The sequence below is a fragment of the Ectothiorhodospira shaposhnikovii genome (assembly GCF_047222355.1).
In the GTDB taxonomy this organism is placed as follows: domain Bacteria; phylum Pseudomonadota; class Gammaproteobacteria; order Ectothiorhodospirales; family Ectothiorhodospiraceae; genus Ectothiorhodospira.
On record NZ_CP178333.1, the window covers coordinates 1,667,155 to 1,723,825 of the forward strand.

Here is a 56,671-nt window from a genome sequence, read left to right on the forward strand (position 1 = left end):
CCTACTGGGTGTTCCGCGGCAAGGTCCGGATCGGAGAGGGTTACCACTGAACGACGCAAGCACCCCCACCCACGACACCCCCGCCATCCCCAATGCCGAGGCGAAACGCTGGCTCAACGCCCGTGTCGCCCCGGCCCGGGGTCTGCTCAGCCTGGCCAGCGGTGCCGGCGTCCTGTCCGGACTGCTGGTGATCGCCCAGGCGGGCCTGCTGGCCTTCATCCTGGATCGCGCCATCACCCATGGCGACGGCCTGTCGGCACTGACGGGGGCCTTTGCCTGGCTGGCCCTGGTCATGGGGCTGCGGGCGGCCCTGAACTGGTCCCGGGAAACCCTGGGCCAGGCGGCGGCCCTGAGCATCCAGAGCCGGCTGCGGGACGAACTCTTTGCCCACATGGCCGCCCTGGGCCCGGTCCGCCTGGCAAATCGCCACAGCGGCAGCCTTTCCTCGGCCATCGTCGAGCAGGTGGAGGGCATGAACGGCTATTACGCCCGCTACCTGCCGCAGATGGCGGTGAGCCTGCTGGTGCCTCTGGGGATCTTCATCGCCGCCCTCACCCAGGACTGGCTCGCCGCCCTGATCCTGCTGTTCACCGCCCCGCTGATTCCCTTCTTCATGGCCCTGTTGGGCATGGGCGCCGAACAGGTCAGTCGGCGTCAGCAGGAAACCGTGTCCCGCCTGGGCGGGCACTTTCTCGACCGGCTCCAGGGCCTGACCACGCTACGCCTGTTCAACGCTCAGGAACGGGCGGCACGGGAAGTGGCCGAGGCCGCCGACGGCTATCGGGTCACCACCATGAAGGTCCTGCGGGTGGCCTTTCTCTCCTCCGCCGTGCTCGAATTCTTCAGTGCCGTCGCCATCGCCCTGGTAGCCATGTACGTGGGTTTCGCCCTGATCGGCTATCTGCAATGGGGGCCGGCCACCCAGCTCACCCTGTTCTCGGGGCTGTTCATCCTGCTGATGGCACCGGATTTCTTCCAGCCCCTGCGGCAGCTGGCCCTGCACTACCATGACCGGGCGGCGGCCCTGGGCGCGGCCCAGACCCTCCTGCCCCTGTTGCGGCAACAGGCCCCACCGACATCCACCCCGCCGACGCCCACGCCGTCTCGTCCCGGCGGGGTGTCGATCCGGTTCAGGGACGTGCATGTCGGCTTCGATGAAGGTCGGCGCACCGCCCTTAGCGGGATCAACCTGGATATCCGCCCCGGTGAACGGGTGGCCCTGGCCGGACCCAGCGGCGCGGGCAAGTCCACGCTTCTGCACCTGCTGGCCGGTTTCATCGAGCCCGACCAGGGGCAGGTGAGCGTGGACGGCGCCGCCCCCGATCCCCTGCGCCAAGCTGCCTGGGTGGGACAGCGCCCCCATCTCTTCACCGGCACCCTGGCCGACAACATCCGTCTGAGCCGCCCCGACGCGGATCAGGCCACGGTGATCCGGGCCGCCACCGACGCCGGGGTGATGGCCTTTGCCGACCGGCTGCCCCGGGGACTGGAGACCGTGCTGGGAGAACGGGGACGCGGTCTCTCCGGTGGGCAGGCCCAGCGGGTTGCCCTGGCCCGGGCCGCCCTCAAACAGGCACCCCTGTGGTTGCTGGACGAACCCACCGCCGGGCTGGACCCGGAGGCCGAAGCCCTGGTGCTCGAAGCCCTGGAACGCTCCGCCACCGCCGGCGCCACCGTGCTCATCGCCAGCCACCACCCTCGGGTACTGGCCTGGGCGGATCGAGTCATCACCATCCAGGACGGTCGCGTGGTCCATGATGCCGGCGATATCGGCGAATCTGCATGAAAGATCTGATCCCCTTCCTTCGCCTCTCCCTGCCGCGCCTGCCCTGGTTCCTGGGCGGACTGCTGCTGGCGGTCCTCACCGTAGTGGCCGCCACCGGCCTGCTGGCCCTGTCCGGCTGGTTCATCACCGCCTCGGCCCTGGCGGGTGCTGGATTGATCATCGCCCTGGATGTCTACCGACCCGCCGGCGGCATCCGCGCCCTGGCCGTGGGACGTACCGTGGCCCGCTATGCCGAGCGCATCGTCAACCATGAAGCGGTGCTGCGCCATCTGGCGGATCTGCGTAGCTGGCTGTTCCGTGCCCTGTCGCCCCTGGATCCGGGCACCCTGGCCCGCTTTCGCGCCGCCGACCTGCTGCAGCGGCTGGTGGGTGACATCGATACCCTGGACGGCCTGTTCCTGCGGGTCATCACGCCCACCCTTACCGCCGTCCTCACCCTGCTCGGGGGCGCCCTGTTCTTCGGTCTGCTGGCGCCCCTCACGGTGCTGTGGGTGGTGGCGGTGCTGGCCCTGGCCGGCCTGATCCTGCCCGCCATCGCCGTGGCCCTGGGCGGACGCAGCGGCGAGGCGCGCATCCAGGCCGCCGCCCAAGTGCGGGAACGGACGGTGGAAGGCGTGCAGGGACTGGCGGAGCTTCGGGTATTCGGCGCCCTGCCCCGGCAACGGGCCGCCCTGGCCGCCGCCGAACGGGACCGGGCCGAGGCCGAGATCCGGCTGGTGCGCTGGGGCGCCCTGGGGGACACGGCCGCCATGCTGGCGGGTCTGGGGGCGGTCTGGCTGGCCCTGTGGCTGGGCGTGGGCTGGCTGTCGCAAGACTTGGTGACGGCCCCCATCGTGGTACTGCTGGTTCTGGCCACCCTGGGCCTGTCCGAGGCCGTGGCCATGCTGCCGGGGGCCTATCAGCGTCTGGGGCAGATCCGTACCGCCGCCGCCCGACTGCTGGAGGTGGCCCATACCCGTCCCAGCCTGCCGGAACCGGCCCACCCCCAACGGCCCGACGGTGAAGGCAGCCTCACCCTGGAGGGCATCCGGTTGCGCTACGGCAACGATGCCCCCTGGATTCTGGACGGGGTGGATCTGAATCTCCAACCGGGTCGGAGCGTGCTCGTTACCGGCGCCAGCGGCGCGGGCAAGACCAGTCTCACCGCCGTGGCCCTGCGTCTGGTAGCGCCCCAGGCGGGCGAGGCCCGGGTGTGCGGCATCCCGGTCCAGTCCATGGGCTACACCGACCTGTACGACACCGTGGGGGTACTCGGGCAGGAGACAGTGCTGTTTGCCGACACCGTCGCCGCCAACCTGCGCCTGGCACGACCGGAGGCCGACGAAGAGGCCCTGCGCGAGGCCCTGTTCCTGGCCGGTCTGGACGACTTCATCGCCGCCCTGCCCCAGGGTCTGGACACCGCGGTGGGCGAAGGCGGTGCCCTGGTCTCCGGTGGTCAGGCCCGACGTCTGGCCCTGGCCAGACTGATCCTCAAAGATGCCCCCGTGGTGATCCTGGATGAGCCTTTCCGGGGGCTGGATCCGGCCACCATCGAGCGGCTCAGGCAGCGTCTGACGCCCTGGCTGTCCCGACGGGCAACCCTGGTGATCGCCCATGAGCCGGCCATGGCTCCGCCCTGCACCGCCCACTACAGGCTGCAGGAGGGTCGCTTGCAGGAAATGGCGTCATCGTAGATTTTGCAGGAATCGCGTCATTCCCGCGCAGGCGGGAATCCAGTCACTGACCGGAGCCTCTGGACTCCCGCTTTCGCGGGAGTGACGGAAGACAGCGGGAGTGATGACGGGGAAGATGCCGAAAACGACAAAAGACAGGAGACCATGATGGGAGGTTGGGGTTGTCCCCATGAAAGCAAGGGGCTCTGCCAAAAGGTGGAAAACCGCCCCTGTGAGCCGGGCATGAAGGGCTGCGTGCTGGCCGGCCGCTTCGTCTTCAGCGACGCCGACAAGAACACCCGGCGGGTACTGAGGGACAAACTCGGCCGACGACAGCAAAAACCCGCCACCTGACCCGGATCAGCGATCCCCGGCCCGGGATTGGCATCTCCCGCGGGATCGGGTGTAGGCTGAACTCAGACAGCCCATACGCCAGGAGTCAGCCATGCCGGACGATACACAGTCCCCGCCGCCCGTGAGTTTCCAGCAGAGCGTGGCCCGGATGGTGGATCGCGCCCTGGCCTTCGTCAAACTGGAACCGGGCGCCGACCGGGCCATCAAGACCTGCAGCGCCATCCTGCAGGTCACCTTTCCCCTCAAGATTCGCGGTGAGGTGCGTACCTTCACCGGCTGGCGGGCGGTACACAGCACCCACCGCCTGCCCGCCAAGGGCGGCCTGCGCTTCTCCCCCAGCATCGACCAGGACACCACCGAGGCCCTGGCGGCCCTGATGACCTACAAATGCGCCATCGTCGACATTCCCTTCGGCGGCTCCAAGGGCGGCCTGTGCATCGATCCGGAACAGTATTCCCGCGACGAGATGGAACTCATCACCCGACGCTTTGCCCGGGAACTGGCCCGCCGGGGATTTCTCAGCCCGGCCACCAACGTCCCCGCCCCGGACGTGGGCACGGGCCAGCGGGAGATGGCCTGGATCCTGGACACCTACAAGAACCTGTACCCGGAAGACATCAACTACGTGGGCTGCGTTACCGGCAAGCCGGTGGAATTGGGCGGCATGCCGGGCCGGCTGGATGCCACCGGCCGGGGCATCCACTATGCCCTGCGGGAGTTCTTCCGCCACCCGGAAGCCATGGCCGAAGCCGGACTGGAAGGCGGTCTCAAGGACAAGCGCATCATCATCCAGGGCCTGGGCAACGTGGGCTACCATGCCGCCAAGCTGCTCCAGGAAGAGGACGGCGCCCACATCATCGCCATCATCGAACGGGACGGCGCCCTGGTCCACGAAGCGGGCCTGAACGTGGAGGAAGTCCGCCAGTACATGAACCGGACCGGCGGCGTACAGGGGTTTCCCGGGGTGGAATGGGTGGAACCGGGTGCTGCGGCGCTGGAACGGGACTGCGACATCCTGATTCCCGCCGCCCTGGAAGGGGTCATCCACGCCGGCAACGCCGAGCGCATCCGTGCCCCCCTGGTCATTGAGGCGGCCAACGGCCCGATCACCTTCGAGGCGGACGAGATCCTTCGCGCAAGGGGTACGGTGATCCTGCCGGATATCTACGCCAACGCCGGCGGCGTGGTGGTGTCCTACTTCGAATGGATCCGCAACCTTTCCCACATGCGCTTCGGCCGCCTGGAACGCCGCCTGGACGAAGTGCGGGGACAGCACATCGTCTCCGCCCTGGAACTCATGAGCGGCGAGCAGTCCCCGGACTGGCTGCGAGAATCCCTGCTGCGCGGTGCCGACGAACTGGACCTGGTGCGCTCCGGACTGGATGACGCCATGCGGGTGGCTTTCCAGGAGATCGACCGCATGCGCCGGGCCCATGACCGGGTCATGGACTACCGGACGGCGGCCTATGCGGTGGCCATCAGCCGCATCAGCGGGGCCAGCCTGGACCTGGGGGCCTACTGAGAGGCAATACACCCAAGGCCAAGGTCAGCGTTTGCCGTAGCGATCCTCCAGCCAGGCAAAGGCGGCACGTACCCCCAGTGCCTCGCCGCCCTTGGGGCGGCCGGGACGGTTACGGTTGTTCCAGGCCATGATGTCGAAATGTCCCCAGACCTGCCCGTCGGGCACGAAGGCCTGCAGGAACAGGGCGGCGGTGATGGCACCGGCGTAGGGTCCGCTGCCGGTATTGGTCAGGTCCGCGATCCGGCTGTCCAGTTGGGAACGATAGGGGGCATGCAGCGGCAGGCGCCAACAGGGATCCTCCTCCGCCTCCCCATACCGGCCGATGCCCTCGGCCAGGGTCTCGTCATTGGTGAAGAAGGCACCGATCTCGGTGCCCACCGCCACCCGGGCCGCCCCCGTCAGGGTGGCGAAATCCAGCAGCACCTCGGGGGATTCCTCGGCGGCGTCGGCCAGCATGTCGCAGAGCACCAGCCGGCCTTCCGCGTCCGTATTGTCGATCTCGATGGTCAGTCCCTTGCGGGAACGCAGCACGTCGCCGGGGCGAAAGGCGTCGCCGGAGATGGCATTCTCCACCGCGCCCACCATCACCCGCAGGCACACGGGCAACCCGGCCCCCATGATGAGGTCGGCCAGCCCCAGCACATGGGCGGCACCGCCCATGTCCTTCTTCATCAGGCGCATGCCGCTGGCGGGCTTGATGTCCAGGCCGCCGCTGTCGAAGCAGACCCCCTTGCCCACCAGGGTGACCCGGGGATGGGCCGGATCTCCCCAGCGCAGTTCGATCAGGCGCGGCGGGTGGGTGCTGGCACGGCCCACGGCATGAATGCAGGGGTAGTTCTGCGTCAGCAGGTCCTCGCCGACGATCTCGCTGAAGACGGCCCCATGCCGATGGGCCAGTTCCCGGGCCGCCTCGGCCAGGTGCTGGGGCATCATGTCCTGGGCGGGGGTATTGATCAGATCCCGGACCCGTCCGATGGCGGTCACCATCCGCATCACCGCATCGGCATCGGCGGCCGGCAATTGCGCCAGGCTCAGCCTCGGCCGTGGCCGCTCGGAGGTCTTGTAACGCTCGAAGCGATACGACCCCAGACCCCAGCCGATGGCCGCCCGGGTCAGCCGTTCCAGCGGCCAGTCGCACGCCAGGTGATAGGTCCCCTCTCCCAGGCGACTGGAGACATTGCCGATGGCCCAGGTGGAGGATTGGCTGTCCACGCCCACCAGCACCCGCCGCACCTTGCCGTCCTCGTCCGGCAGGGGCAGGACACTGCCGGTACGCCCCTCGAAACGGGAGGCCCGCACCCAGTTGCCGATACGTGCCGGCTGATCCGCCAGCCACGGCTCAAGGGTATCCCCTTCCACCGGGACGAGGGCGATGAGATCGGCGTCGGAACGGGTATCGAAGCAGTCGAGCATGGGTGTGTCCTGAGAAGGCGTGAGTGACCATTTTACGCGGTTTTACGGTGCGCAGAAGCCCGGCTTCGAAGTTATGTTAGAATTTGCTGTTTTACTCGCCCTCTCCTGCGGGAATGCCACAGACAGACCATGCCCAAAGCCCTCTGCATCCGTCAGCTCACCAAGACCTACAAGAACGGCCTTGAGGCCCTCAAAGGCATCGACCTGGACGTGGAGCCCGGGGACTTCTTTGCCCTGCTCGGCCCCAACGGGGCCGGCAAGTCCACCACCATCAGCATCATCGCCTCCCTGGTGAACAAGAGCGGCGGCAGCGTGTCCATCTTCGGTCATGACCTTGACCGGGATCTGTATGCCGCCAAGCGCTGCCTGGGGCTGGTGCCCCAGGAATTCAACTTCAACACCTTCGAACCGGTACAGGAAATCCTGGTCAACCAGGCAGGCTACTACGGCATCCCCCGCAAGGAGGCCTGGAAACGGGCGGAAAAATACCTGGTGGAACTGGGTCTCTGGGAGAAGCGCAAGGACATGGCCCGCATGCTTTCCGGCGGCATGAAACGGCGTCTGATGATTGCCCGTGCCCTGGTCCACGAGCCCCGACTGCTGATCCTGGACGAACCCACCGCCGGAGTGGACATCGAGATACGGCGCTCCATGTGGCAGTTCCTCAAGGACATCAACCAACAGGGGTGCACCATCATCCTCACCACCCACTATCTGGAAGAGGCCGAGACCCTCTGCCGCAACATCGCCATCATCGATCACGGCCGGATCATCGAAAACACCACCATGAAGGGCCTGCTGAGTCAGCTCAACACGGAGACCTTCGTCCTGGATCTGACCCGCCCCCTGGTGCATCTGCCCGATCTGACCGGCCATCGCCTGCGCTGGGTGGATGAACTCACCCTGGAGGCGGACGTGGATCGGGACGTGAGCCTCAACCGCCTGTTCGTGGACCTGAACCGGGAAGGTATCCAGGTGCGCAGCATGCGCAACAAGACCAATCGACTGGAACAACTCTTCATGCACATGGTGGACAGGGGGCGCGCAAAATGACGAATGCCCACAGCAACTGGATCGCCTTCAAGACCATCATCATCAAGGAAGTCCTGCGCTTCTCGCGCATCTGGATCCAGACCATCCTGCCCCCGGTGATCACCATGGGGCTGTACTTCGTCATCTTCGGTGGCCTGATCGGCGCCCGGATCGGGGAGATGGACGGCATCCGTTACATGGACTTCATCATCCCGGGTCTGATCATGATGGCGGTGATCACCAACGCCTATGCCAACGTGGTGTCCTCGTTCTACAGCTCCAAGTTCCAGCGCCATCTGGAGGAGATGCTGGTCTCCCCCGTCCCCAATTATCTGATCATCCTGGGCTTCATGGGCGGCGGCATCTGCCGGGGCCTGGCGGTGGGAGTGGCGGTCACCCTGGTGTCCCTGTTCTTCAGCCCCCTGAGCATCCACAACCCGGCAGTGGCCCTGTCCGTGGTGGTCCTCACCGCGGCCCTGTTCTCCCTGGCCGGGCTGATCAACGGGGTGTTTGCCCGCAGCTTCGATGACATCTCCATCATCCCCACCTTCATTCTCACCCCCCTCACCTACCTGGGCGGGGTGTTCTATTCCATCAGCCTGCTGCCGGAGTTCTGGCAGGGCGTCTCCATGTTCAACCCGATCCTGTACATGGTGAATGCCTTCCGCTACGGCTTTCTGGGGGTAACGGATTTCAGCCTGTGGCTGTCCTACGGCATCATCATCGGCTTCATCCTGGCGCTCTACGGTATCGCCCTCTACCTGCTCAACAAGGGCATCGGGATCAGGCAGTGAAAACCTGATAGCGGTTCTTGCCCCGCGCCTTGGCCTGATACAGAGCCTGGTCCGCATGGCGCATCAAGGCGTCATGATCCTCCCCATGGAGGGGGAAGATGCTGATGCCGATGCTGCCGCTGATGGTGCACTCGCTGTCCTGCACCGGGATGGGCGCGTTCAGCACCGCAAGCAGTTTCTCGGCCACCACGCAGGGCAACTCGACCCCGGGAAAATCCTCCAACAGAATCACGAACTCATCCCCCCCGAGCCGGGCCACCATGTCCATGGCCCGCACCGAACCTTCCAGGCGTCTGGCCACCTCGCACAACAGCCTGTCGCCCGCCTCGTGACCAAAACGGTCATTGACCGGCTTGAACTCATCCAGATCCAGAAGCAGTACCGCGCTATAGGTGCCATGGCGCCGTGACTGCTCCAGGGCGTGCAGGACGCGATCCTGCAGCAGAGCGCGGTTGGCCAGGCCGGTCAGCGGGTCATGCAAGGCCATGTATCGGATACGATCCTGGGCCTGCTTGCGCTGGGTGATGTTCACCGCTATGCAGATCACCGCCGGGCACTCCATGACATGGGCCCCCAGGGGCATGATCCTGGCCTCGAACCACAGATGTTCCCCCGGCCCCGACCCTGGATCCAGACCGTCGACCTCGGACGCCTTCAAGTCGTATTCCATGAACTGCAAATGCCCGCTGTCCAGCGCCGCCCGGATCATCCGTAGGAAGGCATCCGCCTTGTCCGCGGGCAATACCTCGTGCAGGCGCCTGCCCAGCAAGGCCTGATGGCCGCGGTGGTAATAACGCGCATCCTGACCGCCGAAGATATCCAGATAACGCCCCTCGTGATCCAGCACGAAGCAGATATCGGGCATGGCGGTAATGATGGCCTCCAGGCGCTCGCTCAGGGCGCGATATCGCAACTCGGAAGTCCTGACCCGAAGGGCCTGATCGGAGAGCTTCCTGACCGTCAAGGCACAGACAAGCACCAGCAAAACACCCGCAAGGTACCAGGCCGGAGGCCTTCCCGCCGCCGCCCGCCAGCCTTCCCGGGGCACGGCCGCCAATTCCCAGCTACCGCCCCGCATCGTCACTTCCTGCTGCACGGCACTGTCATCGAACAGCGCGGGATTGCCGAAAAAGACTTCCCCCCGCGCCCCCATGCCGTCACGACCGCGGATGGCAATGTCCAGTGCTTGCTGAAACTCACGCAGCCCCGTCAGCGCGTAGATCGCCTCCATGTCGACGGGCACGCTGGTCAGTCCCCAGTAACGTTCGGGCGCACCCGCCTCCTGCACATGAATCGGCACACGGATGATCAGGGCCTCGCCGCCCTGCACCAACGGCCAGGGACCGGCCAGTACCGGTTCACCCGACGCGATCATGCGTCGGACCGACTCTCCCTGCAGGGGGTGATGGAGCAGATCGAGCCCCAGTACCGCTTGATTACTCTCCAGGGGATGAACAAAACGGACGACATTATCCGGTGCCAGCGTGATGTTGCGAATGACCTGCCGGGCTTCATCCATCAATTGGCCAGCCACGCGGCTGAAATCACCCTCGCTCAGGGATGGATTCAGGGCAGTGTAGGTCGCCAGTGTCCGGGTGAGAAAGATGGTGGTATTGAGTTCTCCTTCCAGCCGCGCCCTAAGGGTCGACAGCTGGCTGGTGACCTCGGCCCGAGCCCGATCCGTCAGCTGACGCTCCCAGGCCGTGTCGGCCGCCAGGAACAGCAACAGGGCCAATCCTCCCGCCATCATCCCATGCAGCAAGGGCCATCTCTCATCGGGCCGCCCCATCAAAGCGTTCCTTGATCCGGCAGGATGGATGAGATCATGACAGTCAGGTCCGGGACGTTGCATGCCAGGCTGAGGGGGATTCAGCATTGCAGACCCTCCGTCGCCGCGCAAGCCGTTTTCCGATCAGCGAACCATGCCGGGGCATCAGCGGCAAGGCCTTATGTCACTGGAAAGTCCACGACCGATTCCACATAATAAGGAGTTACGTTTCACTCACAGGTTGAATCCATGGCCCAGTACATCTACACCATGAATGGTGTGGGCAAGGTTGTCCCGCCCAAGAAGGAAATCCTCAAGGACATCTATCTGAACTTCTTCCCCGGCGCCAAGATCGGCGTGCTGGGGTACAACGGGGCCGGCAAATCCACCCTGCTTCGCATCATGGCCGGCGTGGACAAGGATATTGTCGGCGAGGCCCGTCCCCAGCCGGGCATCAAGATCGGCTACCTGCCCCAGGAACCCCAGTTGGACCCAGCCAAGGACGTGCGCGGCAACGTGGAGGACGGTGTCGGCGAGATCAAGGGCCTGGTGGACAGGTTCAACGCCATTGCAGAAGCATTTGCCGATCCGGACGCCGACTTCGACACATTGCTGGCGGAACAGGCGGAACTGCAGGACAAGATCGACGCCGCCGGCGCCTGGGATCTGGATCGCAAGCTGGAAGTGGCCGCCGACGCCCTGCGCCTGCCCCCCTGGGACGCCGATGTCACCAAGCTCTCCGGCGGCGAGCGCCGCCGCGTGGCCCTGTGCCGTCTGCTGCTCTCCTCCCCGGACATGCTCATCCTGGACGAACCCACCAACCACCTGGATGCCGAATCCGTGGCCTGGCTGGAGCGCTTCCTGCAGGAATTTCCCGGCACCGTGGTGGCCGTCACCCATGACCGCTACTTCCTGGACAACGTGGCGGGCTGGATCCTGGAACTGGACCGGGGCCACGGTATCCCCTGGGAAGGCAACTACTCCTCCTGGCTGGAACAGAAGGAAAAGCGCCTGGCCATCGAGGAAAAGCAGGAAAGCGCCCGGCGCAAGAACATGGAAGCGGAACTGGAATGGGTACGCAGCAACCCCAAGGGCCGTACTTCCAAGAGCAAGGCCCGCCTCAAGCGCTTCGAGGAACTCTCCTCCCAGGAATTCCAGAAACGCAGCGAGACCCAGGAAATCTACATCCCGCCGGGTCCCCGCCTGGGTGACGTGGTGGTGGAACTGGACGGGGTCGGCAAGGCCTATGGCGACCGGATCCTGTACGAGAACCTGAGCTTCAGCCTGCCGCGCGGGGGTATTGTCGGCGTCATCGGACCCAACGGCGTGGGCAAGTCCACCCTGTTCCGCATGATCGTGGGCCAGGAACAGCCCGACAGCGGCACCATCCGCATCGGCGAGACGGTCCAGGTGGCCTATGTGGATCAGAGCCGTGACGCCCTGGCGGATGAAAAGACCGTCTGGGAAGAGATCTCCAACGGCCAGGACATCATCCAGGTGGGGCAGTACCAGATGCCCTCGCGGGCCTACGTGGGCCGCTTCAACTTCAAGGGCGGCGATCAGCAAAAGCAGATGAAGCAGCTCTCCGGGGGGGAACGCAACCGAGTGCATCTGGCCAAGCTGCTCAAGAGCGGCGGCAACCTGCTGCTGCTGGACGAACCCACCAACGACCTGGACGTGGAAACCCTGCGGGCGCTGGAAGAAGGCCTGCTGGCCTTCCCCGGCAGCGCAGTGGTGATCTCCCACGACCGCTGGTTCCTGGACCGCATCGCCACCCACATCCTGGCATTCGAGGAGGACGGCAACGTGGTGTTCTTCGAGGGGAACTACCAGGAGTACGAGGAAGACCGCAAGAAGCGCCTGGGTGCCCAGGCGGACCAGCCCCACCGGGTGAAGTACCGGCGCCTGGAGGGCTGACCCGAGGATGGACCGTAGAGGTACGGCATGCCGTGCCTCTACGGTTCACCGCCCTCCTTTCGAGCCACGAACCGGGCGGTGGCCTTGTCCATGGTGGCGCAATGCCGCCGATACCAAGGCACGAAATCCTCCACCAGCAACGGCTTCAGGTCCGCCGGCTCCATGACACCGGCATCCAGATCATCCACATAGGCCACCAGCGCCTCCAGGCGGGCATCATGCTCCTGCTTGTGGAGCTGGAACGGCGGGAATTCCACTGCCTTCATCAGCGCCTCCTCACGCCGGAAGTGAGCGCGACTGTGCTCGATGAAATCCCGCAGATCATCACGCAGCCGACCGCTCTCCGCCTTTGATGTCGGCATCTCCTCAAGACACCGGACCACCCGCGCCAGCAAAGCCAAGGCCTCGTCATGGTCCTTGTCCATAAAATTTGCCGCCACCTGGGGTATATCTGCAGACTCGGTGTGCTCGGTCATCATGCGGCACCTCTGGATCAGTCTGTTCATCTCGCCTATGACCATAGCACAGCGGAGCCGGATAAATTGCGAAGGCAGCCCTGAAAAATGCCCCATGCCGCCACTCCTCGGGGCTTTTCTTCACTGCCTCGGCTCTTTTCGTCACTCTGTTTTTTCGTCACTCCCGCGAAGGCGGGAGTCCAGTCACCTCGGTCCGCCACTGGATTCCCGCTTCCGCGGGAATGACGGTAGTCACCTGTGACGGACGATCCCTACTTCCACTGGACACTCGTTTATGAGGGAATGAAGCGGGTCCGCGCGGGCCATTACAACACCACGGGAAACCCCATCGGGAAAAACCATGTCGTCGACACAGACCCTTTACGATATCTCCACCGTGATCCAGCTTTCGGTTGCCCCCGTGTTCCTGCTGGTGGGCATCGCGGGCTTCATCAACGCCTTCGTCTCCAGACTGTCCCGGGTGGTGGATCGGCGGCGTTACCTGCAGGCACGCCTCCGTCACGAAGACCACGAGTTCCACAAGACCGCCATCCGGGAACTGGAGCTACTGGAGGCCAGGGTGCGAATGGTGCACCTGGGCATCACCCTGGGCATCACCACCGCCCTGCTGATCTGCCTGACCATCGTCTCCGCCTTCATCGAATACTTTCTCGGCATCGATAATCCCCTGCTCATCGGCGCCCTGTTCGTACTGGCCATGTTCTCCCTCATCGGTGCCCTGCTGGCCTTCCTGAGGGAGGTCTTCCTGGCCATCCGCAGCCTCAACCTCAGCCAGATCGGCAAATCATGAGCGAAAAACGGTCACTTCACTTCCCGGCAAGGGCCGGGGACTTTCGGCCCGGACTCACTGATCCAGGCTGCGCGGTCTGCGGTAAGATACACAATCAGGCAAGCCTTCCCCTCAAACCCGTTGACGTCCCATGCAAGACACCCATCCGCTGAATCACCTGCTGGACCAGGCCGAATCCCTGCTGAACCGCCTGGACGCCCTGCTGCCCGGGGCCGCCCCGGCGCCCGACTGGAAGGCCCCCGCCTTTCGCTGGCGAGATCACCATCTGCAGGGGATTCCCAGTGTACCGCCCCTGGATCTGGATGACCTGCTGCACATCGACCGTCCCAAGTCGCTCCTGGATCGCAATACCCGCCAGTTCGTGCAGGGACTGCCCGCCAACAACGCCCTGCTCTGGGGCGCCCGGGGCACGGGCAAGTCATCCCTGATGCGCGCCCTGTTGACCCGTTACGCGGATCGGGGGCTGCGCATGGTGCAGGTGGACGCCCAGGCCCTGGTCAATCTACCGGAGATCGTCGCCCCCCTGCGGGAGCGCCCCGAGCGGTTCATCCTGTTTGCCGATGACCTTTCCTTCGAGGCGGACGAACCTGCCTACAAGGCACTCAAGGCGGCCCTGGACGGCGCCCTGGAAGGCACGCCGGAGAATGTGCTGATCTATGCCACATCCAACCGGCGCCACCTGATGCCCGAGCGACTGACGGACAACCTGGAAGTCCGACGGGAGGGGGACGAGATCCACCCGGGAGAAGCGGTGGAGGAGAAGGTGTCCCTGTCCGAGCGGTTCGGACTCTGGGTATCGTTTCATCCCTTCAACCAGGGACAATATCTGGCGGTGGTGGAACATTGGCTGGGAAGGCTGGGCGGCGTGACCATGGATGATCACTGCCGGACCCAGGCACTGCGGTTCGCCCTGCTGCGGGGATCGCGCAGCGGCCGGGTGGCGTGGCAGTTTGCCCGTGACTGGGTGGGGGGGTTGCATGTGAAGTAAGGGGGACGCCGGGGAAAGGAAATGCTGCCTACCCCCTGTTCCTGGCCTGGACTCCCGCTTTCGCGGGAGTGACGAAAAGCCCCGTCGGAGTGATGGAAAGCCCCATCAGAGTGACGATAAAACCTACGCCTTTGCAGCTTGTCATCGTCATTCCCGCGTAAGCGGGAATCCAGTGGTGGACTGAAAATACCGGACTCCCGCCTTCGCGGGAGTGACGGATGCGGGGAGAGAGGGCCGGGGTAAGGGGACAGGAGACCTTACATGTTCTCCAGGATCGCCCGCTTCACCGAGTCAAGGGTGGCATCCACCGTCAGAGGCGCCCGGCTGGACTGGCGGATGGCGGTATCGGGGTCCTTCAGGCCATGCCCGGTCAGGGTACAGACGATGCTGGAGCCCTCGGGGATCTTGCCCTGCTGCACGTCCCGCAACGCCCCCGCCAGGGAGGTGGCCGAAGCCGGCTCACAGAACACGCCTTCCTTCTCCGCCAAAAGCTTCTGCGCCGCCAGGATCTCCTCGTCGCTGCACTCGTCAAACCAGCCGCCGGACTCTTCCTTGACCTTCCAGGCATAGTCCCAGGACTGAGGATGGCCGATGCGGATGGCGGTGGCCACGGTTTCCGGGTTATCCACCATGTGACCGCGCATGAAGGGTGCGCTGCCCGCGGCCTGATAACCCACCATCCTGGGCCGGTTGCCCACCACCGCGCCACCGGCATACATGCAGCGCCCCTTGCAGAAGCCGCAGGATTCGGTGACATGATCGCCGGAAGCGGAGGAATACTCGCAGTAACCGATCCAGTGGGCGGTGATGTTGCCCGCATTGCCCACCGGCAGGCAGTGGTAATCCGGCGCCCGACCCAGTTCCTCCACGATCTCGAAGGCCGCCGTCTTCTGACCCTGCAGACGATAGGGATTGACGGAATTGACGATGGTCACGGGCGCACTGTCGGCCACCTCCTTCACCAGGCGCATGCCGTCATCGAAATTGCCCTTGATCTGGATCACCACCGAGCCGTGCATCATGGCCTGGGCCAGCTTGCCCTGGGCGATCTTGCCGTCGGGGATCAGCACGAAAGCGGTGATGCCGGCCCGGGCCGCATAAGCCGCCGCAGCCGCGGAGGTGTTGCCGGTGGAGGCGCAGATGATGGCCCTGGAGCCATCCTCCACCGCCTTGGTCACAGCCATGGTCATGCCCCGGTCCTTGAAGGAGCCGGTGGGATTCAGACCTTCGTACTTGACGTAGATGTCCACTTCCTTGCCGATCAGGCGGGGAATGTTGTTCAGGCGGATGAGGGGCGTGTTGCCCTCCCCCAGACCGATGATGCGGGTGTCATCGTGGATCGGCAGACGGTCGCGATAACGCTCGATGATACCGGTGTAGCGGGGTCGAAAAGGCATGATGGTCTCTCGGGTACGGATGGCTTACTTCAGATTCTCAAGGCGAATGCGGATCACCGGCGTCTTCACGGTTTCCAGGGCCTCGATCTCCCGAATGGCCTGGATCATGTTGCCTTCGCGCACCTCGTGGGTGAGCAGGATCACGTCCGCTTCCGTGGTGTCGTCATCCTGTTCCTTCTGCAGGATGGCTTCAATGCTGATGTCCAGGCTGGCCAGGATGCGGGTGATGTCGGCCATTACGCCGGGACGATCCAGCACCCGCAACCGCAGGTAGAAGGAGGTCTTCACGTCTTCCATGGGGAGGATGGTGGTATCCGACAAGGTATCCGCCTGGAAGGCCAGATGGGGCACGCGATTCTCCGGGTCCGTGGTCATGGCCCGCACCACGTCCACGATATCCGCCACCACGGCGGAACCGGTGGGCTCGGAACCGGCACCGGCACCGTAATAGAGGGTCGGACCCACGGCGTCGGCGGATACCAGGACCGCATTCATGACCCCGTCCACGTTGGCGATCAGGCGTCGCTCCGGAATGAGAGTGGGATGCACCCGCAGTTCGATGCCCTGCTCGGTGCGGCGGGCAATCCCCAGGTGCTTGATGCGATAACCCAGCTCATTGGCATAGGCCACATCCTCCCGGGTGATGCCGGTGATCCCTTCGGTATAGACCCGATCGAACTGCAGCGGGATGCCGAAGGCAATGGAGGCCAGGATGGTCAGCTTGTGGGCGGCGTCGATACCTTCCACGTCGAAGGTGGGGTCGGCCTCCGCATAACCCAGTCGCTGCGCCTCGGCCAGCACATCCTGAAAATCGCGGCCCTTGTCGCGCATCTCGGTGAGGATGAAGTTGCCGGTGCCGTTGATGATGCCGGCCACCCAGTTGATGCGGTTTCCCGCCAGCCCCTCGCGGATCGCCTTGATGATGGGAATGCCGCCGGCCACCGCCGCCTCGAAGGCGACAATGACGCCCTTTTCCTGGGCGCGGGCGAAGATTTCGTTACCGTGCAGGGCGATCAGGGCCTTGTTGGCGGTGACCACGTGCTTACCCTGGTCGACGGCGCAAAGCACCAGCTCGCGGGCCAGGGTGGTGCCGCCGATCAGTTCCACCACCACCTCCACCTCGGGATCGTTGACCACCGAGAAGGCGTCTTCGGTCAGACGCATGCCGGTGACGTCACGGCAATTGTGACTCTCCAGGTTCTTGCCGGCGGCGGCCACGATCTCGATGCCCCGACCGGCCCGGCGGGTGATCTCATCACTGTTGCGTTTGAGCACGTTGGCGGTACCGCTGCCCACGGTACCCAGGCCCAGCAGGCCAAGCTTGACGGGTTTCAACAGGAACACTCCTTCGGCGCGGGAAATCGCGAGATTATAGCGGAATCAGGTAAGCCAATGGGCATGATGCCGGGGACACGGCCACGGTCAACCGTCGCCGTCGGCGCCCCCCTGGGAAAGGTGCCGGTCGGCATCCATGCCCGGGGGCTCGGCAAAACGGTCCCGAATAGCCAGGATCTCGGGAACCAGACTGAAAAACAGCTCGGTCAACCGAGGGTCGAAATGGGAGCCCCTCAACTCCCGAATGAGTTCCAGGGCGTCCTGAACCGACCAGGCCTTCTTGTAGGTCCGCTCCGAGGTCAGGGCATCGAACACATCCGCCAGGGCGGCGATGCGTCCGCTGATGGGAATCTCTTCCCCGCTCAGCCCCAGCGGATAACCGCTGCCATCCCATTTTTCGTGATGAGACAGGGCGATTTCCCGGGCCAGGTCCAGCAGATCGGGATCATCTCCACTGAGGATATCCCCGCCGATGGTGGTATGGGTCTGCATGATGCGCCACTCTTCCGGCGTGAGCTTGCCGGGTTTGAGCAGGATATGGTCGGGGATACCGATCTTGCCCACATCATGCATGGGACTGGCATGAAGCATGCGATCGCAGTCCGCCTGACTCCAACCCACATGCCGGGCCAGCAATTCACAGGTATGGCTCATGCGCAGGATATGAAAGCCGGTCTCGTTGTCCCGGTACTCGGCGGCCCGGCCCAGCCGCTGAACCACCTGCAGGCGGGTGTTGCGGATCTCCTGGGTCCGCTCGCGGACCATCTGTTCCAGCACGTCCTTCTGGTCATGAGTCATGCGGTGCGCCAGCTGCACATCCAGCATATTGCGGACCCGTGCCAGCACCTCGGCCCGATCAAACGGCTTGCCGATGAAATCCCTCGCCCCCACGTTCAGGGCACGCAGCATGTATTCACGGCTTGCCTGCGCGGTCAGCACCAGGATCGGCGGTACCAGCGGGTCTTCGAGCGCGGCAAACTGTTCGATGACCTGAAAACCATCCATATGGGGCATCTGGATATCCAGCAGGATCAGATCCGTTCGTGCTTCCCGATAGGCGCTCATGACCTGTCGAGGATCCTGGACCAGCACCAGATTGGCATAGCCGTCGGTGCGCAGCAGCCGCTCCATGAGCACCAGATTGGCGCGCTCGTCATCCACCACCATGATGCGGGCACCATTACGGCTCAGAGGGTATTCCTGCTCCTGATGATGAGGACTACTGGACATGGGAGACTGACCCTTTAAATTCAGACATACCGATCATTCAGACACACCGATAGACTGCCTCCACTTGGGTGCCTTGATTGTAGTAGTTCACGGATTCGCACAGTTCCCGCACCAGGGCGATACCGCGTCCCCAGGGCTTGACCGAGGCGCCCAGCGGCTCACACGGTTTGTCATGATCAAACCCCAGGCCACTGTCGGTAATGCTGATCCTGATCGTGCCGGGCGGTCCGGGCTCATGACAGATGTCCACCCGTATGCTACCGACGGGGCCTGCCGCCAGCCTGCACTCGCGCTCCATATAATAAGCCGAAAAACCGTCTGTTGTCGCCTTCATCCAGGACGGCAGGCGAAGGATACCGTGGTCCAGCGCATTGGTGTAGAGCTCGTGGAAAATGGTCTCCAGGATATTCAGGTGGTCGGCCAGGGCCTGCGCCAATCCCAGCATGTCCAGTAGCTGCGCCATCGAAGGGGGTTGTGCCAGACGCCCATCCCGCAACAATACCGAACAGGCACCGCCGGTAGGGGTGGATCGATTGAAGCCAAGATCGGCCCCCCCGAAGATCTCCCCGGTCAGGGGAATCTCCACCGCGCCGATATCATCCTGCTGATCCGTATCCGCGCAATGGGCGTCCAGGGACGCAAGCAAGGGACCCAGCAGGCTGTGCTCACGGCGCCAGCCTGCGATCAGCGCCGGCCATCCGGCCTGTCCGAAAATACGACCGGCGACATCCTGTGCATCCATCAGCCCGTCGGTGACGAGCAAGACCCGATCACCCTTCCGCAGGACGCGCCGGCGCGGCGCATCGCCATGGGACAGCTCGGGCAGGATGCCCAGCGGCAGGGCATGGGACGTCATGGGGTGGACACCGTCGGCCTGACACAGCCAGCCATCCGGCATCCCGCCGTTCCACCAGCGCAATTCATCGCCGGTCACCGAAAACGTCGCCATGAAGGCGCACATGAAGCGATCCGCGGGCAACAACCGATACAGCTTGCGATTGATCTCCTCCAGCACCACTTCATCGATCACGCCCTTGCGGGTCATGGCATGAAAGACATCGGCCACCGGCAGGGCGCCGATGGCCGCCGACAGGCCGTGGCCGGTGAAATCGCCCAGCAGGACACGCAGGCTGCCGTCGGGCAGGTGCTGACTGAGCAACACATCCCCATTGAAGGTGGATGCGGGGCGCATCAGGATCCCCAGATGGTCGGCAGCCACATTGCGATCGTTGACCGCATGACTGAAGATCCGCTCGGCCAGCATCTGCTCCTGACGATCGATCTCCAGCAACCCCGCCAGCATGCGGCTCTTGGCCGCAATGTGGCGATGCAGGTCACGGACCCGCTCCATGGCCACGATGCGGGACTTGACGACATTGAAACTGAAGGGCTTGGAGAGAAAATCGTCGCCACCGGACTCGATGCAACGGACCAGGGACTGGTCGTCGTGCAGGGCGGTCAGAAAGATGATCGGAACAAAGTCCGTATCGGACAGGATCTTGAGCTGTCGTGTCGCTTCCAGACCGCCCATGCCGGGCATCATCACATCCATGAAGATGATGTCCGGCCGTGTTTCTCCGAAACGCTCCAGGGCCTGCTCGCCGTTCGCGGCTTCCATCACCTGGAAGCCTTCGCGCCTGAGCATGGTGGCCAGCACCAGGCGGTTGGCGGACTCGTCATCCACCACCAGCGCCAGGCCACGGTTGCCGGGGGCAGCGGTCAGGCCGTCATTCATCGGCGCCCTCCTATTCGAGCGTGAACAGACGATCGAAGTTGGCGATTCGAAGGATTCTCCTGACATCCTCGGTACATCCCCGGATGGTGACGCGGCCGGCATCCGTGCCCGCATGCTCGCGCAGCAGCAGCAACATCCCCAGGGCCGAGCTGTCCAGATAGTCGGCTCGGGACAGATCCACCATGAAACGCATGGAACCCGGGGCTATGTCCCGGTAGGTATCACGGAACGGGCGGTGTTCGGAAAAGTCGAAACGCCCCTCGATACTGATGATGACAACACCTTTATCGCCGTCGACCTTGCGACTGATACTCATGGCACATACTCCGCTCTAAATCTGATAAGGCAGCCCACACACCCCAAGCCCGACATCACGAAGAGGCCCTGAGCAAGGCGGCGGCGATCTCCTGCAATGGCAGTACCTTCGCGGCGGCGCCCCGCTTCACGGCCTCTCCCGGCATGCCCCAGACCACGCTGGTGGCCTCATCCTGTGCAATGGTGAACACGCCCGCGTCATGGAGTTCCTTGAGTCCCTGCGCCCCATCCGCGCCCATCCCGGTCAACAGCGCGGCACAGGCATTGGTGCCGGCGGCCTGAACCACGGAACGGAACAGCACATCCACGCTGGGGCGGTGACGGTTCACCGGCTCCCCCCGGCTGAGTCGGCAGACGTAACGCGCCCCATCCCTGGCCACCAGCAGATGATGATCGCCGGGCGCGATATAGACGTGACCGCTCACCAGGCGATCCCCTTCCTCCGCCTCCCTCACCACCAGCGAGGTCTGCCGATTCATGCGCTCCGCCCAGGCCCGGCTGAAACCGGGCGGAATATGCTGGGCGACCACCACCGCCGGACAGTCGGTGGGCAGCCCCATGAGCACATCCTTGACCGCCTCGGTCCCGCCCGTCGATGCACCGATGGCCAGTAGCCGATCCGTGGTATGGAGCCGTACCGGCGCCGGACGGGCCGGGATCACCTGATCCACCGAATGCTTGGGCGGCGGCGCGGCCAATTGTACCTGACTACGCACCCGGGCACCCGCCGCCATGCGCACCTTGTCGATCAGTTGATCCGCGTATTCAGTCAGGGCACGGGATACATCCAGGGTCGGCTTGGTGACGAAGTCCACCGCCCCCAGTTCAAGGGCCTGCAGGGTGACATCGGCCCCCCGGGCCGTCAGGGAGGAGACCATGACCACCGGCATGGGTCGCAACCGCATCAAATTACGCAGGAAGGTCAGGCCGTCCATGCGGGGCATTTCCACGTCCAGCGTCAGCACATCCGGATTCAGACCCTTGATCCGCTCCCGTGCCACATAGGGATCCTGGGCAGTACCGACCACCTCGATATCCGGCGCGGTGTTGAGGATCTCGGTCAGGACCTTTCTGATCAGCGCCGAATCATCGACGATCAATACGCGAATCTTCCGGTTCAAGTCATGCACACCCTGCGGTTCCTCCAAATCTTGGGACGGGCGGCGATACCGCCGCGAGGGGACATCAGAAAAGCTCGATCTCGCCTTCTTCCATGGACTTCTGATGCACGGGCCGATGGGCGGCATCCCTCAACTGGGAGCGCAGCGCCTCCAGTCGAGTCCGTGAATCCTGCAACTGGCTCCTTGAGTGCCCCGGTTCGGCCAAGGGCAACTGACGCAATTCGGCAACGAACCGCTCCATGAAGTCGATGCGGCGAACGGCCCGCTCCAGCACCTGCGCGGTGATGTCCTCGAACTGGAGCAGACGCACCGCGTCGCCCACATTCTGATGTACCGACGTCACCCCTGACGAAACCCGCTGCAGCCCCTCCTCCATCACCCGGTTCATCTTCCGTACCTGTGCCATCATCTCGTCCACCGACCCCTTGGCATCGATCGAGGCGTTCATGTCCTGGGAGGCCATGCGACCGACGATCTCGCGGGTGTAGGCGAATACACGGCTGGCCTGCTCCACCAGACCGCGGATCTCTTCGTTGAACTTGTCCGAATCCCGCGACAGCTTGCGCACCTCCTGGGCCACCACGGCAAAGCCTCGGCCGGCCTCCCCCGCCCGGGCCGCTTCAATGGCCGCATTGAGCGCCAACAGATTGGTCTGCCCGGCGATATGCTTGGCACTGTCCAGCAGGGAAAAGATCTGTTCCATCTGCGAGGAAAGATCATCCACCTGATGGGCCACTTCCACGCTGTGCTTGCTCACGTCGATCAACATCTGCACATGGTCGTTCATGACCCTCGAGTTCTCGTGCATGAAGTTGTTGAGATCGATCATGTCCCCGTCGGCATCGACCTTGCCCGAAAAACCGCCCACCAGACGCAGGATCAATGCCTGCTGCTCCTGGGAGGTCACGGAAAGATTCTCAAAACTCTGCCGCAGATCACCGGCCGCGTGCGACACCAGGTTGCCCGCCTGCCGCACCAACTCCCGGAGCTCATCGATTTCACTGACCATCAACTGGTCGATTTCCAGCACCAGGCTCCACAGCGCCTGATCATGGTCGGCAGAGGCCTCGCCCCTGTCCCCTGCGTGGGATTCATCCACCGCTGGGGAAGCCCCCGGTCGCCCGGTCATGATCATGGAGACAGGCCAGGTCAGCGCCACCAGCAGCACGGCAAGCCAGGCCGGCAACCAGGCCGGCAACAACACCAGCACCAGCAATATCACCACACTGACCAGTGCCGCGGGCCAGTGTCGCCTCAGATCATCCATCACGTCCTTCACACTCAAGCCCTGCATGTCTTGTTTCCTCATCATCCACACAGTCACCGGGCCGAGGCATGTCCCATGAGCGGCAAGGCCACCGCTCAGGAAAACAACTCCACGTCCCCGGCCACGGGGGCCTGTCGCAGTCGCTGACTGTATTTGATTTCCCGCTCCAGGAGCGTGTCGTTTCGCAACGTCTTCAACTTGCGTACCAGCACCCGTCCATCCGCCGGAAAAAAATACACCTTGCGTGGAAGATTCCCCATCAGATCCCTGGCCACCACGGGAATCCCCTCGGTCTTGAGATAATTCACGGCAAAACGTGCATTGCGCTCTCCGACCACGTTCTGCGTGAAGCCGGCAATCACATTCCCGCCCCCAAACAGCTTGGCCTCCAGATTGGCGCGCCGAGCGCCTTTCTTGAGCAACTCGTTGATGAGGATTTCCATGGCGTAATCACCATAGCGCATGGCACTCCCCACCCTGGAATCTTCTTCGCGACGGTCATCGGGCAGCATGAAATGATTCATCCCGCCGATCCCGCTGACACGATCCCGAATGCAGGCGCCCACACAGGATCCCAGCACCGTCACCATGAGCAGGCCGGGCTCTGACACATAGTATTCCCCGGGCAGCACCTTGACTGCATTCGTCTCGAAATGTCTGTCAAAGTAATGGGTGGTGGCCAGGACTTCTTCAAAGCTCTTGGTCATGCAGTCAGGTCTCAAGCCCGAATGACAGGCTCGTAAATGGTCTTTCCCTTGAGCCGGAACAGATCCGCGGCATGGGCCAGGCTCTCCGAGTGCCCCACGAACAGCAATGAACCTGGGGGCATGAGAGGATGAAAGCGGCTCATCAGCCGGTATTGTGTCGGCTTGTCAAAATAGATCAACACGTTACGGCAGAATATGGCATCAAAAGGGCCTTTCAACGGCCAGGCGCCGCCCAGCAGGTTCAGGGTACGAAAGGTGACCAGTGACCTGACCTGGGGACGCAATCGGGCCATCCCCTCCTGACGACCGCGGCCACGCAGGAAAAAACGCCGCATCTCCTCCGCCGGCACCTTGCTCACCCGTTCCATGGCATAGATGCCCTCCGAAGCATGCTCCACCACCTGGGTGTCCAGATCGGTGGCCAGAATCTTCACCGGGGGCGTCCAGGAGCCGAAGGCATTGATGGCCGTCATCGCGATCGTATAGGGTTCCTCACCGGTCGAGCAGCCGGCGGACCAGATCCGCAACGGGCGCCGGTGCACCGCATGGGCATTGACCAGGTGCGCGGCCAGAACCGGAAAGTGATGGGACTCCCTGAAGAAGGCGGTCAGATTGGTGGTCAGGGCATTGACAAACTGCTCCCATTCCGGGGTGTCCACTTCCAGTCCATTCAGATACTGCTCAAAGGACTGCAGCCGGCAGGCCCGCAACCGCCGGGCAAGGCGACTATAGACCATGTCGCGCTTGCCCGGGTTGAGGGAGATACCGGCGTGGGCATGGATCAGGCCGCGGACGCGCTCGAAATCCTGATCGGTAAAGTGAAATTCCCGACTCAGAACTCCTCCCACTCGTCATCCGAGGGCTTGCTCGGCGGCGGTGTCTTTTTCACGCTGCCGGCGGCAGGTCTGGGCATCGCCTTGGTGGTCGACTGCGTCTTGGGTCTGGTGGCACCCGCCGCCGGCAGGGCCTTGCGCTGGGGCGGGGCCAGTACGGCCCCGGTCCCGATGCTCAGGTCATCCACCCGAAAGACACTGACCGCACGGGCCAGACCCTGGGCCTGTTCTTCCAGGGATTCGGCAGCGGCCGCCGCCTCTTCCACCAACGAGGCATTCTGCTGAGTCACGTCATCCATCTGGGTCACGGCGGTGTTCACCTGCTCGATCCCCGAGCTCTGCTCGTCGGCGGCGGCGGAGATCTCGGAAATCAGGTCAGCCACGCGCTTGACCTGATTCACCATCTCTTCCATGGCCTCGCCGGCTTCGAGCACCAGTTTACTGCCTTGGCTGATGGTGGCGGCATCCTCGGCGATCAGGGCCTTGATCTCCTTGGCGGCGGAGGCCGAACGTTGGGCCAGATTGCGCACCTCCCCCGCCACCACGGCAAAGCCCCGCCCCTGCTCACCGGCACGGGCCGCCTCCACCGCGGCGTTCAGGGCCAGGATATTGGTCTGGAAGGCAATACCATCGATGACCGTGATGATCTCGCTGATCTTTTCGGAGCTTTCGGTGATGGCCTTCATCGAGGTCACGGCTTCCCTGACCTTGTCGCCCCCCTGGGTCGCGGTTTCACGGGCGGTATTGGACAACTGATTGGCCTGACGGGCATTGTCGGCGGTCTGTTTCACCGTGGAGGTGAGCTGTTCCATGCTGGAGGCGGTTTCCTCCAGGCTGGAGGCCTGTTCCTCGGTCCGCTGGGACAGATCGGCGTTGCCCACCGAAATCTCCCGGGCCGCGGTATTGATGGCATCCACGGATTCCTTGATCTGGCCGATGAGTTCCTTGAGGCGATTCACCGTGCTGTTGGTATCGTTCTTGAGCTGGCCGAAAGTGCCTTCGTAGTCGCCGTTCACCTGTTGGGTCAGATCCCCGTGGGAGACCGCGTCCAGCACCCGGGCCACTTCCGCCAGTCCCGTGGCGGTCTTTTCCATCAGGGTATTGACGCCCTCGCCCAGACGCTTGAAGAAACCGCTCAGGTCTTCCGTGGGGATGCGCTTGGTGAAGTCCCCTTTCACGGCACCTTCCACCAGGGCGCTGACCTGCTCCTCCACGCGCAGCTCCTCGGTACGGTCCGTCCACTCGATCACCACGCCCACCCGTTCACCGCCGGTGTTCATAATGGGATTGGCCACCAGGCGGAAGGTGCGCCCGCCAATCTTGATCTGGGTGTCATGGGTGGAACGCATGGTGTCCATCATCTGACGCTGATGGGCCGGATTCTTGTGGAAGATATCCACGCTGGCACCCAGCACCTGATCCGGATTGAAGCTGGGCAGATCCTTGCGGATTTCGTTGGCGGCCCGGCGGAACATGCCCACCACTGCTTCGTTGACGTAGATGATCTGACCGCCGGGTTCGGACACCATCACACTGGAAGAGACACTGTCCAGGGCATAACGGATGCGCAGGTTTTCCGCCGCCACTCGCCGGGTCTCGGCAATGTCCGCCTTGAGCTTGGCCTGCATTTCCGAGAGGCCCTTGAGGGCCAGGCCGATCTCGTCCTTGCGGTCGGACTGGATCTTCTGATCGTAGTCACCCTCGCCGATGGCATGGAAATGGGTCACCAGCGCCTTGAGGGGCCGTACCATGCTGATGACGGTGAGTGTGGCCAGGGCAACGGCCAGCAGCAGGGCGATGGCGGCCAGCCAGACCAACTGACGAATCTCGGACTCGGAAGCCTCGACCGCCTCGGTGGCCTGGGCGCTTGCGCGGGCCATGTTGCCGGCCACCAGTTCATCGAAGGTGGCTCCCATGGTGTTGGACATGGGCACCATCCGGTTCATGGTGGCCCGGTATTCTTCCATCAACTGGTCGTAGCGCACCGGGTCCGTGGTGTTGATCATGGCCTCAATCAAACGATCGAGTTCGACATAAATGGTTCTCCAGGCCAGGTATTCCCCACTGAGCCGGGTGAAGACCCGCTGCCCTTCCTCCGTCATTCGGGGAATACTGCTGATCTCGTTCCAGTTGCGATCGATGATCTCCCAGGAGCGCGCCCGCTGGCTGGCGATGCTGCGCAGGGCCGTCTTGTCCGTATAGGCTTCATCCTGGACCAGGACCTCCACCGTCTGGGCCCGGATCACCATGCGCTCGGTATTGAGATTGCCCAGGGCCCGGATGGAGGGCAATCGATTGTCGCGGATCTGCTGTGAATAATTGGCCCAGCTACTGAAGCCCAGGTAGGCCTCGTAGGCGGCGTAGCCGAGGGCCAGGATCAGCACCCCACCGAGAAAACCGATCTTGATCCCTGCTGAAAGATTGTCGAACCAGCGCATGTGCGTATCCTCTACCGGTTTCTGAGCAAAATGACTAGATCGAGCCGGACTGAACCTGATCCACCAACCCCATCTCGCCACTGCTCATGAGTTTTTCGATATCCACCACGATGACCATGCGGTCATCCAGCGTGGCCAGCCCGTCGATATAGGCGGTGTCCAGAATGGCGCCGAATTCAGGCGCGGGACGGATCTGCTCGGACTTGAGGGCGATGACATCGGAAACACCGTCCACCACCATGCCCACCACCCGGCCGCTGATGTTGAGGATGATCACCACCGTGAACTGGTTGTACTCGGCCACCCCCAGATGGAACTTCAGGCGCATGTCGATGATCGGCACGATCACCCCGCGCATGTTGATCACGCCCTTGATGAAGTCGGGGGAATTGGCGATCTTCGTGACGGCATCGTAGCCGCGAATCTCCTGGACATTGAGGATATCGATGCCGTACTCCTCATCCCCCAGAGTGAAGGTCAAATATTCTCGACGGTCATCGCCGCTGATGCCCGCCCTGTCCTTCGGTGTCTCAGTCATGTGCCTGCTCCCGTGCCTCGGGGATTGCCGTTGAAAACCCGAACTTGCGATTGAGCCGCATCAGTTCGTCCACATCCAGGATCAGGGCGACCCTTCCATCGCCCATGATGGTGGCCCCGGACACCCCTTCCACCTTGCGATAATTGGTTTCCAGACTCTTGATCACAACCTGATGCTGGGCCATCAGCTCATCCACCAGCAGCGCTGCCCGACCCTCGTTGGTGTCCACGATCACCACGATGCCCTCTTCCAGGGCGGTCCTGCGCCTGCCACGGGAAAAGAGTCGGTCCAGCTCCACCAGGGGCAGGTAATCCCCGCCCACCTGGAAGACGCGGCCCTTGCCCGATATGGTCTTCGCCTGCTCGCGCCGGGGCTGGACCGACTCGCGGATGGCGGTCAGCGGCAGGATGAAGATCTCGTCTCCCATTCGCACCGACATGCCGTCCAGAATCGCCAGGGTCAGGGGCAGCCGGATCACGATGCGAGTGCCCTTGCCGGGTTCGGAGTCGATCTCCACCCGACCATTCATCTGTTCGATGTTCCGACGCACCACATCCATGCCCACGCCACGGCCGGAGATGTCGGTCACCTTCTCCGCGGTGGAGAAGCCCGGGGCAAAGATGAGCTGCCAGACCTCCTTGGGGGACGGGTGATCGGGCAGGGGAATGCCCTTCTCCGCGGCCTTGGCCAGCAACTTGTCCCGGTTGAGTCCGGCACCGTCGTCGCTCACCTCCACCACGATGTTGCCGCCTTGGTGGCTGGCACGCAGTACAATCTGTCCGGTGTCGGACTTGCCGGCGGCCAGACGCTGGGCCGGGGGTTCGATACCGTGGTCGATGCTGTTTCGCACCAGATGATTCAATGGATCGGCCAGACGCTCGATCAGGCCCTTGTCCAGCTCGGTATCCTCTCCCACCAGCTTGAGGTTGACCTTCTTTTGCAGGGAAGCGGCCGTATCGCGCACCACCCGGGGAAACCGATTGAACACGAAGCTGATGGGCATCATGCGGATGGACATGACAGCCTGCTGCAGATCCCGCGAATTGCGCTCAAGGTTGGACAGGCCGTTGAAGATGGACTGATGGCTGACCGGGTCCAGGCCCGACACCGACTCCGCCAGCATGGCATGGGAGATCACCAGCTCTCCCACCAGATTAATGAGCTGGTCCACCTTTTCCACGCTGACCCGGATGGAGGCATCACCGGCGGGCATCCGCCGCGCTGGAGGCTGACGTCCCTCTTCCGGTGGAGAACCGGTGCCGCTGGGAGGCGGGGTGGAGGCCGCCAGTTCCGCAATCTGGACCATCCCCGGACTACCGCCGAACAGACCATACCCGGGATGCTCCTGATCCAGCGCCTGCACCGCTCCCGGCGCATCTTCGAACAGGCCGAATCCCGGCTCCTCATCCGCGACCGACGCCGCGTCGGCGGAAATGTCGGGCAATGGTTCAAAAAAACCGTAACCGGGATCTTCATCCGCCGCCGGGGAATGATCCAGGACTTCCACCTGTACGCCGGCGGCATCACACACAAAGTCCAGCAATTCCACGATCTGGTCATGGGAGACCGGGGCGGTCAGTTGCCAGCACAGGGTATTCGCATCCGCCGCCTGGGATTCAAGGCGTCCCAACTCGCCCAGGGCCGACACCAGTCCATCCAGTGACGTGTCCGGCGTGAGTCCCGCCTGCGCTCGATGAATCCGGATCAACCAGACCGGACAGGACGGTTCAGCGTCGGCCGGAGCGAGGTCGGCCCCGTCCCGAGGCGTCCCGTCACGGGTGACCTGCCGGGACGGGGGGGCGGCTGTCGCGGGGATTGCCTGATCCGCCCCGACCACGGAGAGTCTTTCCAGTCTGCCACAGACCTCGGCGATGCGGGGATCTTCATAAATCCCCCCTTCCTGATGGGCTACCAGCTGAGCCTTGAGCACGTCACCGGCATCCAGAAAGGCATCCACCATGGCGGTGGTCGGCTGCAGCTCCTGCTTGCGCAGGCGGTCCAGCAGCGTCTCCAGCACATGGGTCACCTGAGCCATGTCGGTAAAACCAAAAGTACCGGCCCCGCCCTTGATGGAGTGGGCGGCACGAAAGATGGCGTTGAGCATCTCCTTGTCGGCCGACGTCACGTCCAGCTCCAGGAGCAGGCTTTCCATTTCGCTCAGGTGCTCGGCGGCCTCGTCGAAAAACACCTGATAAAACTGGCTCATGTCGATGGTCATGCCGCTTGTCCCCGCACGGGTTGTGGAGCCTCCTGATTCAGCCGATGACCTTGCGAACGACCTCCAGCAACTTCTGGGGATCAAAAGGCTTGACCAGCCACCCCGTCGCGCCGGCGGCACGTCCCTGGGCCTTCATGGCGTCCCCTGACTCGGTGGTCAGCATGAGGATGGGAGTCGTCTTGTACTGAGGCAGTCCTCGCAGGGCCTTGATCAGGCTGATGCCGTCCATGCGCGGCATGTTCTGATCGGTGAAGACCAGATCGAACCGACCCGCACGGGCCTTGTCGAGTCCGTCCTGACCATCCACGGCCTCGGTGACGGCATAACCCGCCCCCTTGAGCGTGAAGGTCACCATCTGACGAATCGAGGCGGAATCATCCACCGTGAGGATCGTTTTGGGCATTGGCATACTTCTCCTTATCTCTTACCCGTCATCATCGGCCCGGATTGAACATTCTTGAGCCTTGAAGGCCCCATTCCGGACACATCCTAAATTCAATCCAAAAGGATCGGTAGTCGGAACGTGACGAACTGCGCAAAAAAAAAGGGCGACCCGAAGGTCACCCCGTGTCGAAGTACAGGCTGACGGGCCGTCTTTCAGTCGTCGCGCCGGGCCTCGGCCCTGGCATCGGCCCGGAACATGGCCTTGATCCCACGCAAGGCCTGGCGAGTCCGGTGCTCGTTTTCGATCAGGCCGAAGCGAACATGGGTATCGCCGTAGGTGCCGAAACCGATCCCCGGGGAGACCGCCACCTTGGCATCCCGCAACAGCTTCTTGCAGAACTCCAGAGATCCCATGTGCCGATACTGTTCGGGGATGGGCGCCCACACGAACATGGTGGCCTTGGGCTTTTCCACCGGCCAACCCAGGGCATTGAGGCCGTCGCAAAGCACATCCCGGCGCACCCGATAGAGCTGCCGGATTTCCTCGACGCACTCCTGGGGACCTTCCAGGGCGGTGATGGCCGCCACCTGGATCGGGGTGAAGGTACCGTAGTCCAGGTAGGACTTGATCCGTCCCAGGGCGGACACCAGGGTGGGATTGCCGCACATGAAACCCACCCGCCAGCCGGGCATGTTGTAGGTCTTGGACAGGGTGTAGAACTCCACCGCCAGGTCCTTGGCGCCGGGCACCTGCAGGATGGAGGGCGCCTTGTAGCCGTCGAACACGATCTCGGCGTAGGCCAGGTCGTGAACCACCCAGATCTTGTGTTCCCGGGCAATGGCCACCACCTTCTCGAAGAACTCCAGTTCCACACACTGGGTGGTCGGGTTGGCGGGAAAATTCAGGATCAGCATCTTCGGACGCGGCCAGGAATCCTGGATGGCCCGCTCCAGTTCCGCAAAGAAGTCCACATCCGGAGTCAGCGGGACATGGCGGATATCGGCGCCAGCAATGACGCAGCCGTAGGGGTGAATGGGATAGGCCGGATTGGGCACCAGCACCGCGTCACCCGGTCCCAGGGTCGCCAGCGCCAGGTGGGCCAGACCTTCCTTGGAACCGATGGTGACGATGGACTCGGTTTCCGGGTCCAGATCCACATCATAAGTCTCCTTGTACCAGCGGCAGATGGCCCGACGCAGGCGTGGGATGCCCTTGGACATGGAGTAGCGATGGGTATCACCGCGCCGGGATGCCTCGACCAGCTTGTCGACGATGTGATCCGGGGTGGGCTGATCCGGATTCCCCATGCCGAAATCAATCACATCCTCGCCTCTGGCACGGGCCTTGGCCTTCAGGTCGTTGACGATGCTGAAGACGTAGGGGGGAAGGCGCTTGATTCTCGGAAACTCTTCGATCACAGGGGTAATCCGCGTTGCAGAAGGGAATGAAAGAGAAGACTGCAGATGAACCGGAAACGATACTGGGCACCCGAAAGGCTGTCAATCAGGGGCGGGCCGCACTTGCCTTGACGGCATCGCGGCGTTAGCTTCGACCCCATGAAGATGACACGCGAATACGGTGACGGCCGGCACGTGATCACGGCCCATGACGCCACCTGGGTGCAGGTCAACCAGACCCGCTATGAGGGCAGCCTGGTGGTCCTGCCCCATGCCCTCATCCCGGACTGGGGGATCGAACAACCGGATACACTGACGGCGGCCGCCCTGGAACCCATTCTGACACACACACCGGAGATCATCCTGCTGGGAACCGGTCCGGTGCTGAAGTTCCCGCCCCGGGATATCCTGCGTCTGTTCCGGGATCGCGGCATCGGCCTGGAAGTCATGGACACCCCGGCCGCCTGCCGTACCTACAACGTCATCATGAACGAAGGGCGGCGGGTGGCCGCCGCCCTGATGCTGCCGGGGCATGGATGACGCCCGCCGCGGGGCGCTTCAGTTCTGCAGCAGCGTCTCTTCGGAAAACCCCCGGCTTTCCAGGATCTTGCGCAGACGCTTCAAGGCATCCATCTGGATCTGCCGGACCCGTTCCCGGGTGACGCCCAGTTCAAGCCCCACCTGCTCCAGGGTGCTGCGCTCGAAGCCATGCAGCCCGAAGCGGCGCACGATCACTTCCCGCTGTTTTTCATCCAGCTCCATCAGCCACTCGTCCACATAGTGGATCACGTCCTCGTCCTGGATCAGTTCCGAGGGCTCCGGGGTCTGCTCGTCGGGAATCACATCCAGCAGGGGACGGTCGCTCTCCTTGCCGATGGGCAGGTCCACTGACGTCACCCGCTCCGACAGTGCCAGCATCTTCTTCACATCCTGCACCGGTTTGTCCAGGTGTCTGGCCACCTCTTCCGCCGTCGGCTCGTGATCCAGTTCCTGAGCCAGTTGGCGGGAGGCCCGCAGGTAGACGTTCAGTTCCTTGATGACGTGGATGGGCAGGCGAATGGTGCGTGTCTGATTCATGATCGCACGCTCGATGGTCTGGCGGATCCACCAGGTGGCATAGGTGGAAAAGCGGAACCCCCGTTCCGGGTCAAACTTTTCCACGGCGCGGATCAGACCCAGGTTGCCCTCTTCGATGAGATCCAGCAGGGCCAGGCCGCGATTCATGTAACGGCGGGCAATCTTGACCACCAGGCGCAGATTGCACTCGATCATCTTGCGACGGCCGTACTCGTCCCCCTGCTGGGCCAGGCGCGAGTAATGGACCTCCTCCTCCGGTGTCAGGAGGGGCGAGAACTCGATCTCGCTCAGATAGATCCGAGTGGCATCCATGTCGCTCTTGGGAACTTCGCCCGCGGCGAAGACCATGGGCTCCCCGTCGTCTTCCGACTCATCGACCGCCTCTGCCTCATCCGGCAGGGATGCCGCCGATTCCTGTGCCTCCGGGTCCAGCGGCCCATCCCTGACATCGTCCTCCAGTCTCTCCTCCACATCCTCGTACACGGGGTTCTCGTCTCGCCTTTTGGGCATGTGACCTCCTGTGCGGGGCTGCCACGCCCCTTGATTATCGGCCCGGCATGTAGCGCAGGGGATCCACCGGCTTGCCGTCCTCGCGGATTTCGAAATGCAGCATGGGACGATCCGTACCGGTATCCCCCAGCAAGGCGATCTGCTGCCCTGCGGATACCATGGCACCTTCATTTACAAGGATTTTTTCATTATGGCCGTAAGCACTTAAGTAACTGTCGTTATGCTTGATGATGATAAGCTTTCCATATCCGACAAGTCCACTGCCGCTGTAGACCACCCGACCCGGGGCCGCGGCACGCACCGGCTGGCCCCGCTGACCGGCGATGGCAATACCTTTCTTCCCGGTTCCCTGGGCATCGAATCGACGAATGACCTGCCCTTCGGTGGGCCACTGCCACACCAGGGGACCGGTGGCCGCCTGGGCGGGGGTGGCGGTGGGGGTGGTCGGCTCACGCACCGGCTGGGCCACGGGGGCCGGCCGGGGCGGCGTGGAACTGGCCGGTGAAGACGGCCGCGGCGTCGGGGCCGGAGAGGATGAAGTCGGGGGCGGGGCCGATGCGGTGGGAGCGGGACGCGTGGCGGGAGGCGCGGAAGCGGAAGCCGTCGGCGTCGGCGTCGGCGTCGGCGTCGGCGTGGCCGCCCGCGGCGGCGGCTCGGTCCGGGTTTCCCGGGGCGTCGCCGCCGTGGTCCGCGGCGCCGGCGTGGTGGCCGGTGTCGGTGCCGATGCCGTCCTGGACTGCCCAGGCGGCGGATTCATCCGCAGGCGCTGACCGGGATAGATGGTGTAGGGCTCCCTGATCCCGTTCCAGCGGGCCAGTTCCTGCCATTCCAGGCCATAGCGCCAGGCGATGGAATAGAGGGTTTCATGCTGGCGCACGGTATAGGTGCCGGAACGGAACGCCGGCTCTTCGGGCTTGATGGCGGCACAGCCCGATACCAGCAGTAACAGCAGCAGAATAAGTGCCAGTCCCTTCACCGTGTCTTGTTCATCCCAGCCATTGATAGAGGGCAACCGCCAGCAGCAGGCAGACCACCGTCAGCCATCCCAGCCATTCGATATAGGGCCGCAATTTTGGTTCCACCCGAGGTCCCAGCCAGCTGATCAGCAAGGCCACGGCAAAGAACCGCGCCCCCCGCCCCAGGAACGAAGCAATGATGAAGGGCAGCAGGGCCATGGACAGGGCACCGGCGGTGATGGTGAACAGCTTGTAGGGAATGGGCGAGAACCCGGCCACCAGCACCACCCACACCCCCCAGACGGTAAACCATTCCTGGGCCAGCGACAGCTCTTCCCCATACCCGGCATTGACGATCACCGGCTCGAGCATGCCGAAGGCCAGATAGCCGAGCACATAGCCCAGCACCCCGCCCAATACCGAGAACAGGGTGGTGATGAAGGCCAGATACAGGCCCTGATGGGGTCTGGCCGCCGCCATCGGGGCCAGCATCACATCCGGCGGCACCGGGAAAAAGGATGACTCGGCAAAGGACAGGGCCGCCAGATAGCGGGGGGCATGGCGGTGGCGAGACCAGCCCATGACCCGATCATAGAGTGGACCGAACAGCCTCATGGCACCTCTCCCGGCAGCAGGGGCACGAAACTCACCGGCCCCAGTTCATCCTTCACGAACGCCTTGCTGGTACGGGTGATGCGCACCAGAGACTGGGTCTCGTTCTCTCCCCCCACCGGGGCCAGCAGTCTCCCGCCCACCTTGAGCTGCAACAACAGAGCCTCGGGCAATTGCCGGGGCGCCGCGGTGAGCAGGATGCCGTCATAGGGCGCATGCTCCGGCCAGCCTTGGGTGCCGTCGGTGTGGCGCAGGCTGACATTGTGCAGACGCATGCTGCTGAGCACCTCCCGGGCACGACGCTGCAGGGGCCGGACCCGTTCCAGGCTGACCACGCGCCCCACCAGCTGGGCCAGGACGGCCGCCTGATACCCGGACCCGGTGCCCACCTCCAGCACCAGCTCCGGCACCCCGTCTTCCAGCAGGGCCTCGGTCATCCGGGCCACGATATAGGGCTGGGAAATGGTCTGGCCGAAACCAATGGGCAAGGCCGTGTTCTCGTAGGCACGATGGGCCAGTGCTTCATCCACGAACAGGTGTCGCGGGGTGGAGCGCATCACTTCCAGCACCCGTGGGTCGCGGATGCCCAGCTCCTGCAGCCGGCGGGCCAGCCGATCCCGGGCACGCTGGGAGGTCATGCCGATTCCCGCAAGATCGTGGTTCAAGCCCGCTCTCCCGTCAGCCAGCGACTCACCACATCCATGGCATCGTAACGGGTCAGGTCCACCTGGATCGGCGTGACGGAGACATACCCGGAACGGATGGCATGAAAATCCGTGCCGGGTCCGGCATCCTGTTCCGGCCCTGCGGGACCCACCCAGTAAATGGGACGGCCCCGGGGATCGGTGGAACGGGTCACCGGCTCCGCCTTGTGACGGTGGCCCAGACGAGTGGCCTGAAAACCGCGGATCTCATCCCAGGGCAGGTTCGGAACATTCACATTGAGGATGGTGTCGGACGGCAGGGGCATGTTGCGCAACCGTTCCAGCAGTTCCAGCACGGCCCGGGCGGCGGAATCGAAGTGTTGACAGGGATACCCGGCCAGGGAGACGGCGATGGCCGGCAAACCGAGAAAACGACCTTCCATGGCGGCGGCCACGGTGCCTGAATAGAGCACGTCATCCCCCAGGTTGGCGCCCGCGTTGATGCCCGAGATCACCATGTCCGGCTCTTCCGCCAACAGGCCGGTGATGGCCAGATGGACACAGTCCGTCGGCGTGCCGTCCACCCGCACGTCGCCGTTGTCGAGGATTTCAGGCCGCAACGGACGGGACAGGGTGAGGGAATTACTGGCACCACTGCGATCACGGTCCGGTGCCACCACATGGACGTCGGCACAGGTTCTGAGGGCCTTGGCCAGCAGTTGCAGGCCCGGCGCGTGGACACCATCATCGTTACTGAGCAGTATGCGCATATCGAGTCACTTTGAAGTCAAGCGGTTAATATACTGGAAAGCCTGTCCCCGGCGCATGTCCGGCGCATCTTTCCGACCGACAAACCCAGGCAGCCGACACCCGTCCAGACTCAAGCCACCGGCAACGGATTCCTGACATGCCGCCTTCCGATTCGCAGGATGATGACTTTGACCTCTTCCGCCAGGCCGTCGGCCCGGTGGCGCCCGTGCACACCGACCGGGCCATGCTGCAGCCACGGCGGCCGCCGCCTCGCCCCCGTCAGACCGAGGCCGAACATCGCCGTGCCCTGGAGGACATGATCGATGATCCCTTTCAGGTCACCGACATCCAGCCCGGCGACGAACTCATCTACATGCGCGAAGGTCTGCAGCGCCAGGTATTCAAGAAGCTGCGGCGGGGCCATTACCGGATCGGAGCGGAACTGGACCTGCACGGCATGACGGCCCGCGAAGCCCATGAAGAGATGGTGCTGTTCCTGGCCGCCGCCAGGGAGCGACGCCTGCGCTGTGTCCGCATCATCCACGGCAAGGGCCTGCGCTCCAGCAACCGGGGTCCGGTACTCAAGAGCCGGGTGGCCCACTGGCTGCAACAGCGCGCGGAGGTTCTGGCCTTCTGCTCCGCCCGACCCGCGGACGGTGGCACCGGTGCCGTGCTGGTGCTGCTCCGACTCAGTGACTGAGGAACGCAAAAGCCCCCCGGAAAAGGCATCTTTCGATAGCCAGGTAAGTTCCATACCATGCTAGTATGAAAAGCATGAGAAAGACCCATGGTTAGGCCGTATCCGCCGTGTTGCCCGGAGGGCATGACATGAAACGATATCCATTGACCACGCTGGCGATCCTGCTGCTCGCTACCGGCAGCCTGGGCCTGTCTGCCCAGGAACTGCCCCCGGAGACCCAATCCCGGGTCGATGCCAGCCGCGCCGCCGTGCAGCATTTCGGCGGCAGTCTGCAAGGGGAACTCAAACAGGCACTCGAGAGCGGCGGCCCCCTGCACGCAATCGAGGTCTGCAGTCAGCGGGCCGGAGAGATTTCGCGGGATGTATCCACCGACCGGCGGCTGGAGATCGGCCGTACCAGTCTCAGGATCCGCAATCCCGAGAATGCCCCGGACGCCTGGGAGCGGCTGGTCCTGGAATCCTTCGAGGCCAGGCTGGCGGCCGGGGAATCCCCTCAGACCATGGAATTCTACGAAATCTATCAGCGCGGGGAAGTGCGTGAGTTCCGGTACATGCGTGCCATCCCCGTCGGCGAAGCCTGCCTGACCTGCCACGGTCAGGAAATCCGCTATGACGTGGAACATGCCCTGCTGCGCATGTATCCCGACGACCAGGCCCGCGGCTATGAAGAAGGTCAGATAAGGGGAGCGTTCACCGTTGTCCAACCCATGTGATCCGATGCTGGGCGCTGAAGACCCGGCGATTCCCCATCGGCGGCGCAAGCATGCCCTGCCGGGTCGTCCCGTGGCGCCCCAAATGGACAACGACTGCCGTCGCTGTCCGGTCAGGGGTGTCAGCCTGTTCGGCGACCTGCCGGACGAGGTGGTGTTCAGCCTCAACAACCCGGCGGAACATCTGGACCTGCCCGCGGGTCATGTTCTTTACCGGGAAGGTGCCGCGGCCAACGCCGCGTTCACCCTCAAGGACGGCGTGATCAAGCTGACCCGCACCGCCGTGAATGGTCGTGACCAGATCCTGCGCCTGCTGACCCGGGGAGACGTGATGGGGGCGGAAGGCTTGATGGGCCTTGCCTACAACCACACGGCCACCACCCTGACCCCGGTCCAGATCTGCCGCCTGCCGCTGCCGGTGCTCAAGCAGTTGCAGGCGGAACATCCCACCCTGAATCATGCCCTGCTGGCCCGCTGGGCAGTGGCCCTGCAGCAGGTGGAAAACCTGGCCCTGGAACTGGGCACCAAAAAGGCCAGCGAACGACTCGCCACCTTCCTGCTTTACTGGCGGGCCAAGAACGGCCACTACCCCAGCATGCCCCTGCCGCTGTCCCGCACCGAGACCGGTGAACTGCTGGGCCTCACGGTGGAGACCGTCAGCCGGTTCTTCGCCGACTGGAAACGACGGGGTTATCTGTCCGAAAAGGCGGGCATCATCCATCTCCACAACCTGGAAGCCCTGGAGACCCTGAGCGGCTCGGAATCCCTCTCCCGGATCTGACATGGCACGCGAACGTCTGATTGATCCCGCCCTGCTCGCCCTGGCGGTGGACGCCTGCAATGACGGCGTGACCATTGCCGAGCGGGAGGGCGAGGACACCATCCTGATCTACGTGAACGAAGGCTTTGAACGGCTGACCGGTTATCGCGCCGATGAGATTCTGTACCAGGACTGTCGTTTCCTGCAGAACGATGATCGGGATCAGGCCGCCCTGGCGCAAATCCGCGACGCCATGGAACGCGGCATCCCCTGCCGGGTGCGGTTGCGCAACTACCGCAAGGACGGCAGCCTGTTCTGGAACGAACTGAGCATCACGCCGGTATTCAATGACGAGGACCGGCTGACCTACTACATCGGCATCCAGAAGGACATCACCGACCAGGTGGAGGCCGAGCAGGCCCTGGAAGCCGCCCGCCGGGAACTGAGCCGACTCGGTGCCCTGCCCCGGACCCACAACCACCCCGGTGAAGACCCCGAATGAAACTGCTGGCCATTGAAACCGCCACCGAGGCCTGTTCCGCCGCCCTGCTCCTGGACCGGGATGTCTGGGTCCGTTTCGAGGTGGAACCCCGCGCTCATGCCCGCCTGATCCTGCCCATGATGGAGGGGCTGCTGGCGGAGGCGGGCCTGTCCCTGGGGCAGCTGGATGCCCTGGCCTTCGGCCGGGGGCCGGGGGCCTTTACCGGGGTCCGGATCGCCGTCGGGGTGATCCAGGGTGCCGCCTTTGCCGCCGATCTGCCGGTAGTGCCCGTCTCCACCCTGGCGGCACTGGCCCAGCAGGGTCTGGATGAAGGGGCGGACCAGGTACTGGCCGCCCTGGATGCGCGCATGGGAGAAGTCTACTGGGGCGCCTTCCGGGGAGACGAGGACGGCCTGGCCGTCGCAGCAGGCGAGGAACGGGTCTGCCCCCCCGAGGATGCCCCCCTGCCGGAATGGCGGGGCTGGCTGGGGGTGGGCCATGGCTGGTCAGCCCACGGGACGGTGCTGACCAGCCGCTTCGGGGACTGCCTGAGCGGAAGGCCGATGCCGGACGCCCTGCCCAGTGCCGCCGAGGTGGCCCGGCTTGCCGCCCGGGATTTCACCCGGGGCCGGGCGGTCCCGGCGGAATCGGCCCTGCCGGTGTACCTGCGCAACCGGGTGGCGGAAAAACCCCGGCATCAGGCCCTCTGACGGGAGGGTTCTTTTACGTCAACCCTCCCCGCCGTCGGCCCCGGTGTCGGCGAAGACCTCGACCAGGGTGGTGGCAAAGGCGCCGGCGGGCAGCGTGAAACCCAGCCGCAGGGTCTGTTCCTCCTCCCACTCCCAGGTCAGCGCCTGTGGGCGGATGCGCAGGGCACGCCGTTCCTGGGTCAGACCCGCCGCCTCCAGCCCTCGGGCCAGAACCGGCACGGTCGCCGCGACACCGGCCTCCAGCGCCGCCACCGCCCCCATCGTCGCCGGATCGCCCCGGCCCCACAAGGGACCGGTCACATGCAGAGCCTGGGCCGCCAGCCGCTCGGGTACCGTGGGATCGTCCTCCTGATAAATAAAGAAGCTGCCCCGTCCATCCAGCTGCAGGGCATCACCGGGCAGGGCCTGATCCCAGGTCCCATCCTCAAGCCGGGCCGCCAGGACGCGGTTGAAGATCTCCGAACGGGCCGCGGACAGGTAGATCCCCCGCAGCTTCTGGTCGCGTACCTGCAGGGTACCCTGGAACAGGGCCTCGGCCCTGGCGATATTGCCGCCGTCACGACCAAAGCGTTGGGCACCGAAAAAGTTGGGCACTCCACGCTGTCGCATCATCGCCAGTCTGGCCTGTGCCGCGTCCCGATCCCCCTCGCACCGACGTAGCACCAGCACGAACCGGTTGCCCTGCAGATGACCGGTCTGGAGCTTTCGGCGGTGTCGCCGTGCCTCCAGGACTTCCACTTCCGGCGGCAGGTGTTCGGACCAGACCGGCGCCTCCCGACCCGGCAGGTGGACGCTGAACCACTGGGTGGTCACCGCATGGCGGTCCTTGCGGCCCGCATACCCGACGGCACGGCGCGGCACACCGGCGATGCGTCCCAACAGGGCGGCGACGGTATCGGTATTCATGCCCCGCTTGCGGATGCTCAGCCAGACATGCTCACCCTCCCCCTCGGGCAGGGTCGCGGGGATCTCCTCCACCAGGAAGTCTTCGGGCCGGTGACGCAGGATGGCCGTCAGGGGACGGGCAAGGGGGGCGTGAAAGGGGGTCATCAGGCACTCGATCGGGTTTAAGGTTCAGGCTTGCGGGCAGGACGGCTCGCCCAGACCCTGCAAGAAGGTCCGGGCCTGGTCAAGATCCCGGACCCGGCCCACCGGTGGCAGACTTTTCATGAAGATGCGGCCATAGGATTTGGTCTGCAGACGGGGATCACACAGCACCAGCAACCCCTTGTCATCCGGGTCACGGATCAGGCGGCCCACCCCCTGCTTGAGGGCGATCACCGCTTGGGGAATCTGCAACGACGTGAAGGGGCTGCCGCCCTCGCGACGGATGGCCTCCATGCGGGCTTCCAGCACCGGATCACCGGGCGAGGCAAAGGGCAGACGGTCGATGATCACGCAACTGAGCGCCCGCCCCCGCACATCCACCCCTTCCCAGAAACTCTGCGCCCCCAGCAGGACACCGTTGCCCGCCTCGCGAAAGCGCGCCACCAGCTCCTGCCGGGGCGCGGTACCCTGTACCAGAACCGGTCGATCCAGGCGTCGGGACAGCCAGGCGGCGGCGGCCTGCAGAGCCTTGTGGCTGGTGAACAGCATGAAGGTGCCACCCGGGTTGGCCTCGATCACCGGCAGAACCGCCTGCGCCATTGCTGTCGTATAACCGGGGTCATTGGGTTCGGGCAGCCCCGAGGGAATGTAGAGCCGGGCATTGGTGGCATAATCAAACGGGCTGTCCAACTGCAGGCCACGGGGCACCCCGAGGCCCAGGCGCCGGTTGAAGTGATCAAAACGGCCATCCACCGACAGGGTGGCCGATGTGAACACCCAGGCGCTGTCACAGGCCCCGCGATGCTGGCGGAACAATCCCGCCACATCCAGCGGGGTCAGATGCAGGCTGAAGGTCCGGGTCCAGGTTTCGTACCACTGCACCGCGTCTTCCTGGGGGCCGTCGAACAGGGCCAGACGCTGCATCTGATCCAGCGCTCGCCGGGCGCACCCCTCCAGGCCCTTGCCCCGCTCCGCCGCCACCGCCAGGGCCTCGGCCAGGGACTCCAGGGCCGCGCGCAGGCCCTGCAGGGCCTCGTCCATGCCGGGGGTGGCCGCCAGCACCGGCCAGGGAGCACGGCGCATGCCCTCCCCCATGGCCAGCCGGAAATCCTTCACCGCCTTGCCCAGCCCATTCGCACGCTCCCGTAACTGGGGCATGTCCGGGGCCTCGTTCACCTGCTCGGAAACCGTATCCCGGGCCAGTTCCAGCAACTGCCTGGCGCTGAGACTGACACCGAAGAAACTGCCGGCCACTTCCGGCAACTGATGGGCCTCGTCCAGGATGAAGGCCTCGGCCGCCGGCAGCAGCTCGCCAAACCCCTCGTCCTTGAGTGCCAGGTCCGCGAACAGCAGGTGGTGATTGATCACCACCAGATCCGCCTCCTGGGCGCGACGCCGGGCTCGCAACACGTAACACCCCGCATACTCGGGACACTCCGTCCCCAGGCAGTTGTCCGCCGTGGAGGTCACCCGGGGCCAGATCTCCGCATCCTCCGCCAGTTGGGACAGTTCGGCGGTATCTCCGGTGCGGGTTCCCGCCGCCCAGCGTTCCACCAGGCGCAGGGGGGCGTGCAGGCGGGCCTCCAGCTGCGGACCTTCTGCCGCGGTCAGGCGGAGGCGATGGGGGCACAAATAGTTCGAACGCCCCTTGAGCAGGGCACAGCGCACCGACAGCCCCAGCGTCCGGCAGATCAGCGGCAGGTCCTTGTGAAACAGCTGATCCTGCAGATTGCGGGTGCCGGTGGAGACGATGACCTTGCGACCACTGAGCAGGGCCGGCACCAGATAGGCAAAGGTCTTGCCCACGCCGGTCCCCGCTTCCACCACGAGGGTATCCTGGTCCTCCAGGGCCTGGGCCACGGCGGCGGCCATCTGCTGCTGGGGCAGACGGGCACGAAAGCCCTCGATGGCATTCGCCAGGGGGCCGTCATCCCCGAGCCATTCGGCCGCCTCGCCCGGACCGGTCATCCGGTGCGTCCCGGTTGCAGCGCCCGGGCACGCTCAAGGGCCTCCATGGCCCCCCGTTCATCCCCCCGCAGACGCCGGGCCTGGGCAATGATGCGCCAGTTGTCCGACTGCAGGGCACGATCACTTCTGGCCAGACCGTTGGACTTGGCGGCCAGGCTCTCCGCCTCATCCGCCTGCCCCTGGTGCAGCCGCACCATGGCCAGCTGGTGCCAAAGCCGGGCATCGTCCGGGGCAATGCGCAGAGCCCGCTCCAGGGCGGCGGCGGCACGTTCGGGCTGGCCGGCGGCCATGTGACGGTCCGCATCCCCGGCCAAGGCCACCACGGCGGGAGGCTGCTGGGGCCGGGCGGTGACCGGCGGCACCGGGCGCGCGGGTTCGGCGGCGGACGGACGCTGGGTCCGGGTGTCGCCGGCAATCACCGGGGCCTGGGGAGCACGCACCTCCGGCTGGGGGGCCGGGGCCGGGATCGGAGCCGGGGCCTGCGGTACCGGCGCGGGCGCCGGGACGGGCGTGCGGGGCGGCGGCCGCATGTCGGGGACGGCGGCACAGCCCGACAGCAACACCAGCAACGCCAGGGCGGCCGGATATCGGCAGGATCGGTCAAGGGATCTCACAAACGGCTCCTCCAGATGCATCGGCTAGCCGGTGGCCACCCGTCTCACCGCAAAGATGTTCGGCAGGGCGCCGATCTTGTCCATCACCGTGCTGAGTTGCCCCGTATCGGTGATCTCCAGGGTCAAATCCATGGTCACGGTGCGCTCCGCCGGGTCGGTACGGGTGGAGGCGGCCAGGACATTGACCCGATCATTGGCCAGCACCTGGGTGATGTCCCGCAACAGCCCCTGACGATCAAAGGCCTCCACATGCACCACCACCGGGTAGGCCTGGCGTTCCTCGCCCCAGCTCACCTCCACCAGGCGATAGCGCTTTTCGGTGGGCATGCGCAGGATATTGACACAGTCCCGCCGATGAATGGTGACACCCTTGCCCCGGGTGATGAAACCGACAATGGGATCTCCCGGCACCGGGCGGCAGCAGCGGGCCACCTGGGTGAGCAGATTGCCCACACCCCGGATCTGGATCCCTTTTTCGCCGCTGCCGCCCTTGTCCGCGGGACGGCGGCTGCGCCGCCCCATGAGGGTTTCCTCGGCGGTCAGGGTGATGGGTACCTGAAGGGCACTGGAAAGCTGGGCCGGCGTGATCTCGCCGGCGCCGATGGCCACCAGCAGCTCTTCCCGGCTGGGCTGGTGGAAGCGCCGGATCAGTTCCTCCATGTCGGGTTCGGCAACGCCCTGGCGATGGGCCTCCCGTTCCAGGATCTGGCGTCCTTCCTGGAGGTTCTTGTCATGATCCTGGAGCTTGAACCAGCTGCGTGCCTTCGACCGCGCCCGGGAGGTGCGCAGATACCCCATGTTGGGATTCATCCAGTCCCGGCTGGGGCCGCCCTGACGGGTGGTGAGAACCTCGACCCGTTCGCCGGAGCGCAGCTCGTGGGTCAGGGGCACGATGCGTCCGTTGACCTTGGCGCCCCGGCAGCGATGGCCCACCTCGGTGTGGATGGCATAGGCAAAATCCAGCGGGGTGGAGCCCTTGGGCAGATCCACCACATCCCCCCTGGGGGTCAGCACGAAGACCCGGTCCTGGAACAGCTCGGAGCGGAAGTCCTCCAGCAATTCCCGATCATCCTCCTGGTGCTCCAGCAGGCGTCGGAGGGAGGCGATGGCGCGCATCAGGGCCTGGTCCTCCCGTCCGCCTTCCTTGTAGCGCCAATGGGCGGCCACCCCCAACTCGGCGAAGGCATCCATGTCGCGAGTGCGGATCTGTACCTCCACCACCTTGCCATTGGGACCGATCACCGCCGTGTGCAGGGATTGATAGCCGTTGTCCTTGGGATTGGCGATGTAGTCGTCAAACTCCTTGGGTATATGGGGCCAGCGGCTATGCACCACCCCCAGCACCGCGTAGCAGGTGGCGACCTTGTCGACGATCACCCGCACCGCCCGCAGGTCGTACAGATCCTGGAACTCCAGCTGCTTGCGGTCCATCTTCTTCCAGATGCTGTAGATGTGCTTGGGCCGCCCCCGCACCTCCCCTTCCACCTGCTCCTCCGCCAGCGCCCGACGCAGACGCTCGGTGAAGTCCTGAATGTACTGTTCCCGCTCCAGCCGGCTTTCTTCCAGCAGCTTGGCCACCATGCGGTAGTGATCCGGGTCCTGGATGCGGAAGGCCAGGTCCTCCATCTCCCACTTGACCTGAGCCACGCCCAGGCGGTTGGCCAGGGGAGTGAAGATTTCCTGGGTCTCCCGGGCGTAGGCCCGGGCCAGGGCATCCGGCTCCTGGGACATCAGTCGCAGATGCTGCAGGCGATAGGCCAGCTTGATGAGCACCGCCCGCACATCATCCACCATCGCCAGCAACATGCGGCGCAATCGCTCGGCCTGCTCAGGGGCGCCGTCCAGTTGACCCGGAGCACTGCGGAAGGTGGTGAGCAGATGCACGTTCTTCACCAGCCGGGCCACCGGCTCGCCGAAGTGGCGGGACAGATCCTCGTCGGAAAGGCTGCCATCGAAATGGGCATCCAGCAACAGGGCCGCGATCAGGGTGTCCTTGTCCACCCCCAGTACCCGCAGGTTCTCGGCCACATCCAGGCAATGGGGCTGCCGGGGCTGACGCTCATGCTCGGCCAGGGCATGGGTCAGGGCCATGGAAAGACGCACGTCGGTCCCCCCGCCGGGAGGCGTGAAACGCGCCACCAGGGCTTCGCGGGACTCGTGAACCAGGGATGACTTGTCGTATCGGGTATGACGCATGGGCGCAAAGTATATCCATCTGTGGCTGCCGGGGCGATCTCCGCCCACCGGCAGCAGGTTCCATGGGTATCGGTATCAGGTGAGCTGACGCAGGGTGAGCAGCGGCGGCTGACGCAGCACGGAACGGGCGCCCAGCCAGCCGGCCAGTCCCACTCCCAGGGCACCGCCACCGATGCCCAGCACCCAAAGCCAGGGGTTGAAGGCATAGGAGAGGTCGAACACCTGGCGGGCCAGCACCCAGCCGATGCCGCTGGCGCCCGCGCTGGCCAAAAGGCCTGCCAGGGCGCCCATCACGGTGAATTCCGCCAGCAGGCCCACCAGCACCTGACGCCGACCGGCGCCCAGGGTGCGCAGGATGGCACTTTCGCGCCGGCGCAGATCGCGGGTGGCGTGAATGGCCGCGTAGAGCACGGTCACTCCCGCCGCCAGGGTGAACAGGAACACGTATTCCACCGCCAGGCTGGCCCGGTCGATGATGTCGCGCACCTGCTGCATCAAGGCCCGCACGTCCAGGATGGTGATGCTGGGGAACTGCCTCACCATCGCCGTCAGCAGGTCGGCACGCCCCTCCGCCAGGTGGAAGCTGGTCACATAGGTCATGGGCTGATCGTCCAGCAGGACCGGCGGCGACAGCACGAAAAAGTTCACGTTGAAGGAATCCCAGTCCACGCTGCGCAGACTGGTGACCCGGCCGGTCACGATCTCGCCGGACACATTGAATTCCAGCACGTCGCCCAGCGTAAGGCCCAGGGTTTGTGCCAGACCCTCCTCGATGGAAAACTCCCGGCCGTCGGTGTCGTCGGACCACCACTGCCCCGCCACCACCCGGTTGTCCGGCTGCGGATCACGGGCAAAGGAGAGGTTGAACTCCCGGGAGGCCAGCCGCTCCGCCCGAGGGTTGGCGAACGTCTCCGGACGCACCGGCTCGTCGTTCACCGCCGTCAGACGCCCGCGGATCATGGGGTAATAGGTCGGCGCCGGCAGACCCTCGCGCTCGAACAGCGCCCGCAAGGGCTCCACCTGGTCCGGCTGGACATTGATCATGAAGTGATTGGGGGCCTCCGGCGGCAGGCTGCCCTCCCAGCTGGAAAGCAGATCCACCCGCACCAGCGCCAGCAACAGCAGGGCCATGATCCCCAGACCAAAGGCCGCCAGCTGGACCGCGCTCAAGGCCCCGCGCCGGGACAGGTTGGCCAGACCGAATCGCAGCGCCACCCCGCCCCGGGTGCGCAGGGGCTTGAGTCCCAGCACCAGCGCCCAGGCCGCGCCCCACAGCATCACCACCGTCAGACCGGCACCGCCCAGGACCCAGGCCGCCAGCCGTACATCCCCCGCCTGCCACAGCAACAGTCCGCCCAGGGCGGTCAGGGCCAGCACCAGGGCCAGCCACATGGCGGGGGGCGGCGCCCCCAGATCACGCCGCAGCACCCGCAGCGGCGGCACCTGGCCGATCCGCAACAGAGCCGGCAGGCCAAAACCCAGGGCGGTGACCACCCCCACCCCAAGACCCGTGAATGCCGGCCACAGGGATGGCAACGGCAACGTGCCCGGGAACCACTGGGCCAGCAGGGCCGCCAGGAACCCCTGGGCCAGGAAGCCGAGCGTCAGCCCCACGGCACTGGCCAGCAGGGCCAGCCAGAGGATGCGCAGGATGAAGACCTGTAGCACGAAGGCCCGGGACGCCCCCAGGCAGCGCATGACGGCGCTCACATCGGACTGACGATCGCTGTAGTGCCGGGCCGCCACCGCCACCGCGCCTCCCGCCAGCAGCACCGCCACCAGAGCCGCCAGCCCCAGAAACTGCTCACCCCGGGCGATGGCACCCTGCAGTTCGGGTCGGGCATCACCGACCCCTTCCAGACGCTCCCGCTCCGTCAGGTTCGCACCGGCCCAGTCACGAAACGCCGCCACCTGGGATTCGGTGCCGGCCACCAGCAGGCGGTGACTCACCCGGCTGCCCGGCACCACCAGCCCGGTGGCTTCCAGGTCTTCCAGGGGGATCAGCACCCGGGGTCCCAGCTGAAACAGGTCACCGCCCCGGTCCGGCTCATAGGTCAGAACCCGGGTCAGGGTCATCTCCAGGTCCCCCACCTGCAGTCGATCACCCACCGCCAGGCCCAGCAACTGGAAAAGGCGGGGTTCGGCCCAGGCCTCGCCCCGCCCGGGCACCTCGCGGCTTTCCCGCTCGTCCCCGAAGAGGACATCACTGACCCGCACCGAACCCCGCAGCGGCCAGCCGTCGCTGACGGCCTTGACCTCGGTAAGCTGGGAGTCATCGCTGGCCATGACCACGCTGGGGAAGCTCACATGACGGGCCGTCTCCAGTCCCAGGCGCGAGGCCTCCCGGGTCACGGCCGGTGCCAGGGGGGCGGACGAGGTGATGCTCAGATCCCCTCCCAACAACTGGGTGGCCTGCTGGGACATGCCCCGCTGCACCCGGTCGGTGAAGAAGCTGACCGAGGTGACGGCCGCCACCGCGATGACCAGGGCCATGGCCAGGATGCGCAGCTCACCGGCGCGCCATTCCCGTCCCAGGGACAGCCAGGAATACCGCAACACCTGGTTCATGCCGCCTCCAGCACGCCGTCATTGAGCCGGTAGCGACGCTCGCAGCGGGCCGCCAGCGCCATGTCATGGGTCACCAGCACCAGGGCCGTGCCGTAGACCGCCTTGAGATTGAACAGCAGGCGGATGATCTGTTCTCCGGTCTGCTGGTCCAGATTGCCGGTGGGTTCATCGGCAAACAGTACCCGGGGATGGGCGGCAAAGGCCCGGGCGATGGCCACCCGCTGCTGCTCGCCGCCGGAAAGCTGGCCGGGATAATGGGCCATTCGCCGGGCCAGGCCCACCTGCTCCAGGGCCTCCATGGCACCGGCCCGGGCATCCCCGGCCCGCCCGGACAGTTCCAGGGTCAGCATCACGTTCTCCAGCGCGGTCAGGGCCGGCAGCAGCTGGAAGGACTGAAACACGAATCCCACCTGACCGGCCCGCAGCATGGCCCGCTGATCCTCGGTAAGACCGCCCAGGGAACGCCCCAACAACTGAACCTCGCCGTCCGTGGGCAGGTCCAACCCCGCCAGCAGGCCCAGCAGGGTGGACTTGCCCGAACCGGAAGCACCGACGATGGCCACCACCTCGGCATTTGCCACCGTCAGGTCCACACCCTTTAGAATGGCAAGTTCACCACCCGGGCCATGAACGGATTTGACCAGACCGCTTGCCGACACCACGGCGGCAGAGGATTGAGACACCATGGGATCACGACTCCTTCTTTTTCTGTGCTTGTTGTGCCTGCCCGCCGCGGCGGCGGCCGAACGTCCTGCCCTGCTGATCATGGGTGACAGCCTGAGTGCTGCCTGGGGCATCCCCGTGGAACAGGGCTGGGTGGCCCTGCTGGAACGGCGCCTGGAGGAAAGCGGTCAGGCCTGGACCGTGGTCAACGCCAGCATCAGCGGGGAGACCAGCCGCGGCGGCCTGACCCGCCTGCCCCGCGCCCTGGAACGGCACCAGCCCGAGCTGGTGATCATCAGCCTTGGCGGCAATGACGGATTGCGGGGCATCGCCCTGGGCGAAATCCGGGAGAACCTGTCCCGCATGATCCGACTGAGCCGGGACAGCGGCGCGGAGGTACTGCTGGTGGGGATTCAGGTGCCGCCCAACTTGGGCAGACATTTTACCGAGAGGTTCCACCGGATCTACCATGAACTGGCCGAGGAATATCAGGTTCCGCTGGTGCCGTTCCTGCTGGAGGGGGTGGCCCTGGAGCCGGACCTGATGCAGGCGGACGGCATCCACCCCACCGCCGAAGCCCAGCCGATCATGCTGGACACGGTATGGACGGTGCTGGAGGCGGTGCTGGAATAGCCGGACGCCTCAGCGAGGCAACAGCCGGGCCGGCAGTTCCGACACCGACCGCAGGGTCAGATCCGGTGGCGAGCCGCCGCTCTCCCAGGCCAGGGAACGGGGATTGACCCAGGCGGTGCGCATCCCCACCCGGGCCGCGCCACGCACATCCCGCTCCGCGTCATCTCCCACGTGCAGGGTCTCGGACGCGGCCACGCCGGCCTCGTCCAGGGCGGCGGTGAAAATCCGCGCCGATGGCTTGGCGGCCCCGGCGGCGGCGGAGGTGATCACGAAATCGAACCGATCACCGATGCCGATGTGATGCACGCAGGCATTGCCGTTGGTGATGGCGCCGATGCGGAAATGCCCCCGCAGACGATCCAGGGTCTCCAGCACGTCATCGTAGAGGGAAACCTGGTTGCGGGCCTCCCAGAACACCCGGAACGCCGGTTCCACCAGTTCGTCCCCATAGCCCGACTGGGCCGCCAGGCTGCGCAACCAGTGCTTGCGCAGCCGGGTCATGTCGTAGTGCAGGTGCCGGCGCTCGGCAAACCAGGCCTGACGGTGACGGATCATGTCCTCCAGGCCATGACGCTCGGCAATGCGTGGATAGTGGACCCCGAGCCAGTCATGAAAGACCCGTTCCGCGTTCTGGATCACCGGGGCACAGTCCCACAGGGTGTCATCCAGGTCGAAGGTGATGCAGCGTATGTTCATCCCGCAAGCATACCCAGTTGCGCGGTCGGAATACAGCCACGGCTAAATCCTGAATCGCTCCACCGAACTCCTGAGTTCGGCCGCCAGACGGGCCAGATCATGGGCAGCCTGGGCGGTTTCCTGGGCCCCGGAGGAGACGTCATGACCGCTCTCGCTGATGCGCACCACATTCTGGTTGATGTCCTCGGCCACGGCGCTCTGCTCCTCCGCCGCGCTGGCGATCTGGCTGCTCATGTCGGTGATGGTGCCCACCGCGGCGACGATGGTGCGCAGGGACTTGTCCGCCTCGCCGGCTCCGGCCGAGGTGTCCTCCGCCCGCTTGCGGCCCGACTGCATCACCTGCACGGCGGCCCTGGCGCCATCCTGCAGCGTCTTGATCATGGATTCGATCTCCCGGGTGGAGGTCTGGGTCCGGCTGGCCAGGGTGCGCACCTCGTCCGCCACCACCGCAAACCCGCGTCCCTGCTCCCCGGCCCGGGCGGCCTCGATGGCCGCGTTCAGGGCCAGCAGGTTGGTCTGCTCGGCAATGCCCTGGATGACGTCCAGCACCGCCCCGATCTTCTCGCTGTCCGCCTCCAGCTTCTGGATCACGTCGGCGGCGCGGCTGATCTCGCCGGCCAGGTCCTGGATGGCCTGGATGGCCTGGGTCGAGATGGCCTGGGATTCGCGGGATTCGTCGTTGGCCTTCGCCGCGGCCGCCGATGCCTCCGAGGCACTACGGGCGACCTCGACCACGGTGGCCGTCATCTCGTTCATGGCTGTGGCCACCAGTTCCGTCTGGGACTGCTGCTCACCGACGCGACGCAAGGTCTGATCCGTCACTGCGGAGAGCTGTTCAGAGGCGGCCGCCAGCTGCGCCGTTGCCCCATTAACCTGACCGAGAATGGTGCGGAAGCTGTCGCCCATGCGATTGAAAGCCTGGGCCACCCGGGTCAGCTCATCATTCCCGCTTTCGGTGACAACCACCCTGAGATCGCCGTCTGCCATCTGGACGCTGGCCGTCACCAGCTGATTCACGGTGGAAGTCATGCGACCGAGCAGCAATACTCCCCCTGCAACCGTGACGGAAAAGGCCAGCAGAAGTAACAGGATCATGCCGTTGCGGATACGAACATGTAGGACCAGGGCATCCTCATAGACCTGCTGGGCCACCTCCAGCTGAAGATCCATCAATGCCCTGAGGCCGTCGCTGGCTTGCTGATAGGTCTGGGCCACCTCGCCTTGCAGCAGACGCTCCGCCCCGTCCCAATCCCACACCTCCAACGCCTCAACGACCCGGTTCAACCCCCGTCGATCCAGGTCGGCCCATTGACGTTCGAAACTTGAGGCCAGCTGGGCTTCCCTGGGCGTGAGAAAGGTCTGCATGTAATCCGCCCAGATACGCTCCATGGTCTGCCTGTTCTCCCGCACCCGTTGCAAGGCACCCTCGATCACGCTCTGACTGGGATCACTCACTGCCATGCGCAACCTCATCCGGGAATCCATGAGCAATTCGCTGATCCGACCCAGTTGACCCATGGGCACCAGCCTGTCGTCATAGACGGTTTTGAGCTGGCGCTCCGCCTGGGAAAGGCCGGTCCATCCCATGAAGGCGATGCCGGACATCAACAGCAAGGCTGCCGATATCATCAGAATCAAGCGCTGACGGATGGTAAGACTGATTCCCATGAAATTTCTCCTGAATTGGCCACCGACACGGAGCAGTATCGGATCGGAGGAATATGAAGACACCTCCCACGTCTAACCTTTATAACCCTTGCCGATGTTTTCGGCAGGCAAGGTGGATCCTTGAACATGCCCTTGTGGTTCTATCGAAGCGGCCATTACATGCTTAGAAGGAATTGATACACTTGCGCCTCCATACTCAGTCACACCGGAGGTACGACACCATGAAGACCACAGCAAGGGCACTGATTGCCGGACTGGTCCTGACTTTGGCCGCGGGCACCGCATGGGCCGTGGAAGCGGATGATGCCATCGAGTATCGCAAGGCCGTGTTCCAGGTCTTCAAGTGGAACATGGGTCCCATGGGCGCCATGGCCCAGGGCGACAGACCCTTTGACCGCGAGGTCCTGGCCAAGCATGCCGAACAGATGGCCCGCACCGCCGATCTGCCCTGGCAGGGTTATGTGGACGGTTCCGATCTGGGTGACACCGCCTCCAAGCCGGAAGTCTGGACCAACCGCGCCCGCTTCGATGAGCTGGCCCGCAATTTCGAGGCTCAGGCCGCCCGTCTGCTGGAGGTGGTGAACAGTGATGCCGGCGAGCGCGAGATCCGCATGGAGATCGGTCGTCTGGGTCAGGCCTGCCGGACCTGTCACGACGATTTCCGGATTTCCCGCCGCTGATCGGGAGGCAGGGGGGCCGCCCCCCTGCCCATGCCTGAGGGGAAACCCTCCGGCATCAGGGAATGTAGGTGATCCCCGCCCACACCAGAGCGGAACAGACCGCCAGCAGCAGCACCGCCCACCACACGTTGGCAAACTTCACATCCTCGGCCCCGTACCAGGTCACCCGCTTGCGCCCGGTGATCATGGGCAGGATCAGGTTATCCCGCTTCAGCAGCCAGTACAGCAGCACGGCCGTGACATGGATGCCCACCATGATCAGGATCAGGTCGAAGTTGAGCTTGTGCAGGCCGGTCAGCCAGTCACTGGTGGACGAAGACACCATGCGGGCGAAGGGTCCCCGGTTGAAGATCTGATCATTGGCAAACAGACCGGTGAAGGACTGGAACATCAAAAGGCCCAGCATGATCATCACCGCCCAGCCCCCCATGGGATTGTGACCGGGATGCCGATGGCCATCGCCGGTGAACAGGCCCTTGAAATACTGGAACACCGTCACCGGACCGGCGAGAAAATCCGAGAAGCGTACCGACCGGGTCCCCATCACCCCCCAGAGGATCCGGAACAGCAGCAGGGCGATCAGTGCGTATCCCAGCCACATGTGCCAATGCAGGGTCATCACGTCCCGGCTGGTGTACCACAGCCCGAACAGCAGGATCACCAGGGACCAGTGAAAGAGCCGAGTGGGCAGATCCCAGATCCGGATGATCTTGCCGTAATGTCTTGTATACCCCTTATCCATGAAACCTCCCGATGGCAGTCGACACAGCCGACCATACCAAAAACAGCGGCTGAAATGCTTCAATACCCCGTCAGCTCCACATAGCCCCGTCCGGTCACCTCGCCTGCCTCCAGCACATCCACCGCCCCTTCCCAGTAACGCACCGAAAGATCCATCTCCTGATCCGGACGCACCGCCCGGATCTCCATGACCCGCCCCTGCACCGGCAGATGCAAGCGCCAGGCCACCGGGTAGCGATGCCCCGTCGGTCCGGTCCAGCGTTCCAGCACTTCCAGACGGGCCTGATCGACTCCGATCACCGCGGATTCTCCCTCCGGCGTCACCCACAATCCCTTGCTGAAGGGATCCTCGCTACCGTCTTCCCGCCGGAACCGGTAGTACATCACGTCATGCCCGTCCGCCAGCTGCAGGGAAAACCAGTCCCACCCCACCTGCCCCTCCTCCAGCGCGCTGGTGCTCCACTCCCGGTCCATCCAGGACAGGCCGGACACCCCATGTTCGCGTCCCTGGATACGAATCACCCCCTCGGTCCGCAGACGGGTGAAGGAATAGTAGTAAGAGGCATTGCCCGGTGCCGCGGACTTGCGGCTCAGGCCCCGGTCCCCCTGCAGGACATGGGGCTTTTGCGGCATCAGCCTAAGCTCAAGCTCGATGTCGCCGGATGAGGCCGTCAGCCGCCAGGGAAAGTCATTGCCCCCATCGGATGCCAGCACCCAATCATCCAGCCAGACCCGGAATGGGTCCAACCGTGCCCCGGCCAGCCCCATGGCGCCCCGGGAAAACCGCTCGAAGGCGCGATGCCCGATACCCGCCACGTCCGTGACCGCCAGATGGGCCATCCAGACCTGGTTGGTGGCCCAGGCCGAGGCGGATTCCGGGACCGTCGGTGTCAGGCTTACCCGGAAGAAGGTGATCTGATAGCCGAACCGACGCCCCGCCTCGTCGTCCAGGTTGCCGGTGATATACCACCACTCGTTGCGAAACCCGGGATGGGGGCCGTGATCCTCGGGAAAGAGGAAGGTCCGGGGCTTGATGGCGCGTTCAAAGCCCTCATCCAGGTCGCCGCCCAGCAGGGTCATGGCATCCAGGGGCTGCGCCTCGGGCACACCGGGTCCGGGACTGCAGGCCGTCAGCCACACGACCGACAAGACCAGGGTCAGTACGCCAGGGAATGGTTTCCGGATCCACATGGGCTACGCCTCCCGCAGATGTTCGGCTGGACGCACCCGGGCCATGCGATAGCCGGGATATGCACCGGCCAGCAGGGATGCCGTCAGGGCCAGCAGCAGCCCCTCGACCAGTACCGCCGGCGGCAGGGTCCGGGTCATGCTCCAGCCGAAGGAACGCTGATTGATCACCTCGATCAGGACATCGGACATGAGCATTCCCAGGGGGATCGCCGCCAGACCGGCGGCCAGGCCCAGCAGCAGGCTCTGCAAGGTCACCATGCCCGCCAACTGCAAGGGGGTCATGCCGGTGGCCCGCAATACCGCGTGCTCACGGGACCGCTCCAGTTGCAGGGCCATGAGGGCACTGAGGATGCCGATGAAGGCCACCCCCACGGTAAGCAGCCGCAGAACATGGGTGACGGCGAAGGTGCGGTCGAAAATGGCCATGGACTGGGCGTGAATCTCGCCGGCGGCGGTGATCAGGCGGTTGATACGCCCGTCCCGGCCGCCGGCGGCATGGTCCCGGAAAGGCCGTTCGGCAAAGGGTTCCAGCCCCAGCAGGATGAAGGTCTCGCCGTGGATCCGCGCATGACCCTCCACCACCGGGGCACTGTCCCGGAATCCCTGCAGGCGCAGCTGCGTGTAGAGCCCTTCCTCCAGTCCGCCGGGGCCGCCAACGAGCTGGTGGGTGGTCCGCCCCGTGACCGTCTCCATGGACAGCCCAAAGGCGCGGGAGGCACTACTGTTGGCAATGTCCACCGCCACCACGATGGCCACCCCCAGGGCCACGCCCAGGACGGCAAAGATCAGGTTCCAGGGATGGCGGCGGTGATCCCGGATCAGGGCCCGGGCCGTCAGCCGCTTCATGACGTCCCCCGAGACTGCAGATGACCATCCACCAGTTCCCAGACATGGTCGGCCAGGGCCGCTACCTCCGGACTGTGGGTCACCAGCACCAGCGTGCGTCCCTGCTCCCTTGCCAGCCCATGCAGCAGTGCCATCACCCGGGCCCCGGTTTCCGCATCCAGATTGCCGGTGGGTTCATTCGCCAGCAGCAGGGGCGGTTCGTGGACCAGGGCCCGGGCAATGGCCACCCGCTGCTGTTCACCACCGGAGAGGCGATCGGGGAAGGTATCGCGCCGGTCCGCCAGGTCCACCGTTTGCAGCAAGGCCATGACCCGTCGCATCCGCTCCCCGGTGGGCACACCGTTGAGTTCCAGGGGCAGAGCCACGTTTTCCGCCACCGTCAGAGTGGGGATCAGATTGAAAAACTGATGAACTACTCCCGCCAAGCCTTTCAGGCTATGGCGTGAGTTTCGCGCTTCACGGGGCGTGCCGGATCATCCGGGGATGATTCGGTCTTACCGCCCTCCACGCATCGGCCAGGTTCCCGACCGGATAACTGCTGCTTGGCCCAGTTCATCAAGACCCGAGCGGCGTTTTCGTCCCGCGAGCAGGACGCGCCACAGGGGCACTCATGACGCCGCTGGCCGAGCGGCTTCTTCTCCTGCCGCCCGCAGGCGTGACAGGTCTGCGAGGGCTTGAGATGCCGCGTCGGAGCCTCCATCGCCCAGGTCCCAGCCTCTTCCGCTTTGTACCCGAGCAATTGATGGAAGGCACCGCCAGCGGCATCGAGGATGCTGCGGTTCAAGCCCTTTTTGTACTGACCGCCCGAAGCGGTCATGGTGCGGATGTTCAGTGCCTCCAGGCCCAGGACAGCGAATTGCCCAACAAGCCGCGCTGTCGTCTGATGCTGAAAATCGTGGCGCTGGTTCGCCACCTTGCGGTGGAGGCGACGCAAATGCTCGTATGCCCTCTGGAGACGGTTGGAAACGGGAAACCGGCGCGTCTTCCCGGACGCTTTCCTGGCCGCCCCCTCCTTGCGGGAAATATCGCGCTGGACCCGGCGGATTTCGTCCAGTGTCCTAGCCAGGTAGCGCGGGTTATCGATGGTCTCGGTCCCTGCTGGCGTGGCCACGGTGGCGAAGGTTTCCAGCCCCCAATCCAGACCGCCCAGTGTGTCGCCGCGTTGACGCGCAGGCTCGCAGTTCAGCGTCACCGATGCGTACCAGCGCCCGTTGCGACAAAACAGCTCGCAGGTCTTCGGCGTGCCTGGGGTGCGGGGTTTGCCCCGGATGGCAACCTTGCCGATTCCACTGAGCCTCAGCGTCCCGTGCTTCATCCGCTCGTTGGTCATCAGACGCCAGCCGTCACCGTGGGTCTTATAGCCCCAACCCTTGAAACGGTGCAGCGGCTTGAAGCGGGGAAAACCGGGCGTTTCGCCGTTTTTGATACGGCGAAAGAAGTGCTGGAACGCCAGATCCAGACGCTTGAGGGTGACCTGTTCGGACTGGGCGTTGATATCGCGCAGGAGCTTCGATTGGGTGCGCCACTCGGTCAGCCGCTTGCACTGGGCCGAGAAGCCCAACGACTCCTGCCGCTCGCTCCAAGCCTGGCGTCGTTCGGCCAGCGCCTCGTTCCACAACAGGCAGTGGACCCAGCGTTGGTGCTCCAAGGCAGAGATCTGGGCCGCCGTGGGGTAAAGCCGATATGTGACTTTGCGCTGGACCATGCTGAAAGTATACTTGGTTATTATGGACTCGCAACCGCTAAAACGGCTCTACCATTGCACATATCGGCTCCAGTATCATTTGGTTATCGTCACCAAGTACCGGCGCAAGTGCATCACGAGACCAATGCTTTTTCGCC

The 56,671-nt window shown here is 64.6% G+C and carries 54 protein-coding genes (2 of these 54 running past the window's edge); 19 read left to right on the plus strand and 35 right to left on the minus strand.

Going from position 1 to position 56,671, the window contains the following annotated elements:
• The 5 genes from cydB to ACLF6L_RS07645 form a co-directional block, all read left to right on the plus strand.
• Window positions 1-50, plus strand: the final stretch of a protein-coding gene (cydB, locus tag ACLF6L_RS07625; protein ID WP_238616983.1) for a cytochrome d ubiquinol oxidase subunit II. Its footprint begins 955 nt before the window's first position; the window shows 50 of its 1,005 coding nt (coding positions 956-1,005); the start codon falls outside the window, past its left edge; the stop codon is at window positions 48-50.
• Between the two features lie 137 nt (window positions 51-187).
• Window positions 188-1,786: a thiol reductant ABC exporter subunit CydD gene (cydD, locus tag ACLF6L_RS07630; protein ID WP_412852716.1), complete on the plus strand. Its 1,599-nt coding sequence runs from the start codon at window positions 188-190 to the stop codon at window positions 1,784-1,786.
• Window positions 1,783-3,459 carry a thiol reductant ABC exporter subunit CydC gene (gene cydC, locus ACLF6L_RS07635; RefSeq protein ID WP_412852717.1) on the plus strand — a complete coding sequence of 559 codons (1,677 nt, stop codon included), beginning with the start codon at window positions 1,783-1,785 and terminating at the stop codon, window positions 3,457-3,459. Before cydD ends, cydC begins: the two co-directional genes overlap by 4 nt.
• A gap of 144 nt (window positions 3,460-3,603) precedes the next feature.
• Complete coding sequence (locus tag ACLF6L_RS07640) at window positions 3,604-3,792, plus strand: hypothetical protein (RefSeq protein ID WP_412852718.1); 189 nt, start codon at window positions 3,604-3,606, stop codon at window positions 3,790-3,792.
• Between the two features lie 91 nt (window positions 3,793-3,883).
• Window positions 3,884-5,314 carry a Glu/Leu/Phe/Val family dehydrogenase gene (locus ACLF6L_RS07645; protein WP_412852719.1) on the plus strand — a complete coding sequence of 477 codons (1,431 nt, stop codon included), beginning with the start codon at window positions 3,884-3,886 and terminating at the stop codon, window positions 5,312-5,314.
• A 24-nt stretch (window positions 5,315-5,338) separates the two neighbouring features.
• Here the strand turns inward: ACLF6L_RS07645 and ACLF6L_RS07650 are convergent, their stop codons facing one another.
• Window positions 5,339-6,727, minus strand: coding sequence for a leucyl aminopeptidase family protein (locus tag ACLF6L_RS07650; RefSeq protein WP_238616979.1), 1,389 nt, complete (start codon window positions 6,725-6,727; stop codon window positions 5,339-5,341).
• A 129-nt stretch (window positions 6,728-6,856) separates the two neighbouring features.
• Here ACLF6L_RS07650 and ACLF6L_RS07655 point away from each other — a divergent pair, with 129 nt between their 5' ends.
• The gene (locus ACLF6L_RS07655) at window positions 6,857-7,780 is read left to right on the plus strand and encodes an ABC transporter ATP-binding protein (RefSeq protein WP_008931276.1); all 924 of its coding nucleotides are present in this window, start codon (window positions 6,857-6,859) and stop codon (window positions 7,778-7,780) included.
• Complete coding sequence (locus tag ACLF6L_RS07660) at window positions 7,777-8,553, plus strand: ABC transporter permease (RefSeq protein WP_238616978.1); 777 nt, start codon at window positions 7,777-7,779, stop codon at window positions 8,551-8,553. Before ACLF6L_RS07655 ends, ACLF6L_RS07660 begins: the two co-directional genes overlap by 4 nt.
• Here the strand turns inward: ACLF6L_RS07660 and ACLF6L_RS07665 are convergent.
• On the minus strand, window positions 8,543-10,342 hold the full coding sequence (locus ACLF6L_RS07665) for a diguanylate cyclase domain-containing protein (RefSeq protein ID WP_238616977.1): 1,800 nt from the start codon (window positions 10,340-10,342) through the stop codon (window positions 8,543-8,545). The genes ACLF6L_RS07660 and ACLF6L_RS07665 overlap by 11 nt on opposite strands.
• A gap of 228 nt (window positions 10,343-10,570) precedes the next feature.
• Between ACLF6L_RS07665 and ettA the strand changes: the two genes are divergently transcribed.
• On the plus strand, window positions 10,571-12,238 hold the full coding sequence (gene ettA, locus ACLF6L_RS07670) for an energy-dependent translational throttle protein EttA (RefSeq protein ID WP_008931279.1): 1,668 nt from the start codon (window positions 10,571-10,573) through the stop codon (window positions 12,236-12,238).
• Between the two features lie 38 nt (window positions 12,239-12,276).
• Here ettA and ACLF6L_RS07675 read toward each other — a convergent pair whose 3' ends face one another.
• Window positions 12,277-12,717, minus strand: a complete 441-nt coding sequence (locus ACLF6L_RS07675; RefSeq protein ID WP_238616976.1) for a bacteriohemerythrin — start codon at window positions 12,715-12,717, stop codon at window positions 12,277-12,279.
• Between the two features lie 337 nt (window positions 12,718-13,054).
• On the opposite strand from ACLF6L_RS07675, the gene ACLF6L_RS07680 reads away from it, so the two are divergent.
• Both ACLF6L_RS07680 and ACLF6L_RS07685 read left to right on the plus strand, forming a co-directional pair.
• Window positions 13,055-13,504: a DUF2721 domain-containing protein gene (locus ACLF6L_RS07680; RefSeq protein WP_412852720.1), complete on the plus strand. Its 450-nt coding sequence runs from the start codon at window positions 13,055-13,057 to the stop codon at window positions 13,502-13,504.
• A 130-nt stretch (window positions 13,505-13,634) separates the two neighbouring features.
• A complete protein-coding gene (locus ACLF6L_RS07685; protein WP_238616975.1) occupies window positions 13,635-14,492 on the plus strand; it encodes an ATP-binding protein in 858 nt (285 codons plus the stop codon).
• Between the two features lie 257 nt (window positions 14,493-14,749).
• Here ACLF6L_RS07685 and thrC read toward each other — a convergent pair whose 3' ends face one another.
• From thrC to alaC, 14 genes are all read right to left on the minus strand, one after another.
• Complete coding sequence (thrC, locus tag ACLF6L_RS07690) at window positions 14,750-15,889, minus strand: threonine synthase (RefSeq protein ID WP_412852721.1); 1,140 nt, start codon at window positions 15,887-15,889, stop codon at window positions 14,750-14,752.
• A gap of 24 nt (window positions 15,890-15,913) precedes the next feature.
• Window positions 15,914-17,224: a homoserine dehydrogenase gene (locus ACLF6L_RS07695; RefSeq protein WP_238616974.1), complete on the minus strand. Its 1,311-nt coding sequence runs from the start codon at window positions 17,222-17,224 to the stop codon at window positions 15,914-15,916.
• 87 nt (window positions 17,225-17,311) lie between these two features.
• Window positions 17,312-18,454, minus strand: a complete 1,143-nt coding sequence (locus ACLF6L_RS07700) for an HD domain-containing phosphohydrolase (RefSeq protein ID WP_412852722.1) — start codon at window positions 18,452-18,454, stop codon at window positions 17,312-17,314.
• 37 nt (window positions 18,455-18,491) lie between these two features.
• On the minus strand, window positions 18,492-20,189 hold the full coding sequence (locus tag ACLF6L_RS07705) for a SpoIIE family protein phosphatase (protein ID WP_412852723.1): 1,698 nt from the start codon (window positions 20,187-20,189) through the stop codon (window positions 18,492-18,494).
• A 10-nt stretch (window positions 20,190-20,199) separates the two neighbouring features.
• Complete coding sequence (locus ACLF6L_RS07710) at window positions 20,200-20,505, minus strand: STAS domain-containing protein (RefSeq protein ID WP_412852724.1); 306 nt, start codon at window positions 20,503-20,505, stop codon at window positions 20,200-20,202.
• Between the two features lie 55 nt (window positions 20,506-20,560).
• A complete protein-coding gene (locus ACLF6L_RS07715) occupies window positions 20,561-21,625 on the minus strand; it encodes a protein-glutamate methylesterase/protein-glutamine glutaminase (protein ID WP_238616970.1) in 1,065 nt (354 codons plus the stop codon).
• 64 nt (window positions 21,626-21,689) lie between these two features.
• The gene (locus ACLF6L_RS07720; protein ID WP_412852725.1) at window positions 21,690-22,919 is read right to left on the minus strand and encodes a methyl-accepting chemotaxis protein; all 1,230 of its coding nucleotides are present in this window, start codon (window positions 22,917-22,919) and stop codon (window positions 21,690-21,692) included.
• A gap of 68 nt (window positions 22,920-22,987) precedes the next feature.
• A complete protein-coding gene (cheD, locus tag ACLF6L_RS07725) occupies window positions 22,988-23,599 on the minus strand; it encodes a chemoreceptor glutamine deamidase CheD (protein WP_238616968.1) in 612 nt (203 codons plus the stop codon).
• A gap of 11 nt (window positions 23,600-23,610) precedes the next feature.
• On the minus strand, window positions 23,611-24,447 hold the full coding sequence (locus ACLF6L_RS07730; protein WP_238616967.1) for a CheR family methyltransferase: 837 nt from the start codon (window positions 24,445-24,447) through the stop codon (window positions 23,611-23,613).
• Window positions 24,432-26,870 carry a methyl-accepting chemotaxis protein gene (locus ACLF6L_RS07735; RefSeq protein ID WP_412852726.1) on the minus strand — a complete coding sequence of 813 codons (2,439 nt, stop codon included), beginning with the start codon at window positions 26,868-26,870 and terminating at the stop codon, window positions 24,432-24,434. The genes ACLF6L_RS07730 and ACLF6L_RS07735 overlap by 16 nt, the downstream gene beginning before the upstream one ends.
• Before the next feature lie 34 nt (window positions 26,871-26,904).
• Window positions 26,905-27,408: a chemotaxis protein CheW gene (locus ACLF6L_RS07740; RefSeq protein WP_238616966.1), complete on the minus strand. Its 504-nt coding sequence runs from the start codon at window positions 27,406-27,408 to the stop codon at window positions 26,905-26,907.
• Window positions 27,401-29,626: a chemotaxis protein CheW gene (locus tag ACLF6L_RS07745; RefSeq protein ID WP_412852727.1), complete on the minus strand. Its 2,226-nt coding sequence runs from the start codon at window positions 29,624-29,626 to the stop codon at window positions 27,401-27,403. Before ACLF6L_RS07745 ends, ACLF6L_RS07740 begins: the two co-directional genes overlap by 8 nt.
• Before the next feature lie 37 nt (window positions 29,627-29,663).
• Window positions 29,664-30,029 carry a response regulator gene (locus tag ACLF6L_RS07750; RefSeq protein WP_008931299.1) on the minus strand — a complete coding sequence of 122 codons (366 nt, stop codon included), beginning with the start codon at window positions 30,027-30,029 and terminating at the stop codon, window positions 29,664-29,666.
• Window positions 30,030-30,223: 194 nt separating this feature from the next.
• Complete coding sequence (gene alaC, locus ACLF6L_RS07755; RefSeq protein ID WP_238616964.1) at window positions 30,224-31,429, minus strand: alanine transaminase; 1,206 nt, start codon at window positions 31,427-31,429, stop codon at window positions 30,224-30,226.
• 138 nt (window positions 31,430-31,567) lie between these two features.
• Between alaC and ACLF6L_RS07760 the strand changes: the two genes are divergently transcribed.
• Entirely contained in the window at window positions 31,568-31,948 is a 381-nt protein-coding gene (locus tag ACLF6L_RS07760; RefSeq protein ID WP_238616963.1) for an Mth938-like domain-containing protein, read from the plus strand.
• A gap of 18 nt (window positions 31,949-31,966) precedes the next feature.
• On the opposite strand, the gene rpoS is transcribed toward ACLF6L_RS07760, so the two are convergent.
• Genes rpoS through surE form a run of 5 tightly spaced genes read right to left on the minus strand, consistent with a single transcriptional unit; the run spans window position 31,967 to window position 35,977 of the window.
• Window positions 31,967-32,995 (minus strand): RNA polymerase sigma factor RpoS, encoded by a 1,029-nt coding sequence (gene rpoS / locus ACLF6L_RS07765; RefSeq protein ID WP_238616962.1) that lies wholly within the window; start codon window positions 32,993-32,995, stop codon window positions 31,967-31,969.
• A gap of 34 nt (window positions 32,996-33,029) precedes the next feature.
• Window positions 33,030-33,971 (minus strand): peptidoglycan DD-metalloendopeptidase family protein, encoded by a 942-nt coding sequence (locus ACLF6L_RS07770; protein ID WP_412852728.1) that lies wholly within the window; start codon window positions 33,969-33,971, stop codon window positions 33,030-33,032.
• A 10-nt stretch (window positions 33,972-33,981) separates the two neighbouring features.
• On the minus strand, window positions 33,982-34,566 hold the full coding sequence (locus ACLF6L_RS07775) for a YqaA family protein (RefSeq protein ID WP_238616960.1): 585 nt from the start codon (window positions 34,564-34,566) through the stop codon (window positions 33,982-33,984).
• Complete coding sequence (locus tag ACLF6L_RS07780) at window positions 34,563-35,201, minus strand: protein-L-isoaspartate(D-aspartate) O-methyltransferase (RefSeq protein WP_412852760.1); 639 nt, start codon at window positions 35,199-35,201, stop codon at window positions 34,563-34,565. Before ACLF6L_RS07780 ends, ACLF6L_RS07775 begins: the two co-directional genes overlap by 4 nt.
• Window positions 35,202-35,224: 23 nt before the next feature.
• Window positions 35,225-35,977 (minus strand): 5'/3'-nucleotidase SurE, encoded by a 753-nt coding sequence (gene surE / locus ACLF6L_RS07785; RefSeq protein WP_238616958.1) that lies wholly within the window; start codon window positions 35,975-35,977, stop codon window positions 35,225-35,227.
• A gap of 137 nt (window positions 35,978-36,114) precedes the next feature.
• Between surE and ACLF6L_RS07790 the strand changes: the two genes are divergently transcribed.
• The 5 genes from ACLF6L_RS07790 to tsaB all read left to right on the plus strand — a co-directional run bounded on the left by ACLF6L_RS07790 (window position 36,115) and on the right by tsaB (window position 39,318).
• A complete protein-coding gene (locus ACLF6L_RS07790) occupies window positions 36,115-36,657 on the plus strand; it encodes a Smr/MutS family protein (RefSeq protein ID WP_238616957.1) in 543 nt (180 codons plus the stop codon).
• 128 nt (window positions 36,658-36,785) lie between these two features.
• Window positions 36,786-37,370 carry a DUF3365 domain-containing protein gene (locus tag ACLF6L_RS07795; RefSeq protein ID WP_238616956.1) on the plus strand — a complete coding sequence of 195 codons (585 nt, stop codon included), beginning with the start codon at window positions 36,786-36,788 and terminating at the stop codon, window positions 37,368-37,370.
• 4 nt (window positions 37,371-37,374) lie between these two features.
• Window positions 37,375-38,148 carry a Crp/Fnr family transcriptional regulator gene (locus ACLF6L_RS07800; protein ID WP_412852729.1) on the plus strand — a complete coding sequence of 258 codons (774 nt, stop codon included), beginning with the start codon at window positions 37,375-37,377 and terminating at the stop codon, window positions 38,146-38,148.
• Between the two features lies 1 nt (window position 38,149).
• Window positions 38,150-38,629: a PAS domain-containing protein gene (locus tag ACLF6L_RS07805; RefSeq protein ID WP_238616954.1), complete on the plus strand. Its 480-nt coding sequence runs from the start codon at window positions 38,150-38,152 to the stop codon at window positions 38,627-38,629.
• Window positions 38,626-39,318, plus strand: a complete 693-nt coding sequence (tsaB, locus tag ACLF6L_RS07810; protein ID WP_238616953.1) for a tRNA (adenosine(37)-N6)-threonylcarbamoyltransferase complex dimerization subunit type 1 TsaB — start codon at window positions 38,626-38,628, stop codon at window positions 39,316-39,318. The genes ACLF6L_RS07805 and tsaB overlap by 4 nt, the downstream gene beginning before the upstream one ends.
• Before the next feature lie 18 nt (window positions 39,319-39,336).
• On the opposite strand, the gene truD is transcribed toward tsaB, so the two are convergent.
• The 6 genes from truD to ACLF6L_RS07840 all read right to left on the minus strand — a co-directional run bounded on the left by truD (window position 39,337) and on the right by ACLF6L_RS07840 (window position 48,397).
• Window positions 39,337-40,368, minus strand: coding sequence for a tRNA pseudouridine(13) synthase TruD (gene truD / locus ACLF6L_RS07815; protein WP_238616952.1), 1,032 nt, complete (start codon window positions 40,366-40,368; stop codon window positions 39,337-39,339).
• Window positions 40,369-40,392: 24 nt separating this feature from the next.
• Window positions 40,393-42,333 (minus strand): ATP-dependent DNA helicase, encoded by a 1,941-nt coding sequence (locus tag ACLF6L_RS07820; protein WP_412851346.1) that lies wholly within the window; start codon window positions 42,331-42,333, stop codon window positions 40,393-40,395.
• A complete protein-coding gene (locus ACLF6L_RS07825) occupies window positions 42,330-42,947 on the minus strand; it encodes a tetratricopeptide repeat protein (protein ID WP_238616950.1) in 618 nt (205 codons plus the stop codon). Before ACLF6L_RS07825 ends, ACLF6L_RS07820 begins: the two co-directional genes overlap by 4 nt.
• A 24-nt stretch (window positions 42,948-42,971) precedes the next feature.
• Complete coding sequence (gene relA / locus ACLF6L_RS07830) at window positions 42,972-45,143, minus strand: GTP diphosphokinase (protein ID WP_238616949.1); 2,172 nt, start codon at window positions 45,141-45,143, stop codon at window positions 42,972-42,974.
• Window positions 45,144-45,218: 75 nt separating this feature from the next.
• A complete protein-coding gene (locus tag ACLF6L_RS07835) occupies window positions 45,219-47,711 on the minus strand; it encodes an ABC transporter permease (RefSeq protein WP_412851347.1) in 2,493 nt (830 codons plus the stop codon).
• Window positions 47,708-48,397 (minus strand): ABC transporter ATP-binding protein, encoded by a 690-nt coding sequence (locus ACLF6L_RS07840; protein WP_008931317.1) that lies wholly within the window; start codon window positions 48,395-48,397, stop codon window positions 47,708-47,710. The genes ACLF6L_RS07835 and ACLF6L_RS07840 overlap by 4 nt, the downstream gene beginning before the upstream one ends.
• Between ACLF6L_RS07840 and ACLF6L_RS07845 the strand changes: the two genes are divergently transcribed.
• Window positions 48,396-49,007, plus strand: coding sequence for an arylesterase (locus ACLF6L_RS07845; protein ID WP_412851348.1), 612 nt, complete (start codon window positions 48,396-48,398; stop codon window positions 49,005-49,007). The genes ACLF6L_RS07840 and ACLF6L_RS07845 overlap by 2 nt on opposite strands.
• Before the next feature lie 9 nt (window positions 49,008-49,016).
• Here the strand turns inward: ACLF6L_RS07845 and ACLF6L_RS07850 are convergent, their stop codons facing one another.
• Together ACLF6L_RS07850 and ACLF6L_RS07855 are read right to left on the minus strand one after the other, a co-directional pair.
• The gene (locus ACLF6L_RS07850) at window positions 49,017-49,703 is read right to left on the minus strand and encodes an HAD family hydrolase (RefSeq protein WP_412851349.1); all 687 of its coding nucleotides are present in this window, start codon (window positions 49,701-49,703) and stop codon (window positions 49,017-49,019) included.
• A 42-nt stretch (window positions 49,704-49,745) separates the two neighbouring features.
• On the minus strand, window positions 49,746-51,371 hold the full coding sequence (locus ACLF6L_RS07855) for a methyl-accepting chemotaxis protein (protein ID WP_412851350.1): 1,626 nt from the start codon (window positions 51,369-51,371) through the stop codon (window positions 49,746-49,748).
• Between the two features lie 221 nt (window positions 51,372-51,592).
• Here ACLF6L_RS07855 and ACLF6L_RS07860 point away from each other — a divergent pair, with 221 nt between their 5' ends.
• Window positions 51,593-52,051 (plus strand): c-type cytochrome, encoded by a 459-nt coding sequence (locus tag ACLF6L_RS07860; RefSeq protein ID WP_238616943.1) that lies wholly within the window; start codon window positions 51,593-51,595, stop codon window positions 52,049-52,051.
• A gap of 55 nt (window positions 52,052-52,106) precedes the next feature.
• Here ACLF6L_RS07860 and ACLF6L_RS07865 read toward each other — a convergent pair whose 3' ends face one another.
• The 5 genes from ACLF6L_RS07865 to ACLF6L_RS07885 are packed head-to-tail and all read right to left on the minus strand — an operon-like array spanning window position 52,107 to window position 56,534.
• Window positions 52,107-52,793 carry a cytochrome b/b6 domain-containing protein gene (locus ACLF6L_RS07865; protein ID WP_412851351.1) on the minus strand — a complete coding sequence of 229 codons (687 nt, stop codon included), beginning with the start codon at window positions 52,791-52,793 and terminating at the stop codon, window positions 52,107-52,109.
• Between the two features lie 59 nt (window positions 52,794-52,852).
• Window positions 52,853-53,953, minus strand: coding sequence for a lipocalin-like domain-containing protein (locus ACLF6L_RS07870; RefSeq protein ID WP_412852762.1), 1,101 nt, complete (start codon window positions 53,951-53,953; stop codon window positions 52,853-52,855).
• Window positions 53,954-53,986: 33 nt separating this feature from the next.
• Window positions 53,987-54,829 carry an FtsX-like permease family protein gene (locus ACLF6L_RS07875; protein ID WP_412851352.1) on the minus strand — a complete coding sequence of 281 codons (843 nt, stop codon included), beginning with the start codon at window positions 54,827-54,829 and terminating at the stop codon, window positions 53,987-53,989.
• Entirely contained in the window at window positions 54,826-55,254 is a 429-nt protein-coding gene (locus ACLF6L_RS07880) for an ABC transporter ATP-binding protein (RefSeq protein WP_412851353.1), read from the minus strand. The genes ACLF6L_RS07875 and ACLF6L_RS07880 overlap by 4 nt, the downstream gene beginning before the upstream one ends.
• Before the next feature lie 5 nt (window positions 55,255-55,259).
• Entirely contained in the window at window positions 55,260-56,534 is a 1,275-nt protein-coding gene (locus tag ACLF6L_RS07885) for an RNA-guided endonuclease InsQ/TnpB family protein (RefSeq protein WP_412851354.1), read from the minus strand.
• A 22-nt stretch (window positions 56,535-56,556) separates the two neighbouring features.
• Between ACLF6L_RS07885 and tnpA the strand changes: the two genes are divergently transcribed.
• A protein-coding gene (gene tnpA, locus ACLF6L_RS07890; RefSeq protein WP_412852764.1) for an IS200/IS605 family transposase crosses the window boundary here: on the plus strand, window positions 56,557-56,671 show its 5' end (the start). The gene runs 302 nt beyond the window's last position; only the first 115 of its 417 coding nucleotides appear in the window; it begins with the start codon at window positions 56,557-56,559; the stop codon falls past the right edge of the window.

Excerpts from the sequence above, each read along its gene's own strand:
- ACLF6L_RS07710 (WP_412852724.1), bottom strand. The coding sequence starts at position 20,505 with ATGAGTATCAGTCGCAAGGTCGACGGCGATAAAGGTGTTGTCATCATC.
- ACLF6L_RS07885 (WP_412851354.1), bottom strand. The coding sequence starts at position 56,534 with ATGGTCCAGCGCAAAGTCACATATCGGCTTTACCCCACGGCGGCCCAG.
- ACLF6L_RS07740 (WP_238616966.1), bottom strand. The coding sequence starts at position 27,408 with ATGACTGAGACACCGAAGGACAGGGCGGGCATCAGCGGCGATGACCGT.
- tsaB (WP_238616953.1), top strand. The coding sequence starts at position 38,626 with ATGAAACTGCTGGCCATTGAAACCGCCACCGAGGCCTGTTCCGCCGCC.
- ACLF6L_RS07660 (WP_238616978.1), top strand. The coding sequence starts at position 7,777 with ATGACGAATGCCCACAGCAACTGGATCGCCTTCAAGACCATCATCATC.
- ACLF6L_RS07865 (WP_412851351.1), bottom strand. The coding sequence starts at position 52,793 with ATGGATAAGGGGTATACAAGACATTACGGCAAGATCATCCGGATCTGG.
- ACLF6L_RS07735 (WP_412852726.1), bottom strand. The coding sequence starts at position 26,870 with ATGCGCTGGTTCGACAATCTTTCAGCAGGGATCAAGATCGGTTTTCTC.
- ACLF6L_RS07840 (WP_008931317.1), bottom strand. The coding sequence starts at position 48,397 with ATGGTGTCTCAATCCTCTGCCGCCGTGGTGTCGGCAAGCGGTCTGGTC.
- ACLF6L_RS07700 (WP_412852722.1), bottom strand. The coding sequence starts at position 18,454 with ATGTCCAGTAGTCCTCATCATCAGGAGCAGGAATACCCTCTGAGCCGT.
- surE (WP_238616958.1), bottom strand. The coding sequence starts at position 35,977 with ATGCGCATACTGCTCAGTAACGATGATGGTGTCCACGCGCCGGGCCTG.
- ACLF6L_RS07665 (WP_238616977.1), bottom strand. The coding sequence starts at position 10,342 with ATGGGGCGGCCCGATGAGAGATGGCCCTTGCTGCATGGGATGATGGCG.
- ACLF6L_RS07745 (WP_412852727.1), bottom strand. The coding sequence starts at position 29,626 with ATGACCATCGACATGAGCCAGTTTTATCAGGTGTTTTTCGACGAGGCC.
- ACLF6L_RS07750 (WP_008931299.1), bottom strand. The coding sequence starts at position 30,029 with ATGCCCAAAACGATCCTCACGGTGGATGATTCCGCCTCGATTCGTCAG.
- ACLF6L_RS07655 (WP_008931276.1), top strand. The coding sequence starts at position 6,857 with ATGCCCAAAGCCCTCTGCATCCGTCAGCTCACCAAGACCTACAAGAAC.
- ACLF6L_RS07780 (WP_412852760.1), bottom strand. The coding sequence starts at position 35,201 with ATGACCTCCCAGCGTGCCCGGGATCGGCTGGCCCGCCGGCTGCAGGAG.
- ettA (WP_008931279.1), top strand. The coding sequence starts at position 10,571 with ATGGCCCAGTACATCTACACCATGAATGGTGTGGGCAAGGTTGTCCCG.
- truD (WP_238616952.1), bottom strand. The coding sequence starts at position 40,368 with ATGACCCCCTTTCACGCCCCCCTTGCCCGTCCCCTGACGGCCATCCTG.
- cydC (WP_412852717.1), top strand. The coding sequence starts at position 1,783 with ATGAAAGATCTGATCCCCTTCCTTCGCCTCTCCCTGCCGCGCCTGCCC.
- ACLF6L_RS07795 (WP_238616956.1), top strand. The coding sequence starts at position 36,786 with ATGAAACGATATCCATTGACCACGCTGGCGATCCTGCTGCTCGCTACC.
- ACLF6L_RS07845 (WP_412851348.1), top strand. The coding sequence starts at position 48,396 with ATGGGATCACGACTCCTTCTTTTTCTGTGCTTGTTGTGCCTGCCCGCC.
- ACLF6L_RS07835 (WP_412851347.1), bottom strand. The coding sequence starts at position 47,711 with ATGAACCAGGTGTTGCGGTATTCCTGGCTGTCCCTGGGACGGGAATGG.
- ACLF6L_RS07820 (WP_412851346.1), bottom strand. The coding sequence starts at position 42,333 with ATGACCGGTCCGGGCGAGGCGGCCGAATGGCTCGGGGATGACGGCCCC.
- ACLF6L_RS07760 (WP_238616963.1), top strand. The coding sequence starts at position 31,568 with ATGAAGATGACACGCGAATACGGTGACGGCCGGCACGTGATCACGGCC.
- ACLF6L_RS07860 (WP_238616943.1), top strand. The coding sequence starts at position 51,593 with ATGAAGACCACAGCAAGGGCACTGATTGCCGGACTGGTCCTGACTTTG.
- ACLF6L_RS07850 (WP_412851349.1), bottom strand. The coding sequence starts at position 49,703 with ATGAACATACGCTGCATCACCTTCGACCTGGATGACACCCTGTGGGAC.
- rpoS (WP_238616962.1), bottom strand. The coding sequence starts at position 32,995 with ATGCCCAAAAGGCGAGACGAGAACCCCGTGTACGAGGATGTGGAGGAG.
- ACLF6L_RS07685 (WP_238616975.1), top strand. The coding sequence starts at position 13,635 with ATGCAAGACACCCATCCGCTGAATCACCTGCTGGACCAGGCCGAATCC.
- ACLF6L_RS07645 (WP_412852719.1), top strand. The coding sequence starts at position 3,884 with ATGCCGGACGATACACAGTCCCCGCCGCCCGTGAGTTTCCAGCAGAGC.
- thrC (WP_412852721.1), bottom strand. The coding sequence starts at position 15,889 with ATGCCTTTTCGACCCCGCTACACCGGTATCATCGAGCGTTATCGCGAC.
- ACLF6L_RS07800 (WP_412852729.1), top strand. The coding sequence starts at position 37,375 with ATGCTGGGCGCTGAAGACCCGGCGATTCCCCATCGGCGGCGCAAGCAT.
- ACLF6L_RS07775 (WP_238616960.1), bottom strand. The coding sequence starts at position 34,566 with ATGAGGCTGTTCGGTCCACTCTATGATCGGGTCATGGGCTGGTCTCGC.
- ACLF6L_RS07675 (WP_238616976.1), bottom strand. The coding sequence starts at position 12,717 with ATGATGACCGAGCACACCGAGTCTGCAGATATACCCCAGGTGGCGGCA.
- cheD (WP_238616968.1), bottom strand. The coding sequence starts at position 23,599 with ATGACCAAGAGCTTTGAAGAAGTCCTGGCCACCACCCATTACTTTGAC.
- ACLF6L_RS07640 (WP_412852718.1), top strand. The coding sequence starts at position 3,604 with ATGATGGGAGGTTGGGGTTGTCCCCATGAAAGCAAGGGGCTCTGCCAA.
- ACLF6L_RS07680 (WP_412852720.1), top strand. The coding sequence starts at position 13,055 with ATGTCGTCGACACAGACCCTTTACGATATCTCCACCGTGATCCAGCTT.
- ACLF6L_RS07720 (WP_412852725.1), bottom strand. The coding sequence starts at position 22,919 with ATGCAGGGCTTGAGTGTGAAGGACGTGATGGATGATCTGAGGCGACAC.
- ACLF6L_RS07650 (WP_238616979.1), bottom strand. The coding sequence starts at position 6,727 with ATGCTCGACTGCTTCGATACCCGTTCCGACGCCGATCTCATCGCCCTC.
- ACLF6L_RS07705 (WP_412852723.1), bottom strand. The coding sequence starts at position 20,189 with ATGAATGACGGCCTGACCGCTGCCCCCGGCAACCGTGGCCTGGCGCTG.
- ACLF6L_RS07790 (WP_238616957.1), top strand. The coding sequence starts at position 36,115 with ATGCCGCCTTCCGATTCGCAGGATGATGACTTTGACCTCTTCCGCCAG.
- ACLF6L_RS07855 (WP_412851350.1), bottom strand. The coding sequence starts at position 51,371 with ATGGGAATCAGTCTTACCATCCGTCAGCGCTTGATTCTGATGATATCG.
- ACLF6L_RS07805 (WP_238616954.1), top strand. The coding sequence starts at position 38,150 with ATGGCACGCGAACGTCTGATTGATCCCGCCCTGCTCGCCCTGGCGGTG.
- relA (WP_238616949.1), bottom strand. The coding sequence starts at position 45,143 with ATGCGTCATACCCGATACGACAAGTCATCCCTGGTTCACGAGTCCCGC.
- ACLF6L_RS07875 (WP_412851352.1), bottom strand. The coding sequence starts at position 54,829 with ATGAAGCGGCTGACGGCCCGGGCCCTGATCCGGGATCACCGCCGCCAT.